This is a genomic window from Streptomyces sp. CWNU-52B (genome assembly GCF_047444975.1).
Taxonomy (GTDB): domain Bacteria; phylum Actinomycetota; class Actinomycetes; order Streptomycetales; family Streptomycetaceae; genus Streptomyces.
Genome location: NZ_JBLFJV010000021.1, coordinates 157,245 through 213,270, shown reverse-complemented (window position 1 = coordinate 213,270; position 56,026 = coordinate 157,245). Strand labels below are relative to the sequence as shown.

53 protein-coding genes (1 of these 53 running past the window's edge) are annotated in these 56,026 nt (G+C 72.5%); 41 read left to right on the top strand and 12 right to left on the bottom strand.

Translation table 11 applies throughout. The features are described from left to right. The 4 genes from ACLVWQ_RS21885 to ACLVWQ_RS21870 all read left to right on the top strand — a co-directional run. Positions 1-15, top strand: partial view of an MFS transporter gene (locus ACLVWQ_RS21885; protein WP_414110853.1) — the 3' portion only. 2,358 nt of this gene lie to the left of the window's left edge; 15 of the gene's 2,373 nt are visible here — the last part of the coding sequence; the start codon falls outside the window, past its left edge; the stop codon is at positions 13-15. Positions 16-157: 142 nt separating this feature from the next. Continuing rightward, positions 158-2,593 carry a SpoIIE family protein phosphatase gene (locus ACLVWQ_RS21880; protein ID WP_414110786.1) on the top strand — a complete coding sequence of 812 codons (2,436 nt, stop codon included), beginning with the start codon at positions 158-160 and terminating at the stop codon, positions 2,591-2,593. 246 nt (positions 2,594-2,839) lie between these two features. Then, positions 2,840-3,571: a class I SAM-dependent methyltransferase gene (locus ACLVWQ_RS21875; RefSeq protein ID WP_414110785.1), complete on the top strand. Its 732-nt coding sequence runs from the start codon at positions 2,840-2,842 to the stop codon at positions 3,569-3,571. Between the two features lie 126 nt (positions 3,572-3,697). Next, complete coding sequence (locus tag ACLVWQ_RS21870) at positions 3,698-5,557, top strand: glycoside hydrolase family 76 protein (protein WP_414110784.1); 1,860 nt, start codon at positions 3,698-3,700, stop codon at positions 5,555-5,557. An 11-nt stretch (positions 5,558-5,568) separates the two neighbouring features. On the opposite strand, the gene ACLVWQ_RS21865 is transcribed toward ACLVWQ_RS21870, so the two are convergent. The 3 genes from ACLVWQ_RS21865 to ACLVWQ_RS21855 form a co-directional block, all read right to left on the bottom strand. Further along, positions 5,569-6,372 carry an SAM-dependent methyltransferase gene (locus ACLVWQ_RS21865; RefSeq protein ID WP_414110782.1) on the bottom strand — a complete coding sequence of 268 codons (804 nt, stop codon included), beginning with the start codon at positions 6,370-6,372 and terminating at the stop codon, positions 5,569-5,571. 75 nt (positions 6,373-6,447) lie between these two features. Further along, complete coding sequence (locus tag ACLVWQ_RS21860) at positions 6,448-6,696, bottom strand: DUF397 domain-containing protein (RefSeq protein ID WP_414110781.1); 249 nt, start codon at positions 6,694-6,696, stop codon at positions 6,448-6,450. After that, positions 6,693-7,562 carry a helix-turn-helix domain-containing protein gene (locus ACLVWQ_RS21855; RefSeq protein WP_414110780.1) on the bottom strand — a complete coding sequence of 290 codons (870 nt, stop codon included), beginning with the start codon at positions 7,560-7,562 and terminating at the stop codon, positions 6,693-6,695. Before ACLVWQ_RS21855 ends, ACLVWQ_RS21860 begins: the two co-directional genes overlap by 4 nt. Positions 7,563-7,783: 221 nt before the next feature. Here ACLVWQ_RS21855 and ACLVWQ_RS21850 point away from each other — a divergent pair, with 221 nt between their 5' ends. From ACLVWQ_RS21850 to ACLVWQ_RS21790, 13 genes are all read left to right on the top strand, one after another. Beyond that, positions 7,784-9,022, top strand: a complete 1,239-nt coding sequence (locus ACLVWQ_RS21850) for an NAD(P)/FAD-dependent oxidoreductase (RefSeq protein WP_414110778.1) — start codon at positions 7,784-7,786, stop codon at positions 9,020-9,022. After that, positions 9,022-9,327, top strand: coding sequence for a (2Fe-2S)-binding protein (locus tag ACLVWQ_RS21845; protein ID WP_414110776.1), 306 nt, complete (start codon positions 9,022-9,024; stop codon positions 9,325-9,327). Before ACLVWQ_RS21850 ends, ACLVWQ_RS21845 begins: the two co-directional genes overlap by 1 nt. Beyond that, entirely contained in the window at positions 9,320-10,750 is a 1,431-nt protein-coding gene (locus ACLVWQ_RS21840; protein WP_414110775.1) for an FAD-dependent oxidoreductase, read from the top strand. Before ACLVWQ_RS21845 ends, ACLVWQ_RS21840 begins: the two co-directional genes overlap by 8 nt. 41 nt (positions 10,751-10,791) lie before the next feature. Further along, positions 10,792-11,682, top strand: a complete 891-nt coding sequence (locus tag ACLVWQ_RS21835; protein WP_414110774.1) for a dihydrodipicolinate synthase family protein — start codon at positions 10,792-10,794, stop codon at positions 11,680-11,682. Positions 11,683-11,752: 70 nt separating this feature from the next. Then, entirely contained in the window at positions 11,753-12,754 is a 1,002-nt protein-coding gene (locus tag ACLVWQ_RS21830; RefSeq protein WP_414110772.1) for a proline racemase family protein, read from the top strand. A gap of 152 nt (positions 12,755-12,906) precedes the next feature. Continuing rightward, positions 12,907-13,617, top strand: coding sequence for a GntR family transcriptional regulator (locus ACLVWQ_RS21825; RefSeq protein WP_414110771.1), 711 nt, complete (start codon positions 12,907-12,909; stop codon positions 13,615-13,617). An 89-nt stretch (positions 13,618-13,706) separates the two neighbouring features. After that, a complete protein-coding gene (locus ACLVWQ_RS21820; protein WP_414110770.1) occupies positions 13,707-14,543 on the top strand; it encodes a M55 family metallopeptidase in 837 nt (278 codons plus the stop codon). After that, a complete protein-coding gene (locus ACLVWQ_RS21815) occupies positions 14,536-15,909 on the top strand; it encodes a M20/M25/M40 family metallo-hydrolase (RefSeq protein WP_414110769.1) in 1,374 nt (457 codons plus the stop codon). Before ACLVWQ_RS21820 ends, ACLVWQ_RS21815 begins: the two co-directional genes overlap by 8 nt. 63 nt (positions 15,910-15,972) lie before the next feature. Continuing rightward, on the top strand, positions 15,973-18,012 hold the full coding sequence (locus ACLVWQ_RS21810; protein WP_414110852.1) for a prolyl oligopeptidase family serine peptidase: 2,040 nt from the start codon (positions 15,973-15,975) through the stop codon (positions 18,010-18,012). Then, positions 18,009-18,932 carry a S66 peptidase family protein gene (locus tag ACLVWQ_RS21805; protein ID WP_414110767.1) on the top strand — a complete coding sequence of 308 codons (924 nt, stop codon included), beginning with the start codon at positions 18,009-18,011 and terminating at the stop codon, positions 18,930-18,932. The genes ACLVWQ_RS21810 and ACLVWQ_RS21805 overlap by 4 nt, the downstream gene beginning before the upstream one ends. 402 nt (positions 18,933-19,334) lie before the next feature. Continuing rightward, on the top strand, positions 19,335-19,880 hold the full coding sequence (locus tag ACLVWQ_RS21800) for a GNAT family N-acetyltransferase (RefSeq protein ID WP_414110765.1): 546 nt from the start codon (positions 19,335-19,337) through the stop codon (positions 19,878-19,880). Next, complete coding sequence (locus tag ACLVWQ_RS21795; RefSeq protein WP_414110763.1) at positions 19,877-20,803, top strand: arginase family protein; 927 nt, start codon at positions 19,877-19,879, stop codon at positions 20,801-20,803. The genes ACLVWQ_RS21800 and ACLVWQ_RS21795 overlap by 4 nt, the downstream gene beginning before the upstream one ends. A gap of 63 nt (positions 20,804-20,866) precedes the next feature. Beyond that, positions 20,867-22,852 carry a DUF5107 domain-containing protein gene (locus tag ACLVWQ_RS21790; RefSeq protein WP_414110762.1) on the top strand — a complete coding sequence of 662 codons (1,986 nt, stop codon included), beginning with the start codon at positions 20,867-20,869 and terminating at the stop codon, positions 22,850-22,852. Positions 22,853-22,906: 54 nt separating this feature from the next. Here ACLVWQ_RS21790 and ACLVWQ_RS21785 read toward each other — a convergent pair whose 3' ends face one another. Beyond that, a complete protein-coding gene (locus tag ACLVWQ_RS21785; RefSeq protein ID WP_414110760.1) occupies positions 22,907-23,260 on the bottom strand; it encodes a VOC family protein in 354 nt (117 codons plus the stop codon). Positions 23,261-23,502: 242 nt separating this feature from the next. Here ACLVWQ_RS21785 and ACLVWQ_RS21780 point away from each other — a divergent pair, with 242 nt between their 5' ends. The 12 genes from ACLVWQ_RS21780 (at position 23,503) to ACLVWQ_RS21725 (ending at position 31,965) form a co-directional block, all read left to right on the top strand. Continuing rightward, positions 23,503-25,350, top strand: coding sequence for a transketolase (locus tag ACLVWQ_RS21780; protein ID WP_414110759.1), 1,848 nt, complete (start codon positions 23,503-23,505; stop codon positions 25,348-25,350). Between the two features lie 63 nt (positions 25,351-25,413). Next, on the top strand, positions 25,414-26,370 hold the full coding sequence (gene ligD, locus ACLVWQ_RS21775) for a non-homologous end-joining DNA ligase (RefSeq protein ID WP_414110758.1): 957 nt from the start codon (positions 25,414-25,416) through the stop codon (positions 26,368-26,370). A gap of 138 nt (positions 26,371-26,508) precedes the next feature. After that, entirely contained in the window at positions 26,509-26,895 is a 387-nt protein-coding gene (locus ACLVWQ_RS21770; protein WP_414110757.1) for a gas vesicle protein, read from the top strand. A 130-nt stretch (positions 26,896-27,025) separates the two neighbouring features. Continuing rightward, complete coding sequence (locus ACLVWQ_RS21765; protein WP_414110756.1) at positions 27,026-27,460, top strand: gas vesicle structural protein GvpA; 435 nt, start codon at positions 27,026-27,028, stop codon at positions 27,458-27,460. Then, positions 27,457-28,206, top strand: coding sequence for a GvpL/GvpF family gas vesicle protein (locus ACLVWQ_RS21760; protein WP_414110755.1), 750 nt, complete (start codon positions 27,457-27,459; stop codon positions 28,204-28,206). The genes ACLVWQ_RS21765 and ACLVWQ_RS21760 overlap by 4 nt, the downstream gene beginning before the upstream one ends. Before the next feature lie 37 nt (positions 28,207-28,243). Further along, a complete protein-coding gene (locus ACLVWQ_RS21755) occupies positions 28,244-28,510 on the top strand; it encodes a gas vesicle protein GvpG (protein ID WP_414110754.1) in 267 nt (88 codons plus the stop codon). Next, positions 28,507-29,187, top strand: coding sequence for a DNA primase (locus ACLVWQ_RS21750; protein WP_414110753.1), 681 nt, complete (start codon positions 28,507-28,509; stop codon positions 29,185-29,187). Before ACLVWQ_RS21755 ends, ACLVWQ_RS21750 begins: the two co-directional genes overlap by 4 nt. Beyond that, a complete protein-coding gene (locus tag ACLVWQ_RS21745; RefSeq protein ID WP_414110752.1) occupies positions 29,180-30,325 on the top strand; it encodes an SRPBCC family protein in 1,146 nt (381 codons plus the stop codon). Before ACLVWQ_RS21750 ends, ACLVWQ_RS21745 begins: the two co-directional genes overlap by 8 nt. Further along, a complete protein-coding gene (locus ACLVWQ_RS21740; RefSeq protein WP_414110751.1) occupies positions 30,322-30,675 on the top strand; it encodes a gas vesicle protein in 354 nt (117 codons plus the stop codon). The genes ACLVWQ_RS21745 and ACLVWQ_RS21740 overlap by 4 nt, the downstream gene beginning before the upstream one ends. Before the next feature lie 2 nt (positions 30,676-30,677). After that, positions 30,678-31,466 (top strand): GvpL/GvpF family gas vesicle protein, encoded by a 789-nt coding sequence (locus ACLVWQ_RS21735; protein WP_414110750.1) that lies wholly within the window; start codon positions 30,678-30,680, stop codon positions 31,464-31,466. Further along, positions 31,463-31,651 carry a gas vesicle protein gene (locus ACLVWQ_RS21730; protein ID WP_414110749.1) on the top strand — a complete coding sequence of 63 codons (189 nt, stop codon included), beginning with the start codon at positions 31,463-31,465 and terminating at the stop codon, positions 31,649-31,651. Before ACLVWQ_RS21735 ends, ACLVWQ_RS21730 begins: the two co-directional genes overlap by 4 nt. After that, a complete protein-coding gene (locus ACLVWQ_RS21725; protein ID WP_414110748.1) occupies positions 31,648-31,965 on the top strand; it encodes a gas vesicle protein K in 318 nt (105 codons plus the stop codon). Before ACLVWQ_RS21730 ends, ACLVWQ_RS21725 begins: the two co-directional genes overlap by 4 nt. A 46-nt stretch (positions 31,966-32,011) precedes the next feature. Here ACLVWQ_RS21725 and ACLVWQ_RS21720 read toward each other — a convergent pair whose 3' ends face one another. The 3 genes from ACLVWQ_RS21720 to ACLVWQ_RS21710 all read right to left on the bottom strand — a co-directional run bounded on the left by ACLVWQ_RS21720 (position 32,012) and on the right by ACLVWQ_RS21710 (position 35,625). After that, positions 32,012-33,004, bottom strand: a complete 993-nt coding sequence (locus ACLVWQ_RS21720) for an aldo/keto reductase (RefSeq protein ID WP_414110747.1) — start codon at positions 33,002-33,004, stop codon at positions 32,012-32,014. Positions 33,005-33,204: 200 nt separating this feature from the next. Beyond that, positions 33,205-34,014, bottom strand: a complete 810-nt coding sequence (locus ACLVWQ_RS21715) for a class I SAM-dependent methyltransferase (protein ID WP_414110746.1) — start codon at positions 34,012-34,014, stop codon at positions 33,205-33,207. Positions 34,015-34,134: 120 nt separating this feature from the next. Then, the gene (locus ACLVWQ_RS21710; protein ID WP_414110745.1) at positions 34,135-35,625 is read right to left on the bottom strand and encodes a bifunctional phosphatase PAP2/diacylglycerol kinase family protein; all 1,491 of its coding nucleotides are present in this window, start codon (positions 35,623-35,625) and stop codon (positions 34,135-34,137) included. Between the two features lie 81 nt (positions 35,626-35,706). Between ACLVWQ_RS21710 and ACLVWQ_RS21705 the strand changes: the two genes are divergently transcribed. Then, entirely contained in the window at positions 35,707-37,326 is a 1,620-nt protein-coding gene (locus tag ACLVWQ_RS21705; RefSeq protein WP_414110744.1) for an ABC-F family ATP-binding cassette domain-containing protein, read from the top strand. A gap of 68 nt (positions 37,327-37,394) precedes the next feature. Here the strand turns inward: ACLVWQ_RS21705 and ACLVWQ_RS21700 are convergent, their stop codons facing one another. Then, positions 37,395-37,952 carry a type 1 glutamine amidotransferase domain-containing protein gene (locus tag ACLVWQ_RS21700; protein ID WP_414110743.1) on the bottom strand — a complete coding sequence of 186 codons (558 nt, stop codon included), beginning with the start codon at positions 37,950-37,952 and terminating at the stop codon, positions 37,395-37,397. 318 nt (positions 37,953-38,270) lie between these two features. Between ACLVWQ_RS21700 and ACLVWQ_RS21695 the strand changes: the two genes are divergently transcribed. Together ACLVWQ_RS21695 and ACLVWQ_RS21690 are read left to right on the top strand one after the other, a co-directional pair. Continuing rightward, entirely contained in the window at positions 38,271-39,083 is an 813-nt protein-coding gene (locus ACLVWQ_RS21695) for a hypothetical protein (RefSeq protein ID WP_414110742.1), read from the top strand. 40 nt (positions 39,084-39,123) lie between these two features. After that, positions 39,124-40,341: an aminotransferase class I/II-fold pyridoxal phosphate-dependent enzyme gene (locus tag ACLVWQ_RS21690; protein WP_414110851.1), complete on the top strand. Its 1,218-nt coding sequence runs from the start codon at positions 39,124-39,126 to the stop codon at positions 40,339-40,341. Between the two features lie 156 nt (positions 40,342-40,497). Here ACLVWQ_RS21690 and ACLVWQ_RS21685 read toward each other — a convergent pair whose 3' ends face one another. Beyond that, positions 40,498-41,127 carry a DedA family protein gene (locus ACLVWQ_RS21685; protein WP_414110740.1) on the bottom strand — a complete coding sequence of 210 codons (630 nt, stop codon included), beginning with the start codon at positions 41,125-41,127 and terminating at the stop codon, positions 40,498-40,500. Continuing rightward, positions 41,124-41,963 (bottom strand): MBL fold metallo-hydrolase, encoded by an 840-nt coding sequence (locus ACLVWQ_RS21680; RefSeq protein WP_414110738.1) that lies wholly within the window; start codon positions 41,961-41,963, stop codon positions 41,124-41,126. Before ACLVWQ_RS21680 ends, ACLVWQ_RS21685 begins: the two co-directional genes overlap by 4 nt. Positions 41,964-42,048: 85 nt before the next feature. Here ACLVWQ_RS21680 and ACLVWQ_RS21675 point away from each other — a divergent pair, with 85 nt between their 5' ends. The 6 genes from ACLVWQ_RS21675 to dnaK all read left to right on the top strand — a co-directional run bounded on the left by ACLVWQ_RS21675 (position 42,049) and on the right by dnaK (position 50,668). Continuing rightward, positions 42,049-42,474 (top strand): hypothetical protein, encoded by a 426-nt coding sequence (locus ACLVWQ_RS21675; protein WP_414110737.1) that lies wholly within the window; start codon positions 42,049-42,051, stop codon positions 42,472-42,474. A gap of 389 nt (positions 42,475-42,863) precedes the next feature. Beyond that, positions 42,864-44,954: an alkaline phosphatase family protein gene (locus tag ACLVWQ_RS21670; protein WP_414110735.1), complete on the top strand. Its 2,091-nt coding sequence runs from the start codon at positions 42,864-42,866 to the stop codon at positions 44,952-44,954. Positions 44,955-45,204: 250 nt separating this feature from the next. Further along, the gene (locus ACLVWQ_RS21665) at positions 45,205-46,266 is read left to right on the top strand and encodes an ATP-binding protein (protein WP_414110734.1); all 1,062 of its coding nucleotides are present in this window, start codon (positions 45,205-45,207) and stop codon (positions 46,264-46,266) included. A gap of 31 nt (positions 46,267-46,297) precedes the next feature. Then, on the top strand, positions 46,298-48,106 hold the full coding sequence (locus ACLVWQ_RS21660) for a DUF2201 family putative metallopeptidase (protein ID WP_414110733.1): 1,809 nt from the start codon (positions 46,298-46,300) through the stop codon (positions 48,104-48,106). A gap of 75 nt (positions 48,107-48,181) precedes the next feature. Next, positions 48,182-48,607: an OsmC family protein gene (locus ACLVWQ_RS21655; protein ID WP_414110732.1), complete on the top strand. Its 426-nt coding sequence runs from the start codon at positions 48,182-48,184 to the stop codon at positions 48,605-48,607. Between the two features lie 171 nt (positions 48,608-48,778). Beyond that, positions 48,779-50,668 carry a molecular chaperone DnaK gene (dnaK, locus tag ACLVWQ_RS21650; protein ID WP_414110731.1) on the top strand — a complete coding sequence of 630 codons (1,890 nt, stop codon included), beginning with the start codon at positions 48,779-48,781 and terminating at the stop codon, positions 50,666-50,668. A gap of 140 nt (positions 50,669-50,808) precedes the next feature. Here dnaK and ACLVWQ_RS21645 read toward each other — a convergent pair whose 3' ends face one another. Together ACLVWQ_RS21645 and ACLVWQ_RS21640 are read right to left on the bottom strand one after the other, a co-directional pair. Beyond that, positions 50,809-51,672 carry a helix-turn-helix domain-containing protein gene (locus ACLVWQ_RS21645; RefSeq protein ID WP_414110729.1) on the bottom strand — a complete coding sequence of 288 codons (864 nt, stop codon included), beginning with the start codon at positions 51,670-51,672 and terminating at the stop codon, positions 50,809-50,811. A gap of 132 nt (positions 51,673-51,804) precedes the next feature. Next, positions 51,805-52,719 (bottom strand): helix-turn-helix domain-containing protein, encoded by a 915-nt coding sequence (locus ACLVWQ_RS21640; protein ID WP_414110728.1) that lies wholly within the window; start codon positions 52,717-52,719, stop codon positions 51,805-51,807. Between the two features lie 120 nt (positions 52,720-52,839). Here ACLVWQ_RS21640 and ACLVWQ_RS21635 point away from each other — a divergent pair, with 120 nt between their 5' ends. From ACLVWQ_RS21635 to ACLVWQ_RS21625, 3 genes are all read left to right on the top strand, one after another. After that, positions 52,840-53,145, top strand: a complete 306-nt coding sequence (locus tag ACLVWQ_RS21635; RefSeq protein ID WP_414110727.1) for a 4a-hydroxytetrahydrobiopterin dehydratase — start codon at positions 52,840-52,842, stop codon at positions 53,143-53,145. A gap of 8 nt (positions 53,146-53,153) precedes the next feature. Then, a complete protein-coding gene (locus ACLVWQ_RS21630) occupies positions 53,154-53,972 on the top strand; it encodes a class I SAM-dependent methyltransferase (protein ID WP_414110850.1) in 819 nt (272 codons plus the stop codon). A gap of 93 nt (positions 53,973-54,065) precedes the next feature. Beyond that, complete coding sequence (locus ACLVWQ_RS21625) at positions 54,066-55,937, top strand: rhamnogalacturonan lyase (RefSeq protein WP_414110726.1); 1,872 nt, start codon at positions 54,066-54,068, stop codon at positions 55,935-55,937. The last annotated feature ends 89 nt before the right edge of the window (positions 55,938-56,026 follow it).

The following is a 56,026-nucleotide window of genomic DNA, read 5'->3' as shown; positions in this document are numbered from 1 at the left end:
GGGCACGAGGACTGAGGCCGCGAAGGGGTGAGGGGTGAGGCGGTGAGGGGCGGCCCGGAGCTTTTCGCCGAATGGCACACGTGGCTACCGGGCGTGGACGTACGGTAGTTGGTGTGGCGGAGTAGATCTTGCGGACCGTGGGAGAGAGGGTCTGGCCATGGACCGTGGTACCGGGAGCGGGGTCGCCGCGGCGGGACGGATTCCGCTGGCCGTGGTCGTGGTGGACCGTGCGGGACTGGTCTCCCACTGGAGCCGGGGCGCCCGGCGTCTCTTCGGTACGGCCAGGGAAGAGGCCGTCGGCCGTCCCGTCGTCGATCTGCTGCCCGTCTCCGGTGCGCTGCCCGAGGACGACGAGAGCGCGCCCTACGGGGCGTTCGCGGCGTACGACGGACTCGGTCCCGATCTCGAATCCTCCCTCGACGGGCCGCTGTTCTACCCGGCGGCCGGCCGTGCGCGGCTGACCGCGCGGGGCAGCGACCGGATCGACGTCCTGTGGTGGGCGTACCCGCTGGTGGGTCCGGGGCCCGAGCGGCTGCTGGTCCTCGCCGCCGACGCGGGCGCGCTGCGGTACGAGGACCCCGGTGAGGCCGCCGCGGTGGAGCGCGTCGCACCCGGGTTCGCGCTGCACACCGACTTCCCCGGCTCCGCGGAACTGGCGCGCGGGCTGCCCGAGATCTTACCGAGCATGAGCGTCGGCGAGAGTGCCCGCATCGTCGCCCAGGTCCTCGAACTGGGCTATCCCGTCCTGGAGTTCAGCCAGAACGACCGGGTGCCCGTCACCCCGGACTGGGGGGTGCCGCGCCGGGCCGAGCGCAAGGCGCGCCGGGAGCGGGCCGCCGCGGCCGCCGCGTCCGGTGAACTCCCGCCCAAGGACGCCGAGGACGAGGGCGAGGATCTCGAATACGCCGCCGTGCGGGAGCGGTTGGAGTTCCTGAACGAGGTCAGCGGCCGCATCGGCACCTCGCTCGACCTGTCCCGCACCATCCTCGAGGTCAGCCGGGCCGTCGTCCCGCGCTTCACGGACGTGGCCGGGACCTATCTGCGCGAACAGGTCGTCGCCGGGGAGGGTTTCCCCGACGGTGTGCCCGACACGACCACCATGTGGCACCGGGTCGCGGTGGAGCACACGGACGAGCCGGGCCGCTGGGACGACGTCGTACCGGTCGGCGAGGCCATGCCGTTCCCGGCGCACACCCCGTTCTTCCAGTGCATGACCACCGGCGAACCCGTCCTCGTGCCCCGCATCAGCGAGCAGATGGGCCATATGATCGCCGCGCAGTTCGAGAAGCGCGACATCCGGCCCCTCATCACCAACCGCTCCATGCTGGTCGTGCCCCTCAAGGCGCGGCACGTGGTCCTGGGCTTCATGATCCTGCTGCGGCACCCGGAGCGCGTCGAGTTCAACGACATGGACCGCGTCACCGGCGCCGAACTCGCCGCCCGCGCCGGGCTCGTACTCGACAACGCCCGCATGTACACGTACCAGGAGAGTGTCGCCGAGACCCTCCAGGACAGCATGCTGCCGCACATCGCCCGGCGGATGTCCGGCTGCGACATCGCGACCCGCTATCTGCCCGGTACGCTCCTCGGCCGGGTCGGCGGCGACTGGTTCGACTCGGTCAAACTGCCCGGGTCGCGGACCGCGCTCGTCGTCGGCGACGTGATGGGCCACGGGCTCAACTCGGCCGCGATGATGGGGCAGTTGCGCACCGCGGTCCAGACCATGGCGGCCCTGGACCTGCCGCCGGCCCAGCTTCTGCGCAACCTCGACGACCTGGCACAGCGATTGGGCGAGCACTACCTCGCGACCTGTCTGTACGCGGTCTACGACCCCATCGCGGGCGAGCTGGAGCTCGCCAACGCGGGCCACATCCCGCCGGTCCTGGTCCGTGCCGCGGACGGCCGCAGCGAACTGCTCGACCTGCCGACCGGTGCGCCCATCGGTGTCGGCGGGGTGCCCTTCGAGTCCGTACGTCTGCGGGTGGCGCCCGGCGACCGGCTCGTGATGTGCACCGACGGCCTGGTCGAGGTGCGCGGTGCGGACATCGGTGTCGGCCTCGCGGCCCTCTGCGAGTCCGCGGCCCACCCGGCCGCGTCCATGGACGACGCCTGCGACACCATCATCCGTGCCCTCGCGGTGACCTTCGCGAAGGCGGGCGGCGGCGGAGGACGCAAGGACGACGTGGCGCTGCTGCTGGCCCGGCTGGGCGGCATCGAGCCCGAGGACGTCGCGCGGTGGCGGATCGGGCACGGCCCGCAGGAGGTCGGCAGGGCGCGTGCCGCGGTCCGTGAGCAGCTCCATGTGTGGGGCCTCGGCTCCCTCGCCGACACCACCGAGCTGCTGGTGAGCGAGCTCGTCACCAACGCGGGCCGGCACTCCCACAGCCGGCCGATCGACCTCCGGCTGGTGCGGGGCGACACCCTGCTGTGCGAGGTGGACGACGACGATCACACCCTGCCGACGCTGCTCAGTGCGGGGCCGCTCGACGAGTCCGGGCGGGGGATGCGGGTGGTGAGCACGCTGGCGCGCGAGTGGGGGAGCAGTCGGACGGCTGCGGGGAAGACGGTGTGGTTCGAACTGACCGTGCCGTAGCGCTCCGCTGGGTGTGGCGTGATGAAACCGGTGGTGATTCGTCCGCGGGTCGGTGGGGGTTGAGCGCGCCGTTCCTCGCGCCCCTTGGGGGCTGCGCCCCTGGGGGTCGCGTACCCCTTGCGGGGTGGGTTGTTGTCGGGTGGGGTGTGAAGGTGTGTGCCGGGTTCTTGTCGCTGTGCGGCGGGCGCGGTAGACCGGACTGCCCGTCGCTTTCGGCGGTTCGCGGTCGCATCCTGGGGAGCCGGCATGAGCGTGACCACGCGGTACAGGGAGGCATGGGAGGGCTTCTGGCGGGAGGCTTCCGCCGAGCAGGGAGCGGTCTTCTGGGATGCCGAGCCCGCGCTCACAGTGGGTGTCCATCTCGCCCTGTTCGAACCGTACTTGACCGCCCCGGGGCTGCCCCTGGTGGACCTCGGCTGCGGCAACGGGACGCAGACGAGGTTCCTCGCCGACCGCTATCCGCATGTCGTCGGCGCCGATCTGTCGGCCGCCGCCCTCGACCACGCCCGGCTCGCGGACCCGGCGGGCCAGGCCTCCTACCGGCTGTTCGACGCGTCGGAGCAGTCCGAGGCCGAGCTGCTGCACGCCGAACTCGCCGACGCCAACGTCTATATGCGGGGTGTGCTGCACCAGTGCGAGCCGGCCGACCGGCAGTCGCTCGTCGACGGTCTGGCCACGCTCGTCGGTGACCGGGGCCGCGCGTTCCTCGTCGAGCCGGCCGCGGCCGCCGGCGTCGTGCTGCGCGGTCTCGCACAGAACCCCGAGGGCCCGCCCGCGAAACTCGCCTCCGTCTTCCGGCACGGCATCGCGCCGGGCGAGGTCGCCGACGCCGCCGTACCGGAGTTTCTGCGCGCGGCCGGACTCACGGTCCTGGCGAGCGGGGAGCTGCCGCTCGCCACCACGGAGCGCCGCGCCGACGGGTCGCGGATCGAGCTGCCGTCGATCTGGAGGGTGGCGGGGCGCGGCCGGGGTGTTTGACATGGGCACGATCTGATTGGGGAAAGGTGCCGGGTGGGTGACCGCGGCTCCCTGGGTTCTCCGAGTCGCCCGCATTCTCCGACACTGCCCTTTTCGTGCACGGCTTCTCCAGAGAGGCGTTACGTCATGGCAGCACGGCACCACCCTCTCCTCGGCGGGCTCCTGGCCCTGTTCCTGGCTCTGACCGGCCTCGTCGCCCTTCCGCCCACCCCCTCCCACGCCGCGACGCCGGTCTGTGCCCTGGTGTGCGACACCGCCGACCCCTCGAAGGCGCAGCAGGACACGTTCCCGGTGCCGAACAGGACCATCAACGGCAGGATCCTGCGTCTGCACGTCTCCGACCCGGACAACACGGCCTGGGCGAGCATCGACAACGCCGTGGCCGGTGACGCGGTCTGGCTGGACCGCTCCTGGGACCGGGGCGCCACCTGGGAGGGCCTGCTCGGCAAGGCGAGCGTCCCCGGGTCGTGGACCGGCACCCGCACCCTCATGTACAACATCACCGACCCGGTCGGGCACCGGCGCGGCTGGCTCCGCGCCTGCGGCGACGCCGCCGCCGTGAACTGCACGGACTGGGTCTACCCGAAGGTGTGCGACGGTACGTCCTGCGACGGCGCCGACCCCGCGACCGCGGCCGGTGACGACACCCCGGTCCCCGCCACGACCCTCTTCGGACGCACCATCTCGCTCCACGTCGACCAGCGGGGCGGCATGGCCTGGGGCGTCATCGCGAACGGCGGCGCGGGCGACGAGGTCTGGCTGGACCGCTCCTGGGACGCCGGGGCGAGCAGCCCCGAGGGCTCCTCGCTCGGCCGCACCGGTGTGCCGGCCGGGGCCACCTCCACCCGGACCGCCATGTTCGCCACCCGGGACCCGCGCGGCCTGCTGTACGGCGGTGCGGTCCGCGTCTGCGGCCGTGAGGCCGCCCACCAGGAGGGCAGTTGCACGGCCTGGGCCAGACCGGCGCCGACCCGGGCGCGCGGTGCGGCGGACGCGCTGATGGCGTCTTACCACACCGGCGAGGGCTGGTGGCGCAGCAGTTGGTGGAACTCCGCCGTCGCGGTCACCTCCGTCATCGACTTCGCCGAGCAGAGCGGACGGCACGACTACGACTGGGTGATCGCCCGCACCTACGAGCAGAACCGGGGCGTCTTCCCCGCGGGCGGACGCAGCTCCGACCCGATCGAGGGCCACTTCATCAGCCGGGCCGTCGACGACGCCGCCTGGTGGGCGGTGGCCTGGCTGACGGCGTACGACTACACCGGCGAGCGGCGCTATCTGGACGAGGCGGTCACGATCGCCGACTACGTCCACCGGTACTGGGACACCGGCACCTGCGGCGGCGGGGTGTGGTGGGACCGGGAGCGCACCTACAAGAACGCCGTGACCAACGGGCTCTACCTGTGGATCACCACCTCGCTGCACCAGCGGATCGGCGGTGACACCGTGTGGGGCGCCCGCGCGAGCACGGCGGCGGACTGGTACCTGGCCAGCGGGATGATCAACTCCTCAGGTCTGGTCAACGACGGGATCACCGCGGGTTGCGCCAACAACGGCCAGACCGTGTGGAGTTACAATCAGGGCCTGGCCATCGGTGCCTTCACCCAGCTGTGGCGGTCTACCGGGAACAGCCGGTACCTGGACACGGCGGAGCGGCTGGCCGACACCGCGATCTCCTCGACTGCGCTGACCCGCGGCGGCGTACTGACCGAGTCGTGCGACGTCGGCACGGCCTCCTGCGACGACAACCAGAAGCAGTTCAAGGGCGTCTTCGTACGGCATCTCGCCGACCTGGCGGACGCCACGGGCTCGACCGCCTACCGGACCTACGTCACGCGCCAGGCCGACTCGGTCTGGACGGCCGACCGGGATCCGCTCAACCGTCTCGGGCAACGCTGGTCCGGCGCCGCCCCGAACACGTCGGACTGGCGCACCCAGGCCAGCGCGCTGGAGGCGTTGACGGCGGCCGGCCGTCTGACGGGCTGAGCCCGGGGGGCTCAGGGCACGCGGGCGACTCCCACGTACAACGGGATCCGCTCACCCCGGCCGTGCGGCTGCCCGGGTTCCGGGTGCCAGAGTTCGGCCAGTTCCACCCCGGGCGCGATCAGTTCGAGTCCCTCGAAGAACCTCGAGAACTCGTCGCGAGAGCGCACCTGGGCGGCGGTTCCGCCCTTGCGGTAGACCTCGACCACGCGCTCCCATGTCTCAGGGTCGAAGTCCCCTGTGGCATGGGAGAGCGCCACATAGCTCCCGGGTGCCAGCGACGTGAGCAGCTCGCCCACGATCCGGTGGGGTTCGTCCTCGTCCGCCACCAGGTGCAGCAGGGCCACCAGGGACAGGGCGACAGGGCGCTCGAAGTCCAGGACGTCCCGCGCCGCCGCGAGGATCCCCGCGGGCTCTCTCGCGTCGGCCTGGATGTAGGCGGTGCGCCCCTCGGGCCTGCTGTGCAGCAGCGCCTCGGCGTGCCTGAGGACGATCGGGTCGTTGTCCGCGTACACCACACGGGCGTCAGGTCTGATGTCCTGGACGATCTGATGGAGGTTCGGCTCGGTGGGTATGCCCGTGCCTATGTCGAGGAACTGGCGAATTCCCCGCTCGGCTAACAACCGGGCGGCGCGGTGCATGAAATCGCGGTTGGCCCGCGCCATCTCCTCGACGGCGGGGAAGAAGGAGATGACCTTCTCGGCGGCCTCCCAGTCGACGGGATAGTTGTCCTTGCCGCCGAGGAAGTAGTCGTACATACGGGCCGACTGGGCCTTGCTGGTGTCGATGTCGTCCACGTTGAACCCTGCGTCTGTCACGTCGGTTTCAGTCCTCCGATTCCGCGGGCGTCCCTGCGGAGGTGGCTGGATGGTGTTGTTTCCGGACCCGGTGGCTCAGGAGACCAGGAAGTCGGCCTGTCCGGCCTTGACCGCCCACACGAATTCGGCGACGACGGAGGAGGGGCAGATGAGGGCCGGGCCATGAGGGTCCGTCGACTGCCTGATCGCCACGTACCCGCCGTCGAGTTTCTTCACCTCGACGCAGTTGCCGTTGTTGCTGCCGCTCCACGGCCTGTGCCAGCCCTCGGTCCCCAGGTCCGCGGCGGCGTCGGTGGTGTGATGCGTCGTTGTGGTGTGATTCATCGTTCCAGCTCCTTGCGGACGTCCGAGAGGAATTCCCGGGTACGTCCTTTGGACATTGCTTGGGCGCTCATCCGGTCGAACACCTCGCGGTGCAGCGCCACTTCCTGTCGGTCCTCGCTGTACTGGGCACTGCTGAGATTGTCCGTGCCGACGATGTCCGGGAAATCCGGCATCGGAAGACGGAAGATGGTGAAAGGGCCGAACGCCCCCGGATGTAGTCCGGCCGTGAAAGCCAGCACCTGAAGGGTCACGTTCGGCAGGGCCGTCGCCTCGATCAGGTGATCGACCTGGGCCTTCATGACCTCATGCGCACCGGCCGGGCGCCGCAGCACGGTCTCGTCCATGACGATCCACAGCCGGGGTGCCGGCGGGTCCGGCCGGGTGAGCAGCGACTGACGTTCCATGCGTACGCCCACGCGGCGGCGCAGTTCGTCGGAGGTCGGGCGGGGGCGGTTCAGCCGCAGCACGTCGCGTGCGTACTCCTCGGTCTGGAGGAGGCCCGGGACGACATGGGGTTCGTAGCCCCGGATGTGGGTGGCCGAGTTCTCCAGACTGACGTGGACCGCGAACCAGCTCGGTAGAGCGTCGCGGTAACTCTGCCACCAGCCGGGCCGGTTGGCCTGGTCGGTCAGGGCGAGGAACTCCTGGGTCTCGGCTTCCCCGACGCCGTAGATCTCCAACATGGCTTTGACCGTCGCCCACTTCAGGGCGACCTTGGCCTGCTCCATCCTGGTGACCGTGGTGTGGGCCTGGCGCAGACCGGCACCGACGTCCTGTGCCGAAAGGCCCTTGGCCCGCCGCAGTTCCTGGAGGCGTCTGCCCAGCACCATCTGGAGAACGGTCGGGGCCGACCGCGGTGCGCTCACGTGGCGTGCCTCCTCGAACGGCCGATCGAGAAGCAGTTTGCCATGACTCTGGCGACACCGACAGGGCACACAGCGTATGCGTGCACGGTGCAGAGTGATGGTTTGCCAAGTCATGGGAGAGCGGGTCGCCGCGCGCTCCCGGCGGTGCCTCGGCGGTGCGGTGCGCGGACCGAACCGTCCGCAGAGGTTTCCCGGAGAGAGGTATGTGACATAGTACTGATGTGAGTAACTCGCTGACCTGCGATGTCGTGGTCGTCGGGGCCGGAATGGTAGGGGCGGCCAGCGCCCTGTACGCGGCTCGGGAGGGGCTGAGCGCCGTCCTGGTGGACCGTGGTCCGGTGGCCGGCGGCACGACCGGCGCGGGCGAGGGCAACCTCCTCGTCTCCGACAAGGAGCCCGGCCCCGAACTCGAACTCGCGCTGCTCTCCGGACGGCTGTGGGCCGAGCTCGCCGCCGAGCCCGGCCTGGCGACGTCGGTCGAGTACGAGGCCAAGGGCGGCCTAGTCGTGGCCTCCACGCCCGAGGGGCTGGTGGCGCTGGAGGAACTCGCCGCCGCCCAGCGCGCGGCCGCGGTCCGTACCGAGTCCGTCGCACCCGACCGACTCCACGACCTGGAACCGTACTTGGCGCACGGGCTCGCGGGTGGCGTGCGCTACCCGCAGGACGCCCAGGTGATGCCGACCCTCGCAGCCGCCCGGCTCGTACGGCTCGCCCGCTCGGCGGGTGCTTCGCTGCGCACCGGCTGGACGGTCACGGACGTGCTGCGCACGGCGTCCGGTGCGGTGCGCGGTGTCCGTACCTCGCACGGCGACATCCACGCCCCCGCCGTCGTCAACGCGGCCGGCCCCTGGGGCGGTGAACTGGCCGCGCTGGCCGGGGTGTTCCTGCCGGTGCTGCCCCGGCGCGGCTTCGTCCTGGTCACCGAGCCCCTGCCGCGCCGGGTGCGCCACAAGGTGTACGCGGCGGACTATGTGGCCGACGTGGCCAGCGACTCGGCGGCCCTGCAGACCTCCCCGGTCGTCGAGGGCACGGCGGCGGGACCGGTACTGATCGGGGCCAGCCGGGAGCGGGTCGGCTTCGACCGGTCCTTCTCCCTGCCCGTCACCCGCGAACTGGCGGCGGGCGCGACCCGGTTGTTCCCCTTCCTGGCCCAGGTGCGGGCCCTGCGCTCCTACCTCGGCTTCCGCCCGTACCTGCCCGACCACCTTCCCGCCGTCGGGCCCGACCCGCGGGTGCCCGGCCTGTTCCACGCGTGCGGGCACGAGGGCGCCGGGATCGGACTGGCCACGGGGACGGGCCACTTGATCGCCCAGGTGCTGGCGGGCCGGACACCCGACCTGGACCTCGCGCCGTTCCGCCCCGACCGGTTTCCCGATCCGCCGTCCGGTCCGCGGTCCGGCCCCTCGTCCGGTCCGTCGTCAGATGTGCCGTCCGATTCGTCTTCCGAGGAGAGGCCGTGATGTCGCGTACGCCCATCAGCCTGGTCCGGGCCCGGCCGCAGCCGCCCTTCACGGTCACGTTCGACGACCGTGAGATGGCCGTCCTGCCCGGCCAGACGATCGCGGCCGCCCTGTGGTCCGCGGGGGTCATGTCCTGGCGGACCACCCGGGGGAGCGGTGCGCGGCGCGGGGTGTTCTGCGGCATCGGGGTGTGCTTCGACTGCCTGCTGACCGTCAACGGACGCCCCAACCAACGGGCTTGTCTGGTGCGGGCCGAGCCAGGCGACGTGATCCGTACGCAGGAGGGGACCGGGCACCATGACTGAGCGCTCCGGGACTGACAGGCCGCGCCTCCTGGTGATCGGCGCCGGACCCGCCGGGCTCGCCGCGGCCCTCACCGCGGCCGCGCGGGGCGTACCGGTGACCCTCGTGGACGCCGCCCCGGACGCCGGCGGGCAGTTCTACCGGCAGCCCGCCGCCGGGCTCGGCGCCCGCAGGCCCCGCGCCCTGCACCACCAGTGGCGTACCTGGGAGCGGTTGCGCGACGCGCTGGCGGCGCACATCGCTGCGGGGCGGATCATCCATCTGACGGATCATCATGTGTGGTGTGTGGAAGGGGAGTCCGGGACCTTCACCGCGCACGCCCTGCTCGGGCCCGAGCAGGAGGAAGGCGTCGCGATACGTGCCGACGCCCTGCTCCTGGCGACCGGCGGGTACGAGAAGGTGCTGCCGTTCCCCGGCTGGACCCTCCCCGGAGTCGTCACCGCGGGCGGCGCGCAGGCCATGCTCAAGAGCGGACTGGTCCTGCCGGGCCGTACCGCCGTGGTCGCCGGGACCGGACCGCTGCTGATGCCCGTGGCCGTCGGACTGGCCGCCGCCGGCGCGAAGGTGGCCGCCCTGGTGGAGTCCGCCGACCCCAAGGCGCTGGTACGGCACGCCAGGGTGCTCGCCGCACACCCGGACAAGCTCGCCGAAGGCGCCCGGTACGCCGCCGCGCTGGCCCGGCACCGGGTCAGGGTCAGGCTCCGCCACACCGTCGTCGCGGCGCACGGCACCGACCGGCTCGAAGCGGTGACCGTGGCCGCGCTGGACCGCGACGGACGTGTCAGGGAGGGCAGCGAGTGGCGCGTACCGTGCGACAGCCTCGCCGTCGGACACGGCATGCTCCCGCACACCGACCTCGCCGAGACGCTCGGCTGCCGCCTCGACGGGGTGGACGTCGCCGTGGACGACGAGCAGCGCACCGACGTACCCGGCGTCTGGGCGGCCGGTGAGACCACCGGGATCGGCGGCGCGGCACTCTCCCTGGCCGAGGGCCGGATCGCGGGCCTGTCCGTCGCGGCGCGGCTCGACTCCCCCGAACCGGAGTCGGGTTCCTCGGCACCCGAGCCGGGTTCCTACGCGCGGGAGGCCGAAGCGCGCTCCGGGCTGCGGGAGTTCTTCGCCGCCGTCGACACCGTCTGTACGCCGCCCGCCTCCTGGACCGAGCGGGTCGGCGACGACACCCTCGTGTGCCGCTGCGAGGACGTGCCCGCCTCGGCCGTCCGGGAGGCCGTCGACGAACTCGGCGCCGGGGACGTACGCACCGTGAAACTGCTGACCCGCGCCGGGATGGGCTGGTGCCAGGGCCGGATGTGCGGCCCGGCGGTGGCCGGGCTCGCCGGCTGCCCGCCGACCCCCTCACGACGGCCGTTCGCCCGGCCCGTACCCCTCGGCGTACTGGCCCGCGAACCCGGCGAAGCCCCCTGACCCCGCTCGCTCACCCTCTCCACCGATCGGATGGGACCCTCATGACCGAGAACCGCCCCTGGCGCGGCGTCCTCGTCGCCACCGCGCTCCCGCTCAAGGCCGACCTCTCCGTCGACCACGGCGCCTACGCCGACCACTGCGCGTGGCTCGTCGCGAACGGCTGCGACGGCGTCGTACCGAACGGCTCGCTCGGCGAGTACCAGGTACTGACCCCCGAGGAGCGCGCCGAGGTCGTGGAGACGGCCGTGGCGGCGATCGGCGGGGCCCGCGTCATGCCCGGTGTCGCCGCCTACGGCTCCGCCGAGGCCCGCCGCTGGGCCGAGCAGGCACGCGACGCCGGCTGCGGCGCCGTCATGCTGCTGCCCCCGAACGCCTACCGCGCCGACGAGCGCTCGGTCCTCGCGCACTACGCGGCCGTCGCCGAGGTCGGCCTGCCGGTCGTGGCGTACAACAACCCCATCGACACCAAGGTCGACCTGGTGCCGGAACTGCTGGCCGAGCTGCACGGCGAGGGGTACATCCAGGGCGTCAAGGAGTTCTCCGGTGATGTGCGCCGCGCCTATCGCATCGCCGAACTCGCCCCGGAACTCGACATGTTGGTCGGCGCCGACGACGTCCTGCTGGAACTGGCCGTCGCGGGCGCCAAGGGCTGGGTGGCCGGCTACCCGAACGCGCTGCCCGCCGCGTCCGTGGAGCTGTACCGGGCCGCCGTCCGGGGCGACCTCGACACCGCGCTGCCCCTGTACCGGCAACTGCACCCGCTGCTGCGCTGGGACTCCCAGGTCGAGTTCGTCCAGGCCATCAAGCTGTCGATGGACATCGTCGGCCGGCACGGCGGCCCGGTGCGGCCGCCCCGCACGGCGCTGCGGCCCGACCAGGAGGCCGTGGTCCGGGCCGCGACGGAGAAGGCCGTGGCCGCCGGACTCGTCTGACGAAGAGCGGGTCCGGCGAAGAGCGGCGAAGAGCCGGCGAAGAGCTGAGGGAGAGAGGGGACACAGGAACATGCGCAGCAGACTCGTCCTGCACGCCGTCGACTCGCACACCGAGGGCATGCCCACCCGTGTGATCACCGGGGGTATCGGCACGGTCCCCGGCGCGACCATGAACGAACGGCGCCTGTACTTCCGTGAACACCGGGACGACATCAAGCAGTTGCTGATGAACGAGCCGCGTGGCCACGCGGCGATGAGCGGCGCGATCCTCCAGCCGTCCACCCGGCCCGACTGCGACTACGGCGTCATCTACATCGAGGTGTCCGGCTACCTGCCGATGTGCGGGCACGGGACCATCGGGGTCGCGACCGTCCTCGTGGAGACCGGCATGGTCGAGGTCGTCGAACCGGTGACGACCATCCGGCTCGACACCCCGGCCGGGCTCGTCGTCGCCGAGGTGGAGGTGCGGGACGGGGCCGCCGGGCCGGTCACACTGAGGAACGTGCCGTCCTTCTCCGTCGCCCTCGACCGCAAGATCCAGCTCGCCGACGGGCGGACGGTGACCTACGACCTCGCGTACGGCGGGAACTTCTACGCGATCCTGTCGCTCGACCAGTTCGGGCTGCCCTTCGAGCGGGCCCGCAAGGACGACATCCTCGCCGCCGGCCTGTCGCTGATGGACGCCGTCAACGCCGAGGGGGAGCCCGTCCATCCGGAGGACCCCTCCATCAGCGGCTGCCATCATGTGCATCTGGTCGCGCCCGGCTCGACGGCCCGGCACTCGCGGCACGCGATGGCCATCCACCCGGGCTGGTTCGACCGCTCGCCCTGCGGCACGGGCACCAGCGCGCGGATGGCGCAGCTGCACGCACGCGGCGAACTGCCCCTGCACACCGAGTTCCTGAACGAGTCCTTCATCGGCACCCGCTTCACCGGCCGCCTCCACGGGACCACCGAGGTCGCCGGGGTCCCGGCCGTGCTGCCCAGCTTCACCGGGCGCGCGTGGGTGACCGGCACCGCGCAGTACCTGCTGGACCCGACCGACCCGTTCCCGGCGGGCTTCGTGCTCTAGACGTCCGAAGGCCCCGGAGGACGTCCGAGGGCTCTGAAGCCGCCCGCACACCATCTGTACCGCGCGCACCTGTACCGCCCGCACCGACTACGTCACCACGTCACCCACTCCGCCCATGTCACCCACACCGCCCGTTCCGAGGAGACCGACCGATGGCCGCCCAGCGCACCGGCGCCCCCGTCCTGCCCACGCTGGGCGGCAAGAAGCCCAGCTACCGCGAGAGCGTCGCCGACGCTCTGCGGGCCGCCCTCATCGCGGGGGAGCTGCGCCCCGGCGAGATCCACTCCGCGCCGGCCCTCGCCGCCCGCTTCGGCGTCTCCGCCACCCCGGTCCGCGAGGCCATGCTCGACCTCGCCAAGGAGGGCCTGGTCGACACCGTGCCCAACAAGGGCTTCCGGGTCACCGCGGTCTCCGAGAGACAGCTCGACGAGTACACCCACATCCGCTCGCTCATCGAGATCCCCACCACCGTGGGCCTCGCCGGCGCCGCCGACCCCGCCGCGCTGGAGGCGCTGCGCCCCGTGGCCCAGGAGATCGTCTCGGCCGCGGCGGCCGGTGACCTCATCGCCTACGTCGACGCGGACATCCGCTTCCACCTCGGCCTGCTCGCCCTCGCGGGCAACGAGCACCTGGTCGAGGTCGTCGGCGGCCTCCGCAGGCGCTCCCGGCTCTACGGGCTGCACGCCCTGGTCGAGGCGGGCCGCCTGCAGGCGTCCGCCGAGGAGCACCTGGAGATCCTCGACGCGCTCGTCGTCCGCGACGAGGAGGCGGTACGCGCCGTGATGACGCGGCACCTCGGACACGTACGGGGACTGTGGGCGGCCCAGGACGCGGGCGCGGGCGGCGCCGCACGGTCCGGCTGACCCGCCCGGCTCAGGGGCTCCACCCCCGAAATGTCTCCTTCGGCCGGGCGGCTCTGTGGGGTGCGTCGGGACTGCGATACAACTGGAGCATGGTAAAGATCCTCATCAGTGCCGACATGGAGGGCGCCACGGGCGTGACCTGGCCGGCCGACGTGCTGCCGGGCACACCGCAGTGGGAACGGTGCCGGTCGATGTTCACCTCGGACGTGAACGCCGCGGCCCTCGGGTTCTTCGACGGCGGCGCCGACGAGGTCCTCGTCAACGAGGCCCACTGGACCATGCGCAATCTGCTCCTGGAGCGACTGGACGAACGGGTGCAGATGCTCACCGGACGGCACAAGTCGCTGTCCATGGTGGAGGGCGTGCAGCACGGGGACGTCGACGGCATCGCCTTCGTCGGCTATCACGCGGGAGCGGGCATGGAGGGCGTCCTCGCCCACACCTACCTCGCCAACTCGATCACCGGCGTGTGGGTCGACGGCGAGCGCGCCAGCGAGGGACTGCTCAACGCGCGCGTCGTCGCCGAGTACGGCGTCCCCGTCGTCCTGGTCACCGGTGACGACGTGGCCTGCGAGGACGCGCTCGGCTACGCGCCCGAGGCGCTGAAGGTCGCGGTCAAGGACCATGTCTCGCGGTACGCGGCCGTGTGCCGCACCCCGGCCCGTACCGCGGCGGACATCCGCGCCGCGGCCAAGGAGGCGGCCCGCCTCGCGGTGCGCCACGAACCCGACCGGGCGGGCCCCTTCACCGTGGCCCTGGAGTTCGACGCCGAGCACCTCTCGATGGCGGCCACCGTGGTCCCGGGCGTCGAGCGGACCGGGGAGCGGAAGGTGGCGTACACCAGCGCCACCATGTACGAGGGCATCCGGACCTTCAAGGCCGTCACCACGATCGTCTCGGCCGCCGTGGAGGAGACCTATGGCTGACAAGAGCACGGCAGGCAACAACGTGACGGAAGAGCGAGCCGTCGACGCACGGACCGTCGACGAGCAGGCGCTGGACGAGGTCGTCCGGTTCACCTCCGAACTCATCCGGATCGACACCACCAACCGCGGCGGCGGCGACTGCCAGGAGCGGCCGGCCGCCGAGTACGCCGCCGCGCGGCTCGCCGAGGCCGGCCTGGAGCCGACCCTCCTGGAGCGCACCAAGGGGCGTACGAACGTCGTCGCGCGCCTTGAGGGCACCGACCCGTCCGCCGACGCACTGCTCGTCCACGGCCACCTGGACGTCGTACCCGCACGGGCGGAGGACTGGAGCGTCCATCCGTTCTCCGGCGAGGTCCGCGACGGGGTGGTCTGGGGGCGCGGCGCGGTCGACATGAAGAACATGGACGCGATGATCCTCGCGGTCGTCCGGCAGTGGGCGCGCGCCGGAGTACGCCCCCGGCGGGACCTGGTGATCGCGTTCACCGCCGACGAGGAGGCGAGCGCCGAGGACGGTTCGGGCTTCCTCGCGGACCGGCACGCCGGGCTCTTCGCGGGGTGCACCGAGGGCATCAGCGAGTCCGGGGCCTTCACCTTCCACGACGGCGCGGGGCGCGAGCTGTACCCGCTGGCGGCCGGCGAGCGCGGCACCGGCTGGCTGAAGCTCACCGCCCGCGGCCGGGCGGGCCACGGCTCCAAGGTGAACCGGTCCAACGCGGTGACCCGGCTCGCCGCCGCCGTCGCGCGGATAGGCGCCCACCAGTGGCCCGTACGGCTCACCCCGACGGTCCGCGCGGCGCTCACCGAACTCGCCGCGCTGTACGGCGTCGAGCCCGATCTGGACCACCCCGACGGCGTGGACGCCCTGTTGGCGAAGCTCGGACCGGCCGCCTCGCTCGTCGAGTCCACGGTCCGCAACAGCGCCAACCCGACCATGCTGGACGCCGGTTACAAGGTCAACGTGATTCCGGGGGAGGCCGTCGCCCAGGTCGACGGACGCTTCCTGGCCGGGCACGAGGACGAGTTCCGCGCCACCCTCGACGAGCTCACCGGGCCTGACGTGGAGTGGGAGTTCGCCCACCACGAGGTCGCGCTCCAGTCGCCGCTCGACACGACGACGTACGCCCGGATGCGGGCCGCCGTCGAACAGTTCGCGCCCGAGGGGAACGTCGTGCCCTACTGCATGTCGGGCGGCACGGACGCCAAGCAGTTCTCCCGCCTGGGCATCACCGGCTACGGGTTCGCACCGCTGAAGCTCCCGCCGGGCTTCGACTACCAGGCACTGTTCCACGGCGTCGACGAACGGGTGCCCGTCGAGGCGCTCCACTTCGGCGTCCGGGTACTCGACCGCTTCCTGCGCACGGCCTAGGGAAATCGGGGAGAGAGCGACATGGGGACAGAACGACATGGAGACGCAGTGACGGGGGACACCGTGCGGACACTGGCCTACGGCTCCTGGCCCTCGCCGGTCGACGCGGCGCTGGCCGCCGCGCACGACGGACACCCCGACCACGTGGGGTTCGTCGGCGACGAGGCCTGGTGGACCGAACCCCGGCCCGCCGAGGGCGGCCGCCGCACCCTGGTGCGCCGCCGCGCGGACGGCACCGAGGAGTCGGTGCTGCCCGCCCCCTGGAACGTCCGCAGCCGTGTCATGGAGTACGGCGGACACCCCTGGGCCGGCGCGGTCCGCGAGGACGGCCCGCTGGTCGTGTTCGTCGACTTCGCCGACCAGCGGCTGTACGCGTACGAGCCCGCCGATCCCGGGAGCGGGCCGCGTCCCCTGACCCCCGAGTCCGCCGTGGGCGGCGGACTGCGCTGGGTGGACCCGCAGATGCGCCCGGAACTCGGCGAGGTGTGGTGCGTCCTGGAGGAGTTCACCGGGGACGGGCCCAGCGACGTGCGCAGGCTCCTGGCGGCCGTCCCGCTGGACGGCTCGGCCGCGCGGGACCGGGACGCCGTACGCGAACTCGGCGACGCCCGGCACCGGTTCGTCACCGGAGCGCGGGTCTCGCCCGACGGGCGGCGCGCCGCCTGGCTGGCCTGGGACCACCCGCGCATGCCGTGGGACGGGACCGAGCTGCTCCTCGCCGAGGTGACCCCCGACGGGACGCTGGGGGAGCCCCGGCGGATCGCGGGCGGCCCCGACGAGTCGATCGCCCAGGTCGACTGGGACCGCGACGGCTCGCTGCTCCACACCAGCGACCGCACCGGCTGGTGGAACCTCTACCGCACCTCGGTGGACGGGCCGTCGGGGGACGGGGCCCCGGCCGGCGCTCCCTCCGCCGACGCCTCCGCGGACGTCTCCTCCGTGGCGCTCTGTACGCGCGAGGAGGAGTTCGGCGGGCCGCTGTGGACGATCGGCCGTCGCTGGTTCGCGCCGCTGGACAGCGGACTGATCGCCGTCGTGCACGGGCGGGGCGCCACCGCGCTCGGCGTCCTCGACCCGGAGACCGGGGAGGTCGTCGACGCGGCCGGGCCCTGGACCGAGTACGGGGCCACGCTCGCCGCCGACGGCACCCGCGTCGTCACCGTGGCCGCCAGCCCGCGCAGCGCGTACGAGGTCGTGGAACTGGACACCCGCACCGGACACGCCCGGGTCGTGGGCGCCGCGCACCACGACCCGGTGGACCCCGCCTACTACCCGGAACCGCAGATCCGTACGTTCGCCGGGCCCGCCGGGCGGGAGATCCACGCGCACATCTACCCGCCGCACCACCCCGGCCAGGTGGCCCCCGGCGACACGCTCCCGCCGTACGTCGTGTGGGCGCACGGCGGGCCCACCGACCGGGCCCCGCTCGTCCTCGACCTGCAGATCGCGTACTTCACCTCGCGCGGCATCGGGGTCGCCGAGGTCAACTACGGCGGCTCCACCGGGTACGGCCGCGCGTACCGCGACCGGCTGCGCGAGCAGTGGGGTGTCGTCGACGTCGAGGACTGCGCGGCCGTCGCCGTCGCGCTGGCCGACGAGGGCACCGCCGACCGCGCCCGGCTGGCCGTCCGGGGCGGCAGCGCGGGTGGCTGGACCACGGCCGCCTCGCTGGTGAACACCGACGTGTACGCGTGCGGGACGATCCTCTATCCCGTCCTCGACCTGGTGGGCTGGAGTGCGGGCGACACCCACGACTTCGAGTCCCAGTACCTGGAGAGCCTGGTCGGACCGCTCGCCGAGGTCCCCGGGCGGTACGCGCAGCGCTCGCCCACCCAGCACGCCGACCAGGTCACCGTGCCCTTCCTGCTCCTCCAGGGCCTCGACGACGTGATCTGCCCGCCGGTCCAGTGCGAGCGGTTCCTGGCCAGGCTGGAGGAGCGGGCGCGGCCCGTGCCGCACGCCTACATCGCCTTCGAGGGCGAGGGCCACGGCTTCCGCCGCGCCGACACGACGGTGCGGGTCCTGGAGGCCGAACTCTCCCTGTACGCGCAGGTGTTCGGCCTGAACCCGCCCGGCGTCCCGGTCCTGGAGCTGGTCAAGTGAAGGAGTCCGTCAGAGCCCGGCGGCTGGTCGCGGGAGACCGGGTCGCCGTCGTCGCCCCCAGCGGACCGGTGCCCGAGGAGCGGCTCCAGGCGGGCCTGGACATCCTGCGCGGCTGGGACCTGGACCCGGTGGTGGCATCCCATGTCCTGGACCGGCACGGGACGTTCGCCTACCTGGCGGGCGCGGACGCCGACCGGGCGGCAGACCTCCAGGCCGCCTGGTGCGATCCGTCCGTGGCCGCGGTGCTGTGCGCCCGCGGCGGCTACGGGGCCCAGCGCATGGCCGACCTGCTCGACTGGGACGCACTGCGGGCCGCGGGACCCAAGGTGTTCGTCGGCTTCAGCGACATCACGGCGCTCCACGAGGCGTTCGCGGCGCGGCTGGGGTTCGTGACACTGCACGGGCCGATGGCCGCGGGCATCGACTTCGTCAAGAACGCCCGCGCCCAGGAACACCTGCGGGCGACCCTGTTCGCACCGGAGTCGGTGCGGACCGTCACCTCGGCCGGGCGGGCGCTGGTCCCGGGGCGGGCCACCGGCGTCCTCCTCGGCGGCTGTCTGAGCCTGCTCGCCGCCGAACTGGGCACCCCGCACGCCCGGCCCCGGGCGAGCGGCGGCCTGCTCTGTCTGGAGGACGTCGGCGAGGAGCCGTACCGCCTGGACCGCCACCTCACCCAGCTGCTGCGCGCGGGCTGGTTCGACGGTGTCGCCGGGATCCTGCTCGGCTCCTGGGAGCGCTGCGGCCCGTACGACCGGGTACGGGACCTGCTCCTCGACCGGCTGGGCGGGCTGGGGGTGCCCGTCGCCGAGGAGTTCGGCTTCGGCCACGGCGAGGGAGCCCTGACGATCCCGTTCGGCACCCGGGCGGACCTGAACGCGACCGAGGGCACGCTGACACTGGAGAATCCAGCCCTGCTGTAGGAGGCGGTTCAGGGGCGCGGGCCGCTGCCATACGCGGCTCCACCGGGGCGCGCCGAGCCCCGGTCGGCGGCTGGTTCCGCTTCGGTCCGCGGGCGGGACGCCGGTGCCGGGCGGGGCGAGGGCGAGTCGTGCGGCCTGGCTGTGCGGGAGTGACGGGTCCATGGCCGGCCGGGTTCGGGCAGCCCTGGGCGGGGCCGTGGTGGGGGTTCGTGGCGGGTGCGGTTCCGCCGTGGTGTGCCGAGCCCACGTCGGCGGCTGGCTCCGCTCCGCTCGCGGGCGGGACGCCGGTGCTCGGCGGGGCGAGGGTGAGTCGTGCGGCGGCCTCGCCGCGCAGGAGCGACCGGTCCCAGCGCCGGCCGGGCCCCGGTACGCCCCAGCGGAGCGTCGGCGTACCGTGGCGGGATGTCCGGTAGCACCGCATACCTCGCCGAAGGCCCCCGCGTGGGCGTACGCCACTTCACCCTCGACGACGGCGCCGAGTTCACCGCCCGGGTCCGGGAGAGCAAGGCCCTGCACCAGCCGTGGCTCTTCCCGCCCGGCACCGCCGCCGCCTACTCCTCGTACGCGCGGCGGCTGATCGAGGATCCGACGAAGGCCGGGTTCCTCGTCTGCGAGAAGGACGGCGGCGCGATCGCCGGGTTCATCAACATCAACAACATCGTCGAGGCCGGCTTCCTGTGCGGCGCGCTCGGGTACGGGGCCTTCGCGCACGCGGCCGGCCGCGGGCTGATGGGCGAGGGTCTTGACCTGGTCGTGCGGTACGCGTTCGGCCCGCTCGGCCTGCACCGGCTGGAGATTAACGTCCAGCCGGACAACACCGCCTCGATCGCGCTCGCCCGCCGCTGCGGATTCCGCCTGGAGGGCTTCTCGCCGGACTTCCTCCACATCGACGGGGCCTGGCGGGACCATGAGCGCTGGGCCGTCACCGCCGATATGATTCGAACATGAGTACCACCAGTGCCCCGCGGGCCCCGCGGAATCTCGTCGTCCTCGACGCCCCCTCGAACCTGGGCCTGCGGCCGCCCGCCCCCGGCACGGTGCCCGGCTGCTACAAACTGGCCGGCGCCCTGCGCGAGCAGCGCCTCGTGCGGCGGCTGAACGCCCTGGAGGGCGGCGTCGTCGTGCCGCCGCGCTACGACCGGGGCGACTGGCAGGAGGGCGACGGCGTCTTCAACGCCGCCGCGCTCGCCGCGTACACCCGCACGCTCGCCGATCGCATCGAGACCCATGTACGGGCCGGGGACCTGCCCGTCGTCCTTGGCGGCGACTGCTCCATCCAGCTCGGCGCCTCCCTCGCGCTGCGCCGCGTCGGACGCTACGGCCTCGCGGCGGTCGACGCCTCGCACGACTTCCGCCACCCGGGCAACTCCGACCGGATCGGCGCGGCCGGCGGTGAGGAGGTCGCCCTGGCCACCGGGCGCGGCCAGGACGACCTGACGGACCTGGAGGGGCTCAAGCCCTATCTGCGTGACGAGGACGTACGGTTCTTCGGCATCCGGGACGCGTTCGAGGACGACCGGGCCGAGCTGGCCGCACTGAAGATCCCCACGGTGACCGTCGGCGACCTCCGGGAGCGGGGCGCCGACGCCGTCGCGCGGGCCACCGCCCAGGCCTTCGAGGTGCCGGACCTGGACGGCTTCTGGGTGCACCTCGACGCCGACGTGCTCGACCCGTCCGTGATGCCCGCCGTCGACAGCCCCGACTCCGACGGACTGCTGCCCGACGAACTGGTCGCGCTGCTGCGGCCGTTGGTGCGCTCGCCGCACTGCGCCGGCTTCAACGTCACCATCTACGACCCGGACCTGGACCCCGGGGGAACCGCGGGCGCCCTGCTGGCCGACGTCGTCGTCGCGGCCTTCGCGGGGTCCTGACCGCCGGCTTTGCGCAATCCTGACCACCGGAGCCCCTGGCCGGTCGGCCGTCCGCCCTGTTCCATGGTCGACGTGACGACCATCCGACGTGACGTACTGACGCTTCCGGTCGCGGAACTGGGCCCCGTCAACCCGCTGCCCCCGCTGCGTCCGCTCGACGAGACGCACCACGTGGACGAGCGGGACCGCGAGGGCCTGCCCCGCGACATGGCCCGCCAGATCGGGTACGAGCCGCTGCGCGGCCTCCTGCCCGAGCGCGTCCGGGACGGGTACGGAAGACTGCGCGCACCCCGCGAGATCGACACGATCGTCCTGGAGAACGACCGGCTGCGCGCGACCGTGCTGCCCGGCTTCGGCGGCCGGGTCGTCTCCCTCTTCCACAAGCCGTCCGACCGCGAACTCCTCTACCGCAACCCGGTGTTGCAGCCCGCCGACTTCGCGCTCAACGGCGCCTGGTTCGCCGGCGGCATCGAGTGGAACATCGGCGCCACCGGACACTCGGCGCTCGCCTGCGCGCCCCTGCACGCCGCCCGCGTCACCGCCCCCGACGGCACGCGGCTGCTGCGCCTGTGGGAGTGGGAACGGCTGCGCGACCTGCCCTTCCAGGTCGACCTGTGGCTGCCGGAGGGCTCCGACTTCCTCTACGTCGGCGTCCGGGTCCGCAATCCGCACGACAGGGCCGCGCCGCTGTACTGGTGGTCCAACACCGCGGTGCCCGAGGACCGCAGGGTGCTCGCACCCGCCGAGGAGGCCTGGCACTTCGGGTACGAGCGCAGGCTGCGCCGGGTGCCCGTCCCGGTGCACGAGGGCGTCGACGCCACGTATCCGCCGCGCGGCGCGTACCCGGCCGACTACTTCTACGAGGTCCCCGACGGACAGCGGCGCTGGATCGCCGCGCTGGACGACGCCGGGCAGGGCTTGGTCCAGACGTCCACCGACACGCTGCGCGGGCGCAAGCTCTTCCTGTGGGGTTCCGGCACCGGCGGACGCCGCTGGCAGGAGTGGCTCACCGAGCCCGGCACCGACGGCTACTGCGAGATCCAGGCGGGCCTCGCCCGCACCCAGCTGGAGCATCTGCGCCTCGACGCGGAGAGCGAGGTGACCTGGCTGGAGGCGTACGGGCCGCTGGACGCCGACGCCGGACGCGTCCACGGCGACGACTGGGCCGGAGCCCGCTCGGAGGTCGAGGACCGACTCGAACGGGCCCTGCCGCGGGCGGAGTTCGAGACGGCGTACGAGCAGTGGCTGACGGCCGCCGACACCGGACCCGGCGAGGTGCTCGCGGTCGGCTCGGGCTGGGGAGCGCTCGAAGTGCTGCGGGCCGACCACAAGTTGCCCGGCACGCCCTTCGACGAGAGCACCCTCACGGACGCCCAGCGGCCCTGGGCGGAGCTGCTCAGGTCCGGCCGCTTCCCCGAGCCGCGCCGGGTCGGGCCGCCCGGCGAGACACTCGTCGCCCGGCACTGGCGGGACATGCTGGAGACGGCACCCGCCCAGCCGCTCACCGAGTACCACCTCGGGGTCGCCCAGTGGCACGCGGACGACCGCGCCCAGGCGGTGCGCAGCTGGGAGCGGGGCCTCGAACTCGCCCCGTCGCGCTGGCCGTTGCTGCGCTGCCTGGCCGTCGCCGATCGGGAGGCGGGCAACCGGGAGCGGGCCGCCGACCGGTACGCGGACGCCTTCGACGACCTGTGCCAGGAGCGGCGCGACGACGGCGAGACCTGGACGGCGGCCACCGCCGCACTGGGCCGCGAGGCGATCGGCGCGCTGCTCACGGCCGGGCGCGCCGCGGACGCGCGGTCCGTGTGGGAGCGGCTGCACCCGGCCACCCGGGCACGCGGCAGGTTCCGGCTGATCGAGGCGGGGCTGCTGCTCGCCGAGGGTGACAAGGACGCGGCACGGGCCGTCTTCGACGCCGGCTTCGAGGTGGCCGACCTGCGCGAGGGAGCCGAGGTGATCGGGACGCTGTGGTCCCGGATCAGTGACGAACCCCTGCCCGCGCGCTACGACTTCCGGATGCGGCCGCCCGGCGCCGAGGGCGCCGCCTGACCCCGGCCCGCGCCCGCGCCGCCCGTCCCACCCGCCCCGCCGGCTCCGTACCGGCTACTGGGACACGTGCCGGTCCACGTACTCGTACACGTAGCCGTCCGGGTGCATCGCGATCAGGTTGCGGCCGGCGGGAGTCGCCAGCGGGCCCGCCAGGACGTGGGCGCCCGAGTCGGTGAGCACCCGGTTGGCCTCCTCGACGTCCTGCACGGCGATGGTCGCGGAGACCTTGCGGAGCACTTCCAGTTCCGACTCCGGGCCGCTCATCAACAGGAAGCAGCCGACGGCGGCGACGGAGACCCCGCCGCGCTCGAAGCGGAGCGCCGGTCCGCCCGCCAGTCTCTCGTAGAAGGGGACCGCAGTCTCCAGGTCGTCGACGCAGATGCGCAGCGTGGCTCCCAGAATGTCCATACGGACGAGCCTAGTTGCGGCCGGCCGGGAAGGAGATCGTTTCGCACGGATCCTTTGCCGGCCGGGTCCGCCGCCGGGGACGCCGAGGCGCGTCCGCGCCAGGCCGCGTAGGCCGTCCGGGGGCCCCGACGTTTGGGCGCTCCGGACAGGGGGACGTGGGAAGCCCCGATCCCCGACTCGTGCATCCGTACCTGTGCGATCCGTACCCGTACATCCGTGGCAGCGTCCGTGGAAGGAACACCATGAGCACCCCCGATCTCGACGAACTGGGGCAGCAGCTGCGTGTCGACAGCGTGCGCGCGGCCGACGCGGCGGGCTCAGGACACCCCACCTCCTCGATGTCCGCCGCCGACCTCTTCGCGGTCCTGCTCGCCCGGCAGCTCCGCTACGACTTCGAGCGGCCCGCCCACCCGGGCAACGACCGCCTCGTCCTCTCCAAGGGGCACGCCTCGCCGCTGCTGTACGCCGCGTACAAGGCCGCCGGAGCCATCGACGACAGCGAACTGCTGACCTTCCGCACCCTGGGCAGCCGGCTCGAAGGGCACCCGACGCCGCGCCGCCTGCCGTGGGTGGAGACCGCCACCGGTTCGCTGGGCCAGGGCCTGCCCGTCGGCGTGGGCATCGCCCTGTCGGGCCGGCGGCTGGAGCGGACCGGCTACCGCGTATGGGTGCTGTGCGGCGACAGCGAGCTGGCCGAGGGCAGCGTCTGGGAGGCCGCCGAGCACGCCGGGTACGAGCAGCTCGACAACCTCACCGTGATCGTGGACGTCAACCGGCTCGGCCAGCGCGGCCCGACCCGGCACGGCCACGACCTCGACGCCTACGCCCGCCGCTTCCAGGCCTTCGGCTGGCACACCGTCGAGGTCGACGGCCATGACACCGCAGCCGTCGAGCGGGCGTACGGCGAGGCCGTGTCCACGGCCGGACAGCCGACCGCGATCCTGGCCCGCACCCTCAAGGGCAAGGGCGTCGCGGCCGTGGAGGACCGCGAGGGCCTGCACGGCAAACCACTGCCCGACGCCGACGCGGCCGTCCAGGAACTGGGCGGGGTGCGTGACCTGCGCGTCGAGGTCCAGCGGCCGCCCGCCGCCCGCCCGCCGCACGACGTGAGCGCCGGACACCTGGAGCTGCCGCGCTGGGAGACCGGCGAGGAGGTCGCCACCCGTGACGCGTTCGGCACGGCGCTCGCCGCGCTCGGCACCGCCCGCCCCGACGTCGTCGCCCTGGACGGCGAGGTCGGTGACTCGACCCGCGCCGAGTTGTTCGCCAAGGAACACCCCGACCGGTTCTTCGAGTGCTACATCGCCGAGCAGCAGCTCGTCGCGGCCGCCGTGGGACTCGCCACCCGCGGGTGGGTGCCGTACGTGTCGACCTTCGCCGCGTTCCTCACCCGCGCCCACGATTTCGTCCGGATGGCGGCGGTCAGCGGCGCGGGCGTCAACCTCGTCGGCTCGCACGCGGGCGTCGCCATCGGCGAGGACGGGCCCTCCCAGATGGGCGTCGAGGACCTGGCCATGTTCCGGGCCGTGTTCGGCTCGACCGTGCTCTACCCCTGCGACGCCAACCAGACCGCGCGGCTCGTCGCCGCGATGGCGGACCTCGAAGGCATCCGCTATCTGCGGACCTCGCGCGGTGACACGCCCGTCGTGTACGGGCCCGACGAGGAGTTCCCCGTCGGCGGCAGCAAGGTCCTGCGGAGCTCCCCCGAGGACCGGCTGACCGTCGTCGCCGCCGGAGTGACCGTGCACGAGGCGCTCAAGGCCGCGGACGCGCTCGCCGCCGACGGCATCCCCGTGCGGGTCGTCGACCTGTACTCCGTCAAGCCCGTCGACCGGCAGACCCTGCGCGAGGCCGCCGAGCGGACCGGCTGCCTGCTCACCGTCGAGGACCACCACGCGGAGGGTGGTATCGGGGACGCCGTCCTCGACGCTTTCCTCGACGGCCGGCCCGTACCGCGCCTGGTGCGCCTCGCCGTGCGCTCCATGCCCGGTTCGGCCACTCCCGCCGAGCAGTTGCACGCCGCCGGCATCGACGCCGAGTCGATCGCGGCCTCGGTGAAACTGCTCGTGGAGAACGCGGTTGTGCGATGACCGCCGACGGCGTACGGAAGAAGTGAGCAGGCGGACCGTACGCGGGGCAGGGAGGAAGTGACCATGCGGACCGTACGCGCGGGCCGGCGCACCGTGGAGGTGCACCGGCCGGACAAGGTGCTGTTCCCCGGCGGGGGAGGGGCGAAGGAGTACACGAAGGCCGACCTCGTCGCGTACTACCGGGAGATCGCCCCGTTCATGCTGCCGCACCTGCGGGGGCGGCCCCTGATGCTGGAGCGGTACCCGGACGGGCTCGACGGGTCCCGGTTCATGCAGAAGAACGTGCCGGACCACTACCCGGACTGGATCGGACGGGTCGAGGTGCCCAAGGAGGGCGGCACGGTCCTGCACCCCGTGTGCGAGGACACCGCGACCCTCGTCTACCTCGCCGACCAGGCCTGTCTGACCCTGCACCGCTGGCTGGCCCGGGTCCCGTCCGGTGCCGCGTCGGGCGGTGCGTCCGGCGGTGCGTCCGGCGGTGCGGTCGGCCGTCCCGACCGGATGGTCTTCGACCTCGACCCGGCCACCGACGACTTCGAGCCGGTACGCGACACCGCCCGGCTCCTCGGCGAACTCCTCGACGCGCTCCGCCTGCCGTCCGCCCTGATGACCACCGGCTCGCGCGGACTGCATGTCGTCGTACCGCTCAACGGGCGTCATGACGTCGACGAGGTGCACACCTTCGCCCAGGACGTCGCCGACGCGCTCGCCGAGGCACACCCCGACCGGCTCACCACCCGGGCCCGCAAGAAGGACCGCGGCGACCGGCTCTATCTGGACATCCAGCGCAACGCCTACGCGCAGACCACGGTCGCCCCCTACACCGTCCGGGCCAGACCGGGCGCCCCGGTCGCTGTGCCCGTCACCTGGGACCAGCTGGAGGAACCGGAGCTGGGCCCACGCCGCTGGACGATCGCCGACGCGGCCGGCCAGGCCCGCACCGATCCCTGGGCGGGGCTGCTGCGCAACGGGCGCGCGCTCGGGCCCGCCAGACGCCGGCTGGACGCCCTGCGCGGCTGAGCAGGGACAGCGGCGCGGCCGGCCGGTCCGGCGCCGGGTGGGTGGTCGGCCGCCTGAGTCGATCACTCTGCGTGGCCGAATGCCTACCCCCTCAGGTTTGGCCAACAGGCTGTGGGCGACCCGGAGTTGGAGGTGCTCATGGCCAACACATCCAACACGCCAGATACATCCGACACACCAGATGCACGGACCGGCACACAGGGTTCGTCGAACCCGGGCAAGGGCAAGCGGCGCGAAGCGGCGGCCGACGGCGAGCCGGGCCCCATGGAGGTACTGCGCCAGGCGCGCGCCCAGCTCGCGGAACTCACCGGCATGACAGCCGAGTCGGTGTCGTCGTTCGAACGCACCGAGGACGGCTGGACGCTGGAGGTCGAGGTACTGGAACTCCTCCGGGTCCCCGACACGATGAGCCTGCTCGCGAGCTACGAGGTGACCCTCGATCCGCGCGGTGAGCTCACCGGATACCGGCGCGTCCGCCGTTACGAACGCGGCAGGGCCGACCCCCGGAAGCCCGGCGGACGCTAGGGCGTTCCGGACCGGGCCACGGCATGCCCGCGCCCGCACATAAGCCAACAGACAAGGCAACAGACAAGCCAACAGACAAGGCAACAGACAAGCCAACAGACAAGACAACAGACAAGGAGGGACGGTCGGTATGACCGTTGTCCCGGCACAGCAATCCGCCGGCGGAGGTGGCTCGAGCGGCCTCTACGACGTCCTGGAGCTCGTACTCGACCGGGGGCTCGTCATCGACGCCTTCATCCGGGTCTCCCTCGTCGGCATCGAGATCCTCAAGATCGACGTCCGTGTCGTCGTCGCCAGCGTCGACACCTATCTGCGCTTCGCCGAGGCGTGCAACCGGCTCGACCTGGAATCCGGGCCGAAGCGCAGCCCCGGACTGCCCGACCTGGTCGGTGAGATCACCGAGTCCGGCGCGCGCGGCAAGTCCAAGGGAGCGTTGTCCGGCGCCGCCGAGACCATCTCGGACGCCTTCAAGCAGTCCCGCGAGGAGTCCCGGTCCGAGCCCGACCCGAGGCCGCGCGCCCGCAAGTCCACCGCCGCCGCTCGCCGGAAGGAGGAGCAGGAGTGAGCACGTACGTCTACGGCATCACGGCCGGCTCGCACCCCGCGCTGCCCAAGGGCATGGGAGGCGTGGGCGATCCGGCACGGGAGGTGCGCGTCATCAGGGAGGGCGACCTCGCGGCGGTCGTCAGCGACGCGCCCGAAGGGCTGCGCCCCAAACGCAGGGACCTGCTAGCCCACCAGAACGTACTCGCCGAGACCGGCGCGGCGGGCCCGGTGCTGCCCATGCGGTTCGGCAGTGTCTCGCCGGACGACGCGGCCGTGGCCCGGGTGCTGGCCGACCGCACCGTCCACTTCGAGGAACGCCTCGAAGCGTTGGCGGGCAAGGTCGAGTACAACGTCAAGGCCATGCACGACGAAGAGGCCGTACTGCACCGGGTGATGTCCGAGAACCCGGACGTCCGGGCCATGACCGAGGCCAACCGCACTGCGGGAGGCGGCAGTTACGAGGACAGGCTGCGGCTCGGCGAGATGGTGGTCGCCGCGGTGAAGAACCGTGAGTCGGCGGACGCCGCCGAGATCCAGCACGCCCTGGAGCGGGTCGCCGCCGCCGTGAGTGTGGGCCCCGAGTCCACCGGGTGGCTGGCCAACCTGTCGTTCCTGGTGGACCGCGGGTCGGCCGAGGCGTTCGTCGCCGCAGTCGACGAGGTCCGCGAGGAGCAGCCGCATCTCGAACTGCGTGTCCATGGCCCGCTGCCGCCCTACAGCTTCGTCGAGCCGGGCCCCGCCGCGCCCGCCGAGGCCGGCAGCTGACAGCACTGACGCCACTGACAGGACTGACAGGACTGACATGGGACTGATCGGAGAGGTTCTGATGCTGCCGTTCGCACCCGTGCGCGGCAGCCTCTGGGCGATGAGGCAGGTGGTGAACGAGGCGGAGCGCCAGTACTACGACCCGACGGTGGTCCGTGCCGAACTCGGTGTCCTGGAGGAGCGACTGGAGGCCGGCGAGATCGACGAGACGGAGTTCGACCGTATGGAGGACGAGCTCCTGGACAGGCTGGAGACAGCCATGGCCAGGGGTACCGCGACAGGAGACAACGGGACGACATCATGAAACGACTTGGGCTCGGCCTCGCCGTAGGGGCCGGATACGTCCTCGGACGTACGAAGAAGATGAAGCTCGCGTTCGCCATCGGCACCATGGTGGCCGGTAAGCGGATGCACCTCAGCCCGCGGATGCTCGGGGAACTGCTCACCCAGCAGCTCCAGAACAACCCGCAGTTCAAGGAGATCGGGGATCAGCTGCGCCAGGACCTGCGCGGGGTGGGCAAAGCCGCCTCCGGAGCGCTCGTCGAGCGGCAGATCGAGGGCCTCGCCGACCGGCTGCACGGACGCACCAGCCAGGTGAAGGACCAGCTCGCGGGCGTGGTGCCGGACGCCGTGCCGGACGTACCGGGCGCCGGTGGAGGGAAGCGCCGCGACCGTGACGAGGAACCGGCCGAGGAGCACGGCGCGTACGAGGAGTACGACGAGAACGAGAACGAGAACGAGAACGACGAGGGTGAGGGCGAGGAGAGCCCGCGCAGGCGCGCCCCCGCGAAGAGGACGGCGAAGAAGGCACCCGCGAAGAAGGGCGCCGTGCGGCGGAGCCCCGACAGCGACGCCCCGGCGAGGAAGACGGCGACGAGTGCCGCGAAGAGGGCTCCCGTGAAGAAGACGGCCGCGGCGAAGACGGCCACGCGCCGCGTCCCTCGGGCCCGCACGGCGAGGGGAGGCGGCGACGATGACTGACACCCTCGGATCCGCGACCGAGCAGGTCAAGGCCAACCCGTTGACCTCCGTCGCCCGGAGCGCCGCGGCCGACCGGCTCAAGGCGGAGGTCCAGGACTACCTGGCCGCCCAGGCCCAGCGGCTGCTGGTCGGAGTCGGACACAAACTCGGCGACACGACGGGCAGGCTCAACGACATCGCCTCGGGCAGCAGCCCCGGCCTCGCCAAGCTCGCTCTCGACGGCGGACGCAAGCTGGCCGAGGGCAAGGGGCCGCTGAGGTCCGCGCTGGAGCTCGGCGCGGGCCGGGCCAAGGACAGCGTGGTCGGCGCCTTCAAGAACCTGACCGGTGGCAAGGGCAGGCGCAAGGGCGGCGCGGGCAAGAAACCGACCGTCATCATGGAGTTCGTCGACGTCGGTGTGCCGCTGCGCACGGCGTACGACCAGTGGACCCAGTACCAGGACTTCAGCAGCTTCGCCAAGGGCGTCAAGAGTGCGAACCGCGCCGACGACACGACGTCCGACTGGCAGCTCAAGGTCTTCTGGTCCAACCGCAGCTGGAAGGCCCACACCACCGAACAGGTGGCGGACGACCGGGTCGGCTGGACGTCCGAGGGCGCCAAGGGCACGACGAAGGGTGTCGTCTCCTTCCACTCGCTCGCCGAGAACCTCACCCGCGTCCTGCTGGTCATCGAGTACTACCCCAAGGGTCTGTTCGAGAAGACCGGCAACATCTGGCGGGCCCAGGGCCGCAGGGCACGCCTGGACCTCAAGAACTTCTCCCGGTTCATCACGCTCAAGGGCGAGGCCGAGGACGGCTGGCGCGGCGAGATCCGCGACGGCGAGGTGGTCCGGAGCCACGAGGACGCGATCACCGAGGAGCAGAACGAGCAGGAGGAGCAGAACGAGCAGGAGGAGTCCGGGCGGACCTCTGAAGATGCGGAGGCCGCGGGGAACGAGCAGTCTGACGAGTACGAAGAGGCACCCGAGGACGAGGACGCCGAGTACCAGGACGAGGAGGGGTACGAGGAGGAGTACGAGGACGACGACGAGCACGGTGTGTACGCCGAGGAGGAGGACGAGCCGGCGGAAGCGGAGGCGGCAGAGGAGGACGCGGACGAACGCGGACGTGAGCCCGCCGGAGCCCGGGGCCGTCGATGACCACGGCTCAGCGCTTTCCCGATCCCTACGGGCACGACGGAGGCGCCAACCTCGCGGACATCCTCGAACGGGTGCTGGACAAGGGCATCGTGATCGCGGGCGACATCCGCATCAATCTCCTCGACATCGAGCTGCTCACCATCAAACTGCGGCTCGTCGTCGCCTCCGTCGACAAGGCGAAGGAGATGGGGATCGACTGGTGGGAGACGGACCCGCAACTGTCCTCCCGTGCCGGCCGCGAGGAACTCGTCCGTGAGAACGCCGAGTTGCGCGCCCATCTCGCGGAACTGGAAGGCGCGCGTGTCGAAGTGCCCGCGCGTGAGCGTGATCCCTCGAAGGAGGAAGCCTGAGGATGACCAGCGGTCTGCGCTACGTCTACGCCGTCTGCCGCCCGTTCGGCACGCCCCTGCCGGCCCAGCTGACGGGGGTGGCAGGGGTGCCGCCCAAGCAACTGGTCCACCATGACCTGGCCGCCGTCGTCGGCCACGTGTCGGAGGGGGACTTCGCCGAGGAGGCGCTGCGCGCCCATCTGGAGGACCTGGACTGGCTCGGCGCGACCGCGCGGGCCCACCAGAACGTGATCGACGCGCTCACCGTCGTCACCTCGCCGCTGCCGCTCCGGCTGGCCACCGTGTTCCGCGACGACAGCGGCGTCCGGGCGATGCTGGAGCAGCGGGAGAGGGCCTTCCTGCGCACCCTCGACCGGCTCGACGGCCGGGTCGAATGGGGGGTGAAGGTGTACTCGGACCCCGCGGACGCCTCCGGGGACGCGGGTACGGGTCCGGTCTCGGCTCCGGCTTCCTCTCCCGGGAGGAGCCGACCTGGGCGCGACTACCTGCGGCAGCGGCGTGATCGGCGTCAGGAGCACGAGGAGAAGTGGGAGCGGGCCGAGCGGTTCGCGCGCCGGCTCCACGAGTCCCTTTCCGGATACGCGGAGGACACCCGGATCCACGCGCCGCAGAACGCGGCGCTCTCCCACGAGCCCGGCCGGAACATCCTGAACGCCGCCTATCTGGTGCCGCGTGCGGAGTCCGAGGCGTTCGTGGAACGGGTGGACCGTACGAAGGGCGACGCCAGTGGGCTGCGGGTCGAGCTGACCGGCCCCTGGGCGGCCTACTCGTTCAGCGGGGAGGACACATGACGGTCGTGGAGCACCGGGAGGTGGCTCTGGTCGACCTGCTCGACCGGCTGCTCGCGGGCGGGGTCGTCATCACCGGTGACCTCACCCTGCGGATCGCGGACGTCGATCTCGTACGCATCGATCTGAACGCCCTCATCAGCTCGGTGAACGAGCGGGTTCCGGCACCCTGGGGAGACCCGCGGTGAGCGGGGACGGGATCGGCGGGGACGGGGTCGGCGGGCCGTCCGGGCGCGGCCGTCTCGACCTCGAACCGGACACCGTCGAGCGGGACTTGGTGAAGCTCGTGCTGACCGTGGTGGAACTGCTACGGCAGTTGATGGAGCGGCAGGCCGTGCGCCGGTTCGACACCGGGGATCTGACAGAGGATCAGGAGGAGCGGATCGGCCTCACGCTGATGCTCCTGGACGACCGGATGGCCGAGCTGCGGGACCGCTACGGGTTGCGGCCGGAGGACCTGAACCTGGACCTGGGGCCACTGGGCCCGCTGCTGCCCCGGTGAGCTGGGTGAGGCCGGGCAGGCCCAGGAGGACGGGGAACTGCTCCGGCTAACCCCGAGCGACCTCAGCGGTGTGCGCGGGGGTGTAGCGCTCGCCCGTCACCAGGTCGCTCAGCGGGTCCAGCGCGGCCAGTGCCTCGGCGTCCAGGGTGAGCTCCAGCGCGGCCGCGTTCTGCTCCAGCCGGGCCGGGCTGCGGGTGCCCGGAATGGCCGCCACCGCCACCCCGAGCCGCTCGGTCTGGGCGTACACCCAGGCCAGCGCCACCTGGGCCGGGGTGGCGTCCAGTCGGTCGGCCACCTCGCGCACGGTCCGCGCGATCTTCTCGTTGGCCTCGCCCGCTTCGCCTGCGAAGCGGGGGTTGGTGCGCCGGAAGTCCTTCTCGCCCAGTGTGGAGCGGTCCAGGCCGCCGGTCAGGAACCCCCGCCCCAGCGGCGCGTACGGCACCAGCCCGACCTCCAGCTCGGCCATCACCGGGGTGACCGCCTCGACGTCGCGGGTCCACAGCGAGTACTCGCTCTGCACCGCGGTGATCGGGTGCACCGCGTGCGCCCGGCGCAGCAACTCGCCGTCGACCTCGGACAGGCCCAGGCGGCGGACCTTGCCCGCCTCGACCAGCTCGGCCATCGCCCCGACGGTCTCCTCGATCTCCACGTCCTGGGGCGGGCGGTGGGCGTAGTACAGGTCGATCACCTCGACGCCCAGCCGCAGCAGCGAGGCGTCGCAGGCGCGCAGCACGTAGTCCCGGGCACCGCGGATGCGGCGTGACCGGTCGCCGGCGCTGCGGTCGATACCGAACTTGGTGGCCAGCTGCACCTGGTCCCGGCGGCCGTGGACGGCCCGGCCCACCAGCACCTCGTTGTGCCCGGTGCCGTAGGCGTCGGCGGTGTCCAGGAACGTGATGCCCAGCTCCAGGGCCCGGTCGATGGTGGCCAGGCCGCCGTCCCAGTCGGCGGCGCCGTAGCTCTCGCTCATCCCCATGCACCCCAGACCCATCGCGCTGACGGTGAGACCGGGCGAGCCGAGCGTGGTTCGGGTGATCATGCGCGGATACTCCTCCTGCCCGGCGGACCGGGCGCTACGTCGAGGGCTGACGAACGCCTCCGACGCTAGGAGCTGGAGCGCGCTCGAAGTCAAGCCGGAGGACCGGCCCCGCACCATCGCTGCATCCCGGGACCACGTTCACGGCCGCTGTCACCGGCGCGGCCGATCTGCCGGCCCGCGGACGAACACCCCGGCCGGGACTACTTGCGGCACAGGATCTCTCCGTGCAGGACGGAGAACCAGGCGTCCTCCTGCCGTCCCCACACCCGCCAGGCCTCCGCGACCGCGTCGAGCTGCGCCGCGGTCGCGTGGCCGCCCTCCGTCGCGCGCTGCGCGTAAGCGGAGGCGACCGTACGGTCCGCCCACAGGCCGCTCCACCAGGCGCGCTCCTCGGCGGTGGAGTAGCACCAGGTCCCCGCCGAGGCCGTGATGTCCTCGAACCCGGCCTCCAGCGCCCAGGACTTCAGACGCCGTCCGGCGTCCGGCTCGCCCCCGTTGGCGCGGGCCACCCGCCGGTACAGGTCGAGCCAGTCGTCCATGCCGGGGGAGAGCGGGTACCAGGTCATCGCCGCGTAGTCCGAGTCCCGGACGGCGACGATGCCGCCGGGCTTCGTCACCCGGTACATCTCCCGCAGCGCCTGTACCGGGTCGCCCACGTGCTGGAGGACCTGGTGGGCGTGGACGACGCAGAAGCTGTCGTCGGGATGGTCCAGCGCGTGGACGTCCGCGACGGCGAACTCGACGTTCCGCAGGCCGCGTTCGGCGGCCGTGGCGCGCGCCTGGTCCAGGATGCCGGGCGCGTGGTCGACACCGGTCACCCGGCCGTCCGGGACCAGTGCGGCGAGGTCGGCGGTGATGGTGCCGGGACCGCAGCCGATGTCCAGGATCCGCATGTGGGGCTTGAGCGAACCGAGGAGGTAGGCCGCCGAGTTGGCGGCCGTGCGCCAGGTGTGCGAGCGCAGCACGGACTCGTGGTGGCCGTGCGTGTAGACGGCGGTCTCCTTCGGCATGGCGGCATCCCCTTCACTCGTACCGGACCCCGCGGAACGGGGCCGCGGCGGATACGGGTCAAGCTACGCCGCCATGTCGAAGTATGAGACCTGTGTCTTGCCATGCGGACTGACAGGCTGTCAGCGAGGTGTGCCCGGCCGGTACACCGTCAGGGCCCGCGGGAGCTTCTGGAGCGTCACATCGCCCTCCACCGTGATGACTTCACCGTCGTAGGCGAGCAGCGTGCCCGGCTCGACGCCCTGTACCCGCAGTCCGCTGACGCTGACCGCCGAGTGCGAGGACGAACGGGTCAGCGGTCCCGCGGCGGCCGCGGCGAACAGCCGCAGAGCGGGGAACCGGCCGCCGTGCACGACCCGCACGTCGAAGCGGCCGTCCGCGAGGTCGTGGCGGCGGGCGGGGAGCGGCCCCGTCCGGTGGTAGGTGCCGTTCCCGGCGAACAGGAGCCACAGCGGGCGCCCCTTGCCGTCGACCTCGGCCCGCAGCGGATGCCGGCCGGCCCGCACGACCCGCAGCGTCGCGACCACTCCGGCCGGCCAGCCGCCGATCCGCTTGGACCAGCGGTCCCGCTCGCGCACCAGCTCCGGATAGACACCCAGGCTGCACGTGTTCAGGAAGTAGCCCTCCTGGTCACCGGCGGAGAACCGGCCCACGTCCACCCGGACGGCCTCGCCCGCCGCCAGGGCACGGCTCAGGCCGCGTACGTCCTCCACGCCCAGGTCCTTGGCGAAGTGGTTGAGCGTGCCGCCGGGCAGCACGGCGAGCGGCAGGTCCCGGCGCAGGGCCACCGTGGCGGCCGCGTTCACCGTGCCGTCGCCGCCGCACACCCCCAGCACCTCCGCCCGGGTCGCGGCCTTCTCCAACTCGGCGATCAGGTGGGCCGGTTCACACTCCACGACCTCGGCGAGCGGCAGGGCGTCGGCTATGGCGCGCATCCGGTCCGAGGTGCCGGCCGCCTGGTTGACCACGAGCACCAGGCCCTCGCCGTCCCGCAGGGCGGGCACGTCCGCGTGCGGCCGGCCCGGGAGCGGCAACTGGTCACGGGTCGGCACGAGAGCGCGTACCGCGAAGGCCGTGCCCACACCGAACGCCGCCCCGGCGAGCACGTCGCTCGGGAAGTGCGCGCCCGTGTAGATCCGGGACAGGGCCACCGCGGCGGCCACCGGCGCCACCACCGCGCCGAGCGGGCCGGACTCCAGCGCGACACCCGTCGCGAAGGCCGCCGCGGACGCCGAGTGACCCGAGGGGAAGGAGGTGGTGATCGGCTGCCGCTTCAGCTGCCGTATCGCCGGTACGGCGTCCAGCCGGGGGCGCGGGCGGCGTACCGAGCGCTTGCCCACCGTGTTGATCGTGGCCGAGGCCAGGGCGAGCGAGGCGACCCCGCGCACGGCCGCGCGCCGCGCCCGCGGTGAGCGGGTCGCCGCGAGGGCCGCCGCCGCGCCGAACCACAGCAGCCCGTGGTTGGCGCTGCGGCTCAGCCTCGGCAGCAGCGGGTCGGCACCCGGCCAGTGCCGGGCCGCGACCGCCTCGAAGAGGCGGAGGTCCACGGCCATCAGCCGGTCGAGCAGGGCGTGTCCTGGCCCCGTGGCGGTGAGGTCTACTTCAACGGTCATGCTCCATCGTCTACCCCAGCGGGCCCCTGCCTCGCATATCGGTTTGCTCCGGCGCCCTCCGCCCACGGACAATGCGCGACCATGGGACATCTCGAAGCCGCGCACCTGGAGTACTACCTTCCCGACGGGAGGGCGCTGCTCGGCGACGTCTCCTTCCGGGTGGGCGAAGGGGCCGCGGTGGCGCTCGTGGGGCCCAACGGCGCCGGGAAGACGACCCTGCTGCGGCTCATCTCGGGCGAGCTGAAACCGCACGGCGGCACCGTCACGGTGAGCGGCGGACTCGGTGTGATGCGCCAGTTCGTGGGCTCCGTGCGGGACGAGACCAGCGTGCGCGACCTGCTCGTGTCGGTGGCCCAGCCCCGGATCCGCGAGGCGGCACGAGCCGTGGACCTCGCCGAGCACGCCATCATGACCGTCGACGACGAGGCCGCGCAGATGCAGTACGCGCAGGCTCTGTCGGACTGGGCCGAGGCCCAGGGGTACGAGGCCGAGACGCTCTGGGACGTCTGCACCATGGCCGCGCTCGGCGTGCCCTACGACACGGCGCAGTTCCGCGAGGTGCGGACCCTGTCGGGCGGTGAGCAGAAGCGGCTCGTCCTGGAGGCGCTGCTGCGCGGCTCCGACGAGGTGCTGCTCCTGGACGAGCCGGACAACTATCTCGACGTCCCCGGCAAGCGCTGGCTGGAGGAGCGGCTGCGGGAGACCCGTAAGACCGTGCTGTTCGTCTCCCACGACCGGGAACTGCTCGCCCGCTCCGCCGAGAAGATCGTCAGCGTGGAGCCGGGCCCGGCAGGCGCCGACGCCTGGGTGCACGGCGGCGGCTTCGCCACGTACCACGAGGCCCGCCGCGAGCGCTTCGCGCGCTTCGAGGAGCTGCGGCGGCGCTGGGACGAGAAGCACGCCCAGCTCAAGAAGCTGGTGCTCAATCTGCGCCAGGCGGCCTCCATCAGCCATGAGCTGGCGTCGCGCTACCACGCCGCGCAGACCAGGCTGCGCAAGTTCGAGGAGGCCGGACCGCCGCCCGAGCCGCCGCGCGAACAGGACATCACGATGCGCCTGCACGGCGGCCGCACCGGCGTACGGGCCGTGACGTGCGAGGGGCTCGAACTGACGGGCCTGATGCGCCCCTTCGACCTGGAGGTCTTCTACGGCGAACGGGTCGCCGTGCTCGGCTCGAACGGCTCGGGCAAGTCGCACTTCCTGCGGCTCCTCGCGGGCGGCGAGGTGGCGCACTCGGGGAAGTGGAAGCTCGGCGCGCGGGTCGTGGCCGGCCACTTCGCGCAGACCCACGCGCACCCCGAGCTGGAGGGGCGCGTCCTGCTCGACATCCTGTGGAGCGAGCACGCCCAGGACCGCGGCGCGGCGATGTCCCGGCTGCGGCGGTACGAGCTGACGCACCAGGCGGAGCAGCGGTTCGACCGGCTCTCGGGCGGCCAGCAGGCCCGCTTCCAGATCCTCCTGCTGGAACTGGAGGGCTCCACGGCCCTGCTCCTCGACGAGCCCACCGACAACCTCGACCTGGAGTCGGCCGAGGCCCTCCAGGAGGGTCTTGAGGCCTATCAGGGAACGGTGCTGGCCGTCACCCACGACCGGTGGTTCGCTCGCGCGTTCGACCGCTATCTGGTGTTCGGCAGCGACGGCCGAGTGCGGGAGACGACGGAGCCGGTCTGGGACGAGCGACGGGTCGAACGGGTCCGGTAGCGCCTCGCGGGCCGGTCAGGGCCGGGGTGGGCCAGGTCGGGTCGGGTCGGCCTCAGCCGGGTCGGGCTCTAGGCCTGGTTCCGGGGCCGGCTCCGGGACTGGAACACGGGGACGAACGCCTCGCAGAACGCCTTGAGGTCGTCCGGCTTGCGGCTGGTGACGAGGGTCGAGGGGCCCGCGTCGCAGACCACCACCTGCTCGTCGACCCAGGTACCGCCGGCGTTACGGATGTCGGTGCGCAGGCTCGGCCACGAGGTGAGCGTACGGCCGCGGACCACGTCGGCCTCGATGAGCGTCCACGGGGCGTGGCAGATCGCGGCGACGGGCCGGCCCTGCGCGAAGAAGTCGCCGATGAACGACACCGCCCGCTCGTCCGTGCGCAGCGCGTCGGGATTGGCCACGCCGCCCGGGAGGACCAGGCCGTCGAAGGAGTCGGCCGAGGCCTCGCCCACGACCTGCCGCACCGGGAACACGTCCGCCTTGTCGAGATGGTCGAACGCCTGGATCTGTCCATGCTCGGTCGACAGCAGCACGGGTTCGCCACCCGCGGTGCGGACGGCGTTCCAGGGGTCGGTGAGTTCGATCTGCTCGACGCCCTCCGGCGCCATCAGAAACGCGATACGCATGAGGTTTCCGGTCCTTTCCGTCCTGTGCCCGGCTCTGCTTCCCGTGTGTGTCGCGCAGGCCGCCCGTAGCGGCCCGGAGTACCCCTGAGACGGCGGCCCAAGCGTCGTTCCCCGATGTTCCGGCGCGGATGCGGGTGCGGGCGGGCTCCCGTCACCCGCTCGGGCGTCCGCATGGCACGAATGGTGTCCGGCCGCGCGCGCCTTGGCCGTGGGCGGGCTCTGATGGGCTGCGGGGCACCGCCTGCCGGCCGTGCCCCGCCTCCGGCGCCGCACACGGGCGTGGGGGTCCCCGCCGACGGCCGAAGGAGACCGAGCCCCATGCCGCTGAGCCGTACCGCTCGCGCACTGTCCGCCACCGCCTTCACCACCCTCGTACTCGGCACCGCCGCGACGGCCGCGACCGCGAACTCGGGGGCCGAGGTCAGCCCGCGCACGGTGGCGCCCGGCGGCAGCGTCACCGTCTCCGTCACCTGCGCGTCGACCGGCGGGAACCCGCCCGGGACCATCGAGGCCGCCTCCCGGGCCTTCGAGCACGGCAGCGTGCGCCTGCACAGGACCGGACACAGGACCGGGCCGGGGCCCGGTGCTGGTTCCGGTTTCGGTTCCGGGCACGAGGAGGACCCCGCGGGACCTGACGACCCGATGGGGGCCGACATCCCGACCGTCCCGACGGCCGAGGACGAGCCGATGGCCCTCGACGACGCGACGGCGCCGGAGGACCCGGGACCGGACGAGGGACCGTCGGGTGCCGACGAGCTGGGGGGCCAGGACGATCCGGCGGGCAAGGAGAAGCCGGGGGGCGACGTCACCTACAGCGGCACCGCCCGTATCGCCTCCGCCGCGCACGTGGCGAAGGGCGGGCCCGACGCGGTCGGAGGGGCGTCGGAGTGGAGTGTCGACGGAGTCTGCCCCGGGGAGCACGGCGGCGAGAGGAAGAAGTGGAGCGCGTCCTTCACGGTGTCCCCGGACGACTCCCACGGCACGGGGGACCGGCACGGGGTGCACGCCGGTGAGGGGGGCACCTTCAACGACTCCACGATCGCCCTCGTGTCCGGCGGAGTCCTCATCGCGGGCGCGCTCGGCGCCGCCGCCCACCGGCTGCGCCACCGCGGGGAGACCTGGACCGGTTGACTCGGCGAAGGTCCACGGACAGGGGATGGGAGGCACACCGATGCGGCGGACCGCTCCGGAAGGGCACGGACCTGTCCGCTACGGCCCGCCCCTCCCGGGCCACGGCCTGCCCCTGCTGCCCGGACTGGCCGCCGCCGCGACGGGCGCGCACACCGAGCCGACCGGCGGGGGCCCCGCGCTCCTGGACGCCGCCTGCGGCTACTGGGCCCGGCGCGGTCTGCCCGTCGACCGCGACCGGACCGTGGCGGCCCCCGGCGCACCCGCCCTGCTCCTCGCACTGACCGCCGCGCTCGGCGGTGACGTGCTGGTGCCCCGGCCCTGCGCGGCCTGGTGGTCGCCCCAGGCCCGCCTGCTGGGCAGCTCCGTCTTCCCCGTGGCGACGCCCGCCGAGTGCGGCGGACTCCCGGACCCGTACGCCCTCCTGGAGACCGTGCGGCGGGTGCGGGCCGAGGGCGGTGACCCGCGGCTGCTCGTCCTGTCCGTGGCCGACGACCCCACCGCCACCGTCGCGCCGCCCGAAGTGGTCCACGAGACCATGGAGGCCGCCGCGGGCGAGGGGCTGCACGTGGTCAGCGACGAGACCTGGCGCGACACGTTGCACGAACCGAGGGACACCGTGCTGCTCAGTCCCGCCGAGATGCTCCCCGGGCGGGTCACCGTCCTGACCGACCTCTCCGGTCCCTTCCTCCCGGCGGGCTGGCCCGCCGCCGTCGCCAGGTTCCCCGCCGGCGACACCGGTACGGAGCTGCGTGAGCGGGTGCTGGACGTCCTCACCGCGCTCGGCGCGCGTGTCGCCGCGCCGGTCGCCGGGGCGGCGGCGTACGCGCTCGGTGAGCCCGACGAGATCACGCGTCGGCTCGGTGCGTCCGTACGGCTGCACGCGGGGGTGGCTGCCGCCGTGTACCGGGTTCTCGTCACGGCGGGTGCGCTGGTCCGGCCCCCGCGGGCGGGGCGTCATCTGTACGCCGACCTCGGTCCGTTGCGGTCCGGGCTCGGTGCGTTCGGGGTCGGTGACGCGCAGGAGCTGGAGGACTTCCTCAGTGGCCGGCTGGGTATGCCGGCCCCGGGCGGGCATCGGTTCGGGGACGATCTCGGGGCGCTGCGGGTGCGGTTGGGGACCGGGGCGTTTCTCGGGGCGACCGGTGAGGAGCGCGGGGTGTCTCTGATGGCGCCGGAGCCGTTGGTGCTGCCGCATGTGGAGGGTGGGTTGCGTCTGTTGGGGGCGACGTTCGACTTGCTGGGCGGTGGGGCTCGGTGAGTGGGGGTGGGTGGGGCGCCGTTGTCCGTCGGGTGCGGGCCGGTGGGGGCTTGTCGCGCAGTTCCCCGCGCCCCTGAAAGATCGCGCCGTTCCCCGCCGGCCGGAGTGAAAGGTTGCGCTGTTCCCCGCGGCCCCGTGAGGGAAACGCTGCGGTGTCTAGCGGGGTGTGGTGTTTCGGGCTTTGCGCCACAGGGTGGGGGTCACGCTGACTGCCACGGTCAGGAGTACCGCCGCCACCACGCCCTCCCACGGTTCCTCGAACAGGGAGCCGCCGAGTACGCCGATGAGCTGGTACGTCGCGGCCCATGCCAGGCAGGCCGGGCCGTTCCCGTGGGCGAACCGGCGTACCGGCCACTTCGCCATCAGACAGGCGAGCATCACCGGGATACGCCCCGCGGGGACCAGCCGGGACAGCACCAGTACCGCGACCCCGTGGTCGGCGAGCTTCTCCTGGGCCTGGGCCAGCCGGTCCTCGGGCGCGCGGTCGCGTATCGCCGCGAGCCAGCGCGAGCCGTTCTTCGACTTCATGCCGCGCCGGCCGAGCCAGTACAGCGCGATGTCCCCGAGGAAGGCGGCCACCGACGCCACCACGAAGACCATCGCCATCGCGAAGGGCGCCGTCTGGTGGACGGCCACCACCGCCGCCGAACTCACCAGCGCACCGGTCGGGATCACCGGCACCAGCGCACCGAACAGCACCAGCAGGAACAGCGACGGATAGCCGAGGGCCTGCTGCGTGGCCTCCGTCGGCACGCTCGTGACCGCGGCGGCGAGCACATGTCTCACCGGGTCTCGCCCTCCCGCCCGTCGTCGCCCCGGTCGGCCGGCGCGTCCTCAGAGGTAGAGCGGTACCCCGCGATCTTCGGTCGCACACGTTCGCCGTGGTCGAGCCGGTGCACCGTCACACCGGGCGCACGCAAGGCGGACAGGCGCACGAACTCGGCACCTGGTGCATGGAATTCATGGGGGCGCACGGAATCCAGGCCGATGGGCCAGTACGTGCCGTAGTGCACCGGCACCGCGCTCTGCGGCCGCAACAGGGCCAGCGCGTCGGCGGCCCGGCCCGCGTCCAGGTGCTCCTCGCCCAGGTGCGGCCCCCAGCCGCCGACCGGCAGCAGGGCCACGTCGACCGGTCCCACCTCCTCGGCCATCGTGTCGAACAGGCCCGTGTCCCCGGCGAAGTACGTGCGGGACTCGCCCTCGATCACATAGCCGAGGGCGGGCGCGCGATGCGGTCCGATCGGCAGCCGCCGTCCGTCGTGCCGAGCGGAGACGACCCGTACGACCAGGTCACCGACCTTGACCCGGTCGCCGGGCGACACCTCGATGAGCCGCAGATGGCCGAGCCTGCGCAGTCCGGGCACCGCGCGCCGGGCGCCCCGCGGCACCAGCAGCAGGGTGTCCGGGGCGAGCCGGGACAGCGAGGGCACGTGCAGATGGTCGGCGTGCAGATGCGAGACGAGCGTCACATCGGCCACCGCCGCCTCGGCAGTCGGCGGCGCTCCCCGGCGTCTGTGCAGATGCGCGAGCCGGCGCGCGAAGAGGGGGTCGGTGAGCACGCGCACTCCCGAATCCTCGACCGTGCAGGTGGCGTGACCCCACCAGGTGATCTCCACCGGCACTCCTTTGCCTCCTCCGCGCGACTCCCCCCGACCCTACGGGCAGGAGTAGGGTCGGCGGCGAAACCCGGAGGTGAGGGGGGACGCCATGGGAGACGCACACCGTGCCTCCGGCATGCTTCGCGTGACGACGATCGCCAGCCTGACTCCGCTGGAGGAGCTGGACGCGGACCCCTTCCTCGTGGACTCGCGCAGTCAGCACGCCATGTGCGCGCACTGGGCGGCCGAGCGGGGTTACGTGGTCACCCGGGAGCTGCTCCTGCGGGGGTTACGGCCCGACCACTGTGCCCTCTGGGAGGACGCCGAGGCCGGTCTCGTGGATCTGTTCGTCGCGCCCAGCCGCCGGGTTCTGGAGCGCGCGCTCGCCTCGGTCGACGCGTTCACCGCTGAGTGCGCCCGGCGGGGCGTGCGGGTGGAGACGGTCGGGCACGCGGAACCGGCGTACGACGCGCAGATGAAGGCGCGGGTCCATCGTCGGCTGTCGATGCCGACGGCGGGGTACGACGGCCGCTGAGCGCTCCGCGCGGGTCGGCAGGTTTTGAAGGGTGCCGTTGGTTGATCGGCAGGGGGCGGTCGGCGTGTGTGCTGCCTGTCGAGGCGGGGTGGGTCTCCCTGAACCGGGCGCCGGGCGTCGGCGGGCGTGGGTGGGTGCGGGCCGGTGGGGGCTTGTCGCGCAGTTCCCCGCGCCCCTAGAAGATTGCGCAGTTCCCCGCGCCCCTGAAAGGTTGCGCAGTTCCCCGCGCCCCTGAAAGGTTGCGCCGTTCCCCGCGTCCCTGAGAGGTTGCGCCGTTTCCCCGGGCTCTGGAAGGTTGCGCCGTTCCCTGCGCTTCTGAGGGGTGCCTGGCCTCCGTGGGTGTTGTGGCAGGGTGGGTGCTGGTTTGTCGGTAGGAGGGTGGGTGTGACGTGGGCGAAGAACGATGGCGGAGGGCGGGCAGCGCGCTCTGGCGGAGCGTCGCCGTATGGGCGGTGTCCACGGTCACCATGCTGGTGCTCGCCGGAATCCTGCCCGACTTCAGGCTCCAGTCCGCCGACGGGGACAGCGCCACCCGGATCGCCGCCACCGCCGCGCTCGGCGCCGGAGCCTTCGGTGTGCTGTCCGCCGTCGTGTGGCCCGTCCTCGTCCGTGCCCTCCTCCTCGTCCCGGCCCTCGTCCTCGGCGTCCTCGTCTTCTTCCTGAACGGCTCGCTCCTTCTCCTGGCCCTGCGCCTGGACCCCTCCGGACAGAGCACCGCCGCCCCGGAGACCGCCGTGGTGGTCGCCGCGGTGATGTCGGCGGTCGCCTCGGCCACCGGCGGCGCGCTCGCCGTGCGGGACGACGACGCCTACCGGCGCAGGCTGTACCGGCTCTCCGACCGCCGCCGCAGACAGGCACCCCCGACCGGAGTCCTGTCGAGTCCCGGCACGGTCTTCCTCCAGTTCGACGGGGTCGGCCACGACGTGCTCGTGGACGCGGTCGGACGCGGCCTCATGCCCACCGTGGCCGCCTGGCTGGGCCACGGCGAGGGCCGCACCACCCACCGGCTCACCCCGTGGCGCACCGACTGGTCGAGCCAGACCGGCGCCAGCCAGCTCGGCATCCTGCACGGCTCCAACCACGACGTCCCCGCCTTCCGCTGGTACGAGAAGGACACCCAGGAGATCGTCGTCTGCAACCGGCCCTCCAGTGCCGCCGAACTCCAGCGCCGGGCCGTCGAACGCACCGGCGACGGCGGCCTGCTCACCCTGGACGGCGCCAGCCGCGGCAACCTCTTCAGCGGCGGCGCCGAGCAGCTCGCCCTGGTGCTCTCCGTGGCCGCCAGGCGGGGCCGGGACAACCGCTCCCGGGCCGGCTACTTCGCGTACTTCTCCGACCCGGCCAACGCGGTCCGCACCGCCATGTCGTTCGTGGCCGACGTCGGCCGTGAGATCGGCGAGTCCACCCGGGCCCGCCTCAAGAAGCGCCGCCCGCGCGTCGGCAGGGGCGGCCTGTACCCGTTCATCCGTGCCTTCGCGACCGTCGTCGAGCGGGACGTCGTCGTCGCGGCGGTGATCGGCGACATGTTCGCCGGACGCGCCTCCGTCTACGCGGACCTGGTCGCGTACGACGAGGTGGCCCACCACTCCGGCCCGCGCAGCAAGGACGCCGAGAAGGTCCTGCGACGCCTGGACCGCTCGCTGGCCCTGATCGCGCAGGTCGCCGAGCACGCCCCGCGCGCCTACCGCCTCGTCCTGCTCTCCGACCACGGCCAGAGCCCCGGCGAGACCTTCCGCACCCGGTACGGGCTCGGCCTCGGCGAGCTGGTCCGGGCCGGCTGCGGGCTGCCGGTGCCCCGCAAGGCCCGGCGCACCCACAGCGGCGCCGAGGCCAGGGCCGCCGTACGGGCCGCGCTGCGCAGGCCCGTCGAGGAGGTCGGCGAGCAGTACCACCCGACCCTGCCCCCGTCGGAACCCGTCGTGCTGGCCTCCGGCAACCTGGGCCTGGTGTCCTTCCCGGACGTGCCGCACCGGATGAGCCGCGAGGAGATCGACGCGCGGCATCCGGCGCTGCTGACCACCCTCGCCAACCATCCCGGGGTCGGGTTCGTGCTCGTGCGCAGCGAGGAGCACGGCGGGCTCGTGCTCGGGGCGCACGGCGCGGAGATCCCGCTGGACGAACTCGACGAGAACCCCGGCCCGCTCGCGGACTTCGGTCCGGGCGCCGCCGACGCCGTACGCCGCACGCACTCGTTCCCGCATGTCGCGGACATCATGGTGAACTCCTGGTACGACCCCGAGGAGGGTGAGGTCCTCGCCTTCGAGGAGCAGATCGGGTCGCACGGCGGACTCGGCGGCGAACAGGGACGGCCCTTCCTGATGTCGCCGCTCACGCTGTCCGCGCCGGTCCGGTCCGGCGAGGCCACGGAGGAACTGGTCGGCGCCGAGCAGGTGCACCAGGTGCTGCGGCGATGGCTCCGGGAGTGCCAGGGCCCACAGATACCGGTGAACCCCGCCCTGGACGATCAGCGGGCGGCCTAGCCGACCGCCGGCCGGGTGGTCCCCGCGACGCTCAGGGGCGAAAAGCCGGGGCGCAGCCCCGCTTCTCAGGGGCGCGGGGAACCGCGCGACCAGCCCCCACACACCCGCGGACACAGAACGTGGGACCGTCGCGCGGTCGAAAATGAGCTGCGGGGCGGGACCCGGGCCGCCCACACTGTCCGGGGCGGACACACGCACCGACGCGCCCGCCCCTCGCAACGCACCCGCAACAACCCTCAGGAGCCGCCGAGTGCAGGCAGCCGTCACCGTCACTCCCGCCCGCATACCGGAACTGCTGCTCGGTCTCGCGACCGTGCGGCCGGTCTTCCTCTGGGGCGCCCCCGGCATCGGAAAGTCCTCCCTGGTCAGGGAGTTCGCCGAGTCGCTCGGGCTGGAGTGCGTGAGCCTGCTGGGTACGCAGCTGGCCCCGGAGGACCTCATCGGCGTACCCCAGATCCGGGACGGCCGCTCGGTCTTCTGCCCGCCGGAGGCGATCGCCCGCGACGAGCCGTACTGCCTGTTCCTCGACGAGCTCAACGCGGCGACACCGGACGTCCAGAAGGCCTTCTACTCGCTGATCCTCGACCGCCGCATCGGCAACTACGAGCTGCCGGCCGGCTCGATCGTCATCGGCGCGGGCAACCGCTCCACCGACAACGCGCTGGCCCGCCCGATCGCGTCGGCCCTGGTCAACCGCCTCACGCACGTACACCTCGAAGCCTCGTCGAAGGACTGGCTGGTGTGGGCGGCGAACAACGACATCCACCCGTGGGTGCTCGACCACCTCACCGACCGGCCCGACCACCTGTGGTCCAAGCCGCCGAAGACCGAGGAGCCGTTCTCCACCCCCCGCTCCTGGCACATGCTCTCCGACGCCCTGCGCTCCTTCGGACCCACGCTCGACGAGCCGACGCTCAAGGTCATCGCGCACGGCACGCTGACCCCCGCCCATGCGGTCGCCTTCTGCGGCTATGTGAAGATCGTCCGCAGCCGGTACGGCATCGAGGCGATCATCAAGGGCGACGCCCGCTGGCCGCACCGCCTGGAGGACCGCGACCTGCTGTACTACCTCGCCGAGTCGTTCCGCGGCCGCCTCGTCAAGGAGCTGCCCGCCAGCAAGGAGCACGCCTCGGCGAACGGCCGGGAGACCGCGTACCGCGCCAAGTCGCTGCTCGTGCAGCTCGCCGAGATATCGGTGGAGGTCGCGCAGAGCGTCATCGCCTCGGACGAGGACGGCAACCCCGTGCTGCCCGCCTGGTTCCTGGTCGAGGCGGCCCGCGACATGCCGCGACTGGTGGAGGCCCGCAGGTGAGCGCGGTGTCCGGCCAGGGAGAGGGGCCGCGATGAGCCGTACGGGCAAGCAGCCGCGGCGCAAGAAGGACCTGGCCGCGGAGGCGTTCGCCGAGGGGATGCGGCTGGTGCGGGCCAACCGCGCGCTGGCCGCCATCGGGTTCAGCGTCTGCCGTCAGGAGGAGTGCGAGAAGTCCCCCCGGGACGGGCTCGTCCGCGTCGACTCCGACGGCGTACTGCACGCGCATCCGACGCGCCGCGCCGACCCGGTCGAGTGGGCCTGGGCGCTCGCGCACGCCGCCCTCCACCTCGGCTTCGGCCACGTCCCGGCGCACAAGGACGCGCGGGAGCAGCCCGACAGCTTCGACATCGCCGCCCGGTGCGTCGTCGTCAACCGCTTCCTGCTCGGCTTCCCCATCGGTCTGACCCCCGCGGACCTGCCGATGTCGTACCCCGACGGCGACGAGGAGCAGCTCGCCGCGCGCTGGCGGCGGGCCGGCGCCGGTGTCCCCGCCGTGTACGAGCGCTGCGGCACCGCGGGCGGTGAGCCGGACCAGGTGCTGGTGCCGTGGGACACCTGGCAGGGCGGCGCCGCGCCGGACTGGCAGCTCGCCTTCGCGCACGCGCTGACGCGCACCGTGTCCACCGCGCTGGACCTGGCGGGCGGCCGGCGCGACTCGATGCGCGGGGGCCTCACCCGGCTCCAGCCGTGGGAGCGGGCACTGAGCTGGTTCGTGTCCTCGTACCCGCTGCTCGGCGGGGTCGCGGCCGGCATCACGGTCGTCGCGGACGCCGAACTCGCCCGCGCGCACGGCATCTCCGTCGCCGCGGTCGACCCGGAGGCCGCCGAGATCTACATCAACCCGCTGCGCCGGTTCGAGGACGAGGAGTGGCGGTTCGTCCTCGCCCACGAGATGCTGCACGCCGCGCTGCGCCACGGCGACCGCTGCGGCCCCCGCGACCCGTACCTCTTCAACGTCGCCTGCGACTACGTCGTCAACGCCTGGCTGGTGGAGATGCAGGTCGGCACGGCGCCCGAAGGGCTGCTGTACGACAAGGAGCTGGCGGACCTCTCGGCCGAGGAGGTCTACGACCGGCTCGCCACCGACCCGCGCCGCCACCGACGGCTCGCCACCCTGCGCGGCAAGGGTGTGGGAGACGTCCTCGGCGGCCCCCTCGGCCCGCCCCGCGACTGCGTCGACCTCGACGAGTTCTACCGTCGCGGCCTCGCCCGGGGCCTCGACCTGCACGAGCGGCAGGAGCGCGGATATCTGCCCGGCGGACTCGTCCAGGAGATCCGCGCGCTCAGCCATCCGCCGCTGCCCTGGGACGCCCGGCTGGCGCGCTGGTTCGACGAGTTCGTGCCGCGCCCCGAGCCGCTGCGGCCCTACGCGCGTCCGTCGCGCCGGCAGGCCGCCACCCCCGACATCCCGCGCGCCGGGCGCTACTTCCCGCCCGAGGAGATCACCCGCTGCACGTTCGGCGTGGTCCTCGACACCTCCGGTTCCATGGACCGCACGCTGCTCGGCAAGGCGCTGGGCGCCATCGCCTCGTACGCCGAGGCCCGGGACGTACCGGCCGCGCGTGTCGTCTTCTGCGACGCGGCCCCGCACGACGCGGGCTTCGTGCCGGTCACCGAGATCGCCGGGCGGGTACGGGTGCACGGCCGCGGCGGTACGGTCCTGCAGCCGGGCGTCGACGTCCTGCACCGGGCGAAGGACTTCCCGGCGGGCGCCCCGGTCCTGATCATCACGGACGGCTACTGCGACGTTCTGCGGGTCCGCCGCGAGCACGCCTACCTGATTCCGCAGGGCTCTTCCCTGCCGTTCACCGCACGGGGGCCGGTCTTTCGCGTGCGGTGAGCCCGAGGGTGACCCGAGTGTGATCGGATGGTGCCACGGACCCCGGAACCGGGACCTCGTCGAAAGGGAATCATCGTGGCAACAACGCGCTCCGCACACACCGTCTGGGAAGGCAACCTGCTCGAGGGCAACGGCGTCGTCACCTTCGACTCCTCCGGCATCGGCGAGCAGCCGGTGTCGTGGCCGTCGCGCGCCGAGAAGGCGAACGGCAAGACCAGCCCCGAGGAGCTGATCGCCGCCGCCCACTCCAGCTGCTTCTCCATGGCGCTCTCGAACGGCCTCGCCGGAGCGGGCACCCCGCCCACCCAGCTCGTCACCTCCGCGGACGTCACGTTCCAGCCGGGTGAGGGCATCACGGGCATCCACCTCACGGTGAAGGGCACGGTGCCGGGCCTCGACAAGGACGGCTTCGCCGCGGCCGCCGAGGACGCCAAGAAGAACTGCCCGGTCAGCCAGGCGCTCACGGGCACGACGATCACGCTCACGGCGGAGCTCGCCTGACATCCGCCCCGGCGACATCCGTCGCCCCGTCGATGCCGCGCCCCCGCACGAGGGCGCGGCATCGTCATGTCCGGTGACCCTTCCGGGTACTGGCGCCCTCGGCCCCATTGACAGAGAGGCACTCAAGTTTTGTGATGGAAGGCGGGAAGGCCTGGGCGGAAGGAGACGGACATGGCACGTGCGGTCGGGATCGATCTCGGTACCACGAACTCGGTGGTGGCCCTTCTGGAGGGAGGCGAGCCCACGGTCGTGACCAACGCCGAGGGCGCCCGCACCACCCCCTCGGTGGTGGCCTTCGCCAAGAACGGCGAGGTGCTCGTCGGCGAGGTGGCCAAACGGCAGGCGGTGACGAACGTCGAGCGCACCGCGCGCTCCGTCAAGCGCCATATGGGGGACCCCGGCTGGCGGTTCCCCGACAGCGGCACGGTCGACGGCACCCGCTACCGCGCGCAGGAACTGTCCGCGCGGGTGCTGCAGAAGCTGAAGCGGGACGCCGAGGCGTATCTCGGCGAGGACGTGTCGGACGCCGTGATCACCGTGCCCGCCTACTTCGACGACACCCAGCGCCAGGCCACCAAGGAGGCGGGTGAGATCGCGGGCCTCAAGGTCCTGCGGATCATCAACGAGCCGACGGCCGCGGCCCTCGCGTACGGCCTGGACCGCGGTGAGGAGCAGACCGTCCTCGTCTTCGACCTGGGCGGCGGCACGTTCGACGTCTCCCTCCTGGAGATCGGCGACGGCGTCATCGAGGTCAAGGCCACCAACGGCGACACCCAACTGGGCGGCGACGACTGGGACCAGCGGATCGTCGAACACCTCGTCAAGCGTTTCAAGGGCACGCACGGGATCGACCTCGGCCAGGACAAGATGGCGCTCCAGCGGCTGCGCGAGGGCGCGGAGAAGGCCAAGATCGAGCTGTCCTCGTCCACCGAGACGACCGTCAACCTGCCCTACATCACCGCCACCGGCGACGGCCCGCTGCACCTCGACGAGAAGCTGACGCGTGCTCAGTTCCAGGAGCTGACGGCCGACTTGCTCGAACGCTGCAAGGTGCCCTTCCACCAGGCGGTCAAGGACGCCGGGGTGAAGCTCTCGGCGGTCGACCACGTCATCCTGGTCGGCGGCTCCACCCGGATGCCCGCGGTGACCGAGGTGGTCAGGGAGCTCACCGGCAAGGACCCGCACAAGGGGGTCAACCCGGACGAGGTCGTGGCCCTCGGCGCGGCGCTCCAGGCGGGCGTCATCCGCGGCGACGTGAAGGACGTCCTGCTGCTCGACGTCACCCCGCTGTCCCTGGGCATCGAGACCAAGGGCGGCATCATGACCAACCTCATCGAGCGCAACACGACGATCCCCACCCGGCGTTCGGAGATCTTCACCACCGCCACGGACAACCAGCCGTCCGTCGGGATCCAGGTCTTCCAGGGTGAGCGGGAGATCGCCGCCTACAACAAGAAGCTGGGTGTCTTCGACCTCACCGGGCTGCCGCCGTCACCGCGCGGGGTGCCGCAGATCGAGGTCGCCTTCGACATCGACGCCAACGGGATCATGCATGTCTCCGCGAAGGACCTGGCCACCGGGCGCGAACAGAAGATGACCGTCACGGGCGGCTCGGCGCTCCCCAAGGACGACATCGACCGCATGATGCGCGAGGCCGAACAGTACGCCGACGAGGACCGCAGCCGCCGCGAGGCCGCCGAGACCCGCAACCAGGCCGAGCAACTCACCTACCAGACCGAGAAGTTCATCCGCGAGAACGACGAACGCGTCCCGGCCGACACGAAGGCGGAGGTCGAGGCCGCGATCGCCGAGGTGCAGACCCTCCTGAACGACCGGGACGGCACCGACACGAACACACTGCGCGCCGGCGTCGAGAAACTCGCCACCGTCAGCCAGAAGATGGGCCAGGCCATGTACGCCCAGGCCCAGCAGTCACCCCCGCAGGAAGGGGAGGGCACGGAGCGGACCAGGGCGGCGGACGAGGACCAGGTGGTCGACGCGGAGATAGTGGACGAGGACAACGAAGCCGAACCCGGCGGCCGACGGGGCGACACGCCCTGACCCGCGACGGCGACCAGCCACGCGCTTGAGGGGCGCGGGGAACTGCGCGCCCGACCCCCGACAACCGTCAGCCGACAGACCACAGCAAGCCCCGAGCCCCGCTCCTCCCACCCTGCGGAGCACCCTGCGGAGCACCCCGCTCAGAAGTCCGCCCGGCGCTCCAGAATCAACTCCTTGGTGCGCTGGGCGGTCGCCGCCCCGGCCGCCATGTGGTCCAGCACCTCCAGATGCGTGCCCACCTCCTTGCGGGAGTCCAGATAGAGCGCTCCGGTCAGGTACTCGGTGTAGACCAGGTCCAGCAGTTCGGGTTCCGGGAAACGGAACAGCACGAAGGGCGCGTACGTCCCCGGGTGCGGGCCGGACGTGAACTCGGCTATCTGCACGGTGATGTGGTCGTTCTCCGCGGCCGCGAGAAGGTGGTCCAACTGGTCGGCCATCACCTCGGAGCGCATGCTGACCGGCCGCTGGAGGACGGTCTCCTCCATGATCACCCATAAGTGGGGCGGTCGATCCCCGGTGAGCAGCTTCTGCCGGGCCATCCGCAGGGACACATGGCGTTCGATCTCCTCGGCCCCGGTCTGCCCGACCGTGCCGGCCTCCAGGACGGCGCGCGCGTAGTCCTCGGTCTGCAGCAGTCCGGGGACGAAGTGCGGCTCGTACGACCGGATGACCGAGGCCGCGCCCTCCAGGCTCACATGCAGGCTGAACCAGTCGGGCAGGACGTCATGGAACCGCTGCCACCAGCCGGGCCGATTGGCCTCCTCGACCAGCCGGACGATCCCCGCGATCTCCTCGTCGGGCACGCCGTACGTCGACAGGAGCACCTGGACGTACGGGACCTTCAGCGTGACCTCGGCCATCTCCATCCGCCGTACGGTCGCACCCGTCACGTGCAGGATCCGGGCGGCCTCGTCCCGCTTCAGGCCGGACGCCTCACGCAGTTCCTGGAGCCGCCTCCCCAACACCACCTGGCCCACCGTCGGCGCCGGACGCCTCTCACTCACCTACGCCTCCCCGAGCGCCGAGCATGGCGAGAAGTGTGCCACGTTCCCACGAAAGCCTCACTGGAACCGAACATGATCCAGGTTTCGCCGTCGCACGGCGGGTGAGACCCCTCCGGCAGGGCCTCAGGAGTGTCAGGACCCCAGCGACCGGAGGTACTTGACCGTCGCCGGGTCGGCCGGCAGGAGTGTCTCGATGGCCAGCTCGGCGACCGTCACATCCATCGGGGTGTTGAACGTGGAGATGGACGAGACGAAGGACAGCACCCGCCCGTCGTGCTCGATCAGCATCGGCAGCGCGAAAGAGGGGACGGAGCCCGGGGACTCCCCGGCGGATGCCGCGGAGCCGGATGACGCGCGTGAGCCGGGTGATCCGGGTGAGCCGGGCGGCGTCGTTGCGGCCGACGGGTGCGGATAGGCCGCGACCTCCTCGTACAGCGCACGCAGTGCCTCCGAGCGGCGCAGGGACATGTCCCGTTCCACCCGGGCCAGCAGATGGCCGCGCCACTCGCGCAGATTGCGGATCCTGGGCGCCAGACCCTCGGGGTGCAGCGTCAGCCGCACCGCGTTCAGCGGCGGAGCGAGCAGATGCTCGGGGACGCCGTCGAGCAGCATCAGCACCCCCCGGTTGGCGGCGACCACGTCGTACGTGGCGTCCACGACCAGCGCCGGATAGGGCTCGTACCCCCGGAGCAGTTGCTCCATCCCCTCGCGCAACGCGTCGAGCGTCGGATCGTCCAGCGGGGTCTGCGGGTAGTGGGGCGCGTAACCGGCCGCCAGCAGCAGGGAGTTGCGCTCCCGCACCGGTACGTCCAGGTGCTCGGCGAGCCGCAGCACCATTTCCTCGCTCGGCCGGGAGCGGCCCGTCTCGACGAAGCTGATGTGCCGCGCCGAGGACCCGGCACGCAGGGCCAGCTCCAGCTGACTCACCCGGCGCCGCTCCCGCCAGCCGCGCAGCAGCGGCCCCACCCCGGTGACGGCGCAGGCGCCGCGCCCGGAGCCGGACTCGGCCCCGGACCCGGACGCGGACGCGGACGTGGCAGCGGTCATGCCCCGACGGTAGTGGATGTACGCCCCCGCCCGCCTGACCAGGGACGGGAGAGCCGGACTGTGGGACGCTGAAGAGATCCGGACACCATGGCCGGACGACACCAGAGAAGGAGCGCGACCATGCCCCTCGAACCGCTGTCGCTGAAGGACATCGAGGACCGGCTCGCGGAACTGCCCGGCTGGTCCCTGGACGGAGAGAGAATCACCCGCTCCTACCGGCTGGACTCGCACTTCGCCGCGGCCGCCCTGGTCGTGCACATCGCGGCGGTGCAGGACGAGCTGGACCACCACGCCGACCTCACCCTCAGCCACCACACCCTCTCCCTCACGGTGAACACGCACAGTGTGGGCGGCGCCGTCACCGAGAAGGACTTCGAGCTGGCCGTCCGGGTCGAGGAGCTCGCCACGGGGCACGGCGCACGGTGAGCCGCCTGGTGTTCGACTACGACAAGGAGGCCGAGCGGTACGACGCGTCCCGGGGCGGCGAACTCCGCGCCGAAGCGGCCGCCGACGCCGTGCTCGGGCTGATCCCCGAAGGCACCGGCACCCTCCTGGACGTCGCCTGCGGCACCGGCATCGTGACCCGCAGGCTCGCCGCGGCCGGTCTCGACGTGACGGGCGCCGACGCGGCGTACGGCATGCTGCGCCGGGCCGCCGCGCGCGTACCGGGTCGTCTCGTCCTCGCCGACACCCGCCAACTCCCCTTCCCCGACACCTCGTTCGACGCCGTCTCGGCGATCTGGCTGCTGCACCTCCTGGACGACGCGGAGCGGGTCGTCGCCGAGGCGGCCCGGGTGCTGCGCCCCGGCGGGGTCTTCGTCACGACCGTCGACAAGGCCGCCTCGCACGACGTGGGCAGCGACATCGACGCCGTGATGGCGCCGCGCCCCCGCCGCACCGCCCGCGACCGCTGCGACCTCGTGGCCACGTACGCCGGCCGGCACGCACTGCTCCCGGCGGGGCGGGCCCGCTTCCGCGGCCGGGGGCAGGGCCGGGCCCCGGCGCGGGCGGCGGCCGACGTGCGGCGCGGCTGGTACACCCTGCTGCCGCCGGGCGCGCCCCTCACCGAGAAGCTCGCCGCCCGCCTGGAACAGCTCCCGGACCAGCATGTCCCGCGCCCGGAACCGGAGTTCGAGCTGCGGGCGTTCCGGAAACCGGGACCGCCGGACGTCCGGCGCCCTACGAACAGCACCGACCGTACGAACAGCACCGACCGCACGAACAGCACCGTACGAGCAGAGACGGACGCGTAGAGAGCGCTTGCTAAAACACGGCAACTCCCGTGTCTCCCGTGGCGACTGAGGTAGCAGAACCCGTCTGCCCCTCTCCCAGGGAGGTACCTCACCGTGCTGCACCCGCATCGCAGACACAGCAGGTCCCGTCTGCTCCTGTCCACCGCGCTCGCCGGCGTCCTCGCCGCCGCCGGACTCACCACGCTCACCGCGTCACCGGCCCAGGCCGCGACCGCGCGCCAGGTCGAGAAACTCGACCGGGGTGTGGTCAGCGTCCACACCGACGCGGGCAACCTGGTCAGCTGGCGCTGGCTCGGCACCGACCCGAACGACGTGTCGTTCAACGTCTACCGGGCGGGCACGAAGGTCAACTCGACCCCGGTCACCGGCTCGACGAACTACTTCCACACCGGCGGGCCCGCCCAGGCCGACTACACGGTCCGCGCGATCGTCGGCGGCGTCGAGCAGAGCGACTCCGTGCACGCGATCCAGTTCCGCACCGGATACAAGGACGTCCCCATCACCCCGCCCGCCGGTGGCACGACCCCCGACGGAGTCGCGTACACCTACGAGGCCAACGACGCCTCGGTCGGTGACCTCGACGGCGACGGCGCGCTCGACTTCGTCCTGAAGTGGCAGCCCACCAACGCCAAGGACAACTCCCAGTCCGGCTACACCGGCAACACCATCATCGACGGGGTCAAGCTCGACGGGACCCGGCTGTGGCGCGTCGACCTCGGGCGCAACATCCGCTCGGGCGCGCACTACACACAGTTCCAGGTGTACGACTACGACGGCGACGGCAAGGCCGAGGTGGCCGCGAAGACCGCCGACGCCACGGTCGACGGGACGGGCGCGGTCATCGGCAGTTCCTCCGCCGACCACCGCAACTCCAGCGGGTACGTCCTCACCGGGCCCGAGTACCTGACCATGTTCAACGGCCAGACCGGCAAGGCCATGGGGACGGTCGACTACGTCCCGGCGCGTGGCACGGTCTCCTCGTGGGGCGACTCGTACGGCAACCGCGTGGACCGATTCCTCGCCGGCACCGCCTACCTGGACGGCGCCCGGCCCTCGCTCATCATGGCGCGCGGCTACTACACGCGCTCCGTGATCGCCGCCTGGGACTGGCGGAACGGGGCCTTCACCCGGCGCTGGACCTTCGACACCAACTCGTCGACCAACACCGGCAGGGGCTTCGACGGCCAGGGCTCGCACAGCCTGTCCGTCGGGGACGTCGACAACGACGGCAAGGACGAGATCGTCTACGGGGCGATGGCCGTCGACGACAACGGCAACGGCCTGTGGACGACGAAGACCGGGCACGGCGACGCCCAGCACCTGGGTGACCTCGACCCGGGCACCTCGGGCCTGGAGTACTTCAAGGTCTCCGAATCCACCTCCCAGCCCGCCGAGTTGTACATCAACCCCGCCAACGGCGCGATCCGCTGGCAGCTCGCCGCCTGCTGCGACAACGGCAGGGGAGTGGCCGGGGACATCTACGCGGGCAACGACGGCGCCGAGGTGTGGTCGGCCTCCGACACGAACATCCGTGACGAGGCGGGCGCCACCAAGGGCCGTGAGCCGTCCTCCGTCAACTTCCTGTCCTGGTGGGACGGGGACACCACGCGTGAACTCCTCGACGGCACCCACATCGACAAGTACGGCACGTCCTCCGACACCCGGCTGCTGACCGGCGCCTCCGTCCACTCCAACAACGGCACCAAGGCGACGCCGGCCCTCTCGGGTGACCTCTTCGGCGACTGGCGCGAGGAGGTGGTCTGGGCGACCAGCGACAACACGGCGCTGCGGATCTACTCCACCCCGACCGAGACCAGCACGAAGATCACGACCCTGCTCCACGACACGATGTACCGCACGGGCATCGCCTGGCAGAACACCGCGTACAACCAGCCCCCGCACCCGAGCTTCTTCATCGGCAACGGCATGCCGACGGCACCGAGGCCCACCGTCTACACCCCGTAGGACGCGCCGGGCGGAACCGCTCAGGACGCCGAGCGCACAAGAAGGGCGCGGGCCAGGCAGGCCCGCGCCCTTCCGTCCGTCCGGCCCGG

Excerpts from the sequence above, each read along its gene's own strand:
- ACLVWQ_RS21740 (WP_414110751.1), top strand. The coding sequence starts at position 30,322 with ATGACCACGGCTCAGCGCTTTCCCGATCCCTACGGGCACGACGGAGGC.
- ACLVWQ_RS21710 (WP_414110745.1), bottom strand. The coding sequence starts at position 35,625 with ATGACCGTTGAAGTAGACCTCACCGCCACGGGGCCAGGACACGCCCTG.
- ACLVWQ_RS21870 (WP_414110784.1), top strand. The coding sequence starts at position 3,698 with ATGGCAGCACGGCACCACCCTCTCCTCGGCGGGCTCCTGGCCCTGTTC.
- ACLVWQ_RS21660 (WP_414110733.1), top strand. The coding sequence starts at position 46,298 with ATGAGCCGTACGGGCAAGCAGCCGCGGCGCAAGAAGGACCTGGCCGCG.
- ACLVWQ_RS21835 (WP_414110774.1), top strand. The coding sequence starts at position 10,792 with ATGACCGAGAACCGCCCCTGGCGCGGCGTCCTCGTCGCCACCGCGCTC.
- ACLVWQ_RS21745 (WP_414110752.1), top strand. The coding sequence starts at position 29,180 with ATGACTGACACCCTCGGATCCGCGACCGAGCAGGTCAAGGCCAACCCG.
- ACLVWQ_RS21880 (WP_414110786.1), top strand. The coding sequence starts at position 158 with ATGGACCGTGGTACCGGGAGCGGGGTCGCCGCGGCGGGACGGATTCCG.
- ACLVWQ_RS21690 (WP_414110851.1), top strand. The coding sequence starts at position 39,124 with ATGCGGCGGACCGCTCCGGAAGGGCACGGACCTGTCCGCTACGGCCCG.
- ACLVWQ_RS21735 (WP_414110750.1), top strand. The coding sequence starts at position 30,678 with ATGACCAGCGGTCTGCGCTACGTCTACGCCGTCTGCCGCCCGTTCGGC.
- ACLVWQ_RS21860 (WP_414110781.1), bottom strand. The coding sequence starts at position 6,696 with ATGAATCACACCACAACGACGCATCACACCACCGACGCCGCCGCGGAC.
- dnaK (WP_414110731.1), top strand. The coding sequence starts at position 48,779 with ATGGCACGTGCGGTCGGGATCGATCTCGGTACCACGAACTCGGTGGTG.
- ACLVWQ_RS21790 (WP_414110762.1), top strand. The coding sequence starts at position 20,867 with ATGGTCGACGTGACGACCATCCGACGTGACGTACTGACGCTTCCGGTC.
- ACLVWQ_RS21675 (WP_414110737.1), top strand. The coding sequence starts at position 42,049 with ATGGGAGACGCACACCGTGCCTCCGGCATGCTTCGCGTGACGACGATC.
- ACLVWQ_RS21820 (WP_414110770.1), top strand. The coding sequence starts at position 13,707 with ATGGTAAAGATCCTCATCAGTGCCGACATGGAGGGCGCCACGGGCGTG.
- ACLVWQ_RS21815 (WP_414110769.1), top strand. The coding sequence starts at position 14,536 with ATGGCTGACAAGAGCACGGCAGGCAACAACGTGACGGAAGAGCGAGCC.
- ACLVWQ_RS21840 (WP_414110775.1), top strand. The coding sequence starts at position 9,320 with ATGACTGAGCGCTCCGGGACTGACAGGCCGCGCCTCCTGGTGATCGGC.
- ACLVWQ_RS21765 (WP_414110756.1), top strand. The coding sequence starts at position 27,026 with ATGACCGTTGTCCCGGCACAGCAATCCGCCGGCGGAGGTGGCTCGAGC.
- ACLVWQ_RS21875 (WP_414110785.1), top strand. The coding sequence starts at position 2,840 with ATGAGCGTGACCACGCGGTACAGGGAGGCATGGGAGGGCTTCTGGCGG.
- ACLVWQ_RS21750 (WP_414110753.1), top strand. The coding sequence starts at position 28,507 with ATGAAACGACTTGGGCTCGGCCTCGCCGTAGGGGCCGGATACGTCCTC.
- ACLVWQ_RS21800 (WP_414110765.1), top strand. The coding sequence starts at position 19,335 with ATGTCCGGTAGCACCGCATACCTCGCCGAAGGCCCCCGCGTGGGCGTA.
- ACLVWQ_RS21795 (WP_414110763.1), top strand. The coding sequence starts at position 19,877 with ATGAGTACCACCAGTGCCCCGCGGGCCCCGCGGAATCTCGTCGTCCTC.
- ACLVWQ_RS21715 (WP_414110746.1), bottom strand. The coding sequence starts at position 34,014 with ATGCCGAAGGAGACCGCCGTCTACACGCACGGCCACCACGAGTCCGTG.
- ACLVWQ_RS21695 (WP_414110742.1), top strand. The coding sequence starts at position 38,271 with ATGCCGCTGAGCCGTACCGCTCGCGCACTGTCCGCCACCGCCTTCACC.
- ACLVWQ_RS21720 (WP_414110747.1), bottom strand. The coding sequence starts at position 33,004 with ATGATCACCCGAACCACGCTCGGCTCGCCCGGTCTCACCGTCAGCGCG.
- ACLVWQ_RS21640 (WP_414110728.1), bottom strand. The coding sequence starts at position 52,719 with ATGACCGCTGCCACGTCCGCGTCCGCGTCCGGGTCCGGGGCCGAGTCC.
- ligD (WP_414110758.1), top strand. The coding sequence starts at position 25,414 with ATGCGGACCGTACGCGCGGGCCGGCGCACCGTGGAGGTGCACCGGCCG.
- ACLVWQ_RS21830 (WP_414110772.1), top strand. The coding sequence starts at position 11,753 with ATGCGCAGCAGACTCGTCCTGCACGCCGTCGACTCGCACACCGAGGGC.
- ACLVWQ_RS21770 (WP_414110757.1), top strand. The coding sequence starts at position 26,509 with ATGGCCAACACATCCAACACGCCAGATACATCCGACACACCAGATGCA.
- ACLVWQ_RS21705 (WP_414110744.1), top strand. The coding sequence starts at position 35,707 with ATGGGACATCTCGAAGCCGCGCACCTGGAGTACTACCTTCCCGACGGG.
- ACLVWQ_RS21785 (WP_414110760.1), bottom strand. The coding sequence starts at position 23,260 with ATGGACATTCTGGGAGCCACGCTGCGCATCTGCGTCGACGACCTGGAG.
- ACLVWQ_RS21700 (WP_414110743.1), bottom strand. The coding sequence starts at position 37,952 with ATGCGTATCGCGTTTCTGATGGCGCCGGAGGGCGTCGAGCAGATCGAA.
- ACLVWQ_RS21780 (WP_414110759.1), top strand. The coding sequence starts at position 23,503 with ATGAGCACCCCCGATCTCGACGAACTGGGGCAGCAGCTGCGTGTCGAC.
- ACLVWQ_RS21755 (WP_414110754.1), top strand. The coding sequence starts at position 28,244 with ATGGGACTGATCGGAGAGGTTCTGATGCTGCCGTTCGCACCCGTGCGC.
- ACLVWQ_RS21730 (WP_414110749.1), top strand. The coding sequence starts at position 31,463 with ATGACGGTCGTGGAGCACCGGGAGGTGGCTCTGGTCGACCTGCTCGAC.
- ACLVWQ_RS21825 (WP_414110771.1), top strand. The coding sequence starts at position 12,907 with ATGGCCGCCCAGCGCACCGGCGCCCCCGTCCTGCCCACGCTGGGCGGC.
- ACLVWQ_RS21845 (WP_414110776.1), top strand. The coding sequence starts at position 9,022 with ATGTCGCGTACGCCCATCAGCCTGGTCCGGGCCCGGCCGCAGCCGCCC.
- ACLVWQ_RS21635 (WP_414110727.1), top strand. The coding sequence starts at position 52,840 with ATGCCCCTCGAACCGCTGTCGCTGAAGGACATCGAGGACCGGCTCGCG.